Annotated in this window: 57 protein-coding genes and 1 pseudogene (1 of these 58 cut by a window edge); 13 read left to right on the top strand and 45 right to left on the bottom strand. The window is 59.6% G+C overall.

Annotation, left to right across the window (positions count from 1 at the left end; genetic code table 11):
* The 8 genes from tsaD to glmS form a co-directional block, all read right to left on the bottom strand.
* Positions 1-570, bottom strand: partial view of a tRNA (adenosine(37)-N6)-threonylcarbamoyltransferase complex transferase subunit TsaD gene (tsaD, locus tag B2696_RS11380; RefSeq protein WP_286955518.1) — the 5' portion only. Its footprint begins 474 nt before the window's first position; 570 of the gene's 1,044 nt are visible here — the first part of the coding sequence; it begins with the start codon at positions 568-570; the stop codon falls past the left edge of the window.
* Positions 567-1,028 (bottom strand): ribosomal protein S18-alanine N-acetyltransferase, encoded by a 462-nt coding sequence (gene rimI / locus B2696_RS11375; RefSeq protein WP_075729173.1) that lies wholly within the window; start codon positions 1,026-1,028, stop codon positions 567-569. Before rimI ends, tsaD begins: the two co-directional genes overlap by 4 nt.
* Positions 1,025-1,690, bottom strand: coding sequence for a tRNA (adenosine(37)-N6)-threonylcarbamoyltransferase complex dimerization subunit type 1 TsaB (gene tsaB / locus B2696_RS11370; RefSeq protein WP_286955516.1), 666 nt, complete (start codon positions 1,688-1,690; stop codon positions 1,025-1,027). Before tsaB ends, rimI begins: the two co-directional genes overlap by 4 nt.
* Positions 1,691-2,158, bottom strand: a complete 468-nt coding sequence (locus B2696_RS11365; protein ID WP_075729171.1) for a hypothetical protein — start codon at positions 2,156-2,158, stop codon at positions 1,691-1,693.
* A gap of 224 nt (positions 2,159-2,382) precedes the next feature.
* Positions 2,383-3,972, bottom strand: a complete 1,590-nt coding sequence (locus B2696_RS11360; RefSeq protein ID WP_286955511.1) for an aspartate:alanine exchanger family transporter — start codon at positions 3,970-3,972, stop codon at positions 2,383-2,385.
* A gap of 98 nt (positions 3,973-4,070) precedes the next feature.
* The gene (gene tsaE, locus B2696_RS11355) at positions 4,071-4,571 is read right to left on the bottom strand and encodes a tRNA (adenosine(37)-N6)-threonylcarbamoyltransferase complex ATPase subunit type 1 TsaE (RefSeq protein WP_075729169.1); all 501 of its coding nucleotides are present in this window, start codon (positions 4,569-4,571) and stop codon (positions 4,071-4,073) included.
* Positions 4,564-5,658 carry an alanine racemase gene (gene alr, locus B2696_RS11350; RefSeq protein WP_286955509.1) on the bottom strand — a complete coding sequence of 365 codons (1,095 nt, stop codon included), beginning with the start codon at positions 5,656-5,658 and terminating at the stop codon, positions 4,564-4,566. Before alr ends, tsaE begins: the two co-directional genes overlap by 8 nt.
* 131 nt (positions 5,659-5,789) lie before the next feature.
* Positions 5,790-7,661: a glutamine--fructose-6-phosphate transaminase (isomerizing) gene (gene glmS / locus B2696_RS11345; RefSeq protein WP_286955507.1), complete on the bottom strand. Its 1,872-nt coding sequence runs from the start codon at positions 7,659-7,661 to the stop codon at positions 5,790-5,792.
* Positions 7,662-8,028: 367 nt separating this feature from the next.
* On the opposite strand from glmS, the gene B2696_RS11340 reads away from it, so the two are divergent.
* Positions 8,029-9,204 carry an alpha/beta hydrolase gene (locus B2696_RS11340; protein WP_286955505.1) on the top strand — a complete coding sequence of 392 codons (1,176 nt, stop codon included), beginning with the start codon at positions 8,029-8,031 and terminating at the stop codon, positions 9,202-9,204.
* Positions 9,205-9,318: 114 nt separating this feature from the next.
* On the opposite strand, the gene B2696_RS11335 is transcribed toward B2696_RS11340, so the two are convergent.
* Both B2696_RS11335 and B2696_RS11330 read right to left on the bottom strand, forming a co-directional pair.
* A complete protein-coding gene (locus B2696_RS11335; RefSeq protein ID WP_075729165.1) occupies positions 9,319-10,470 on the bottom strand; it encodes a mannitol-1-phosphate 5-dehydrogenase in 1,152 nt (383 codons plus the stop codon).
* Positions 10,470-12,497: a PTS mannitol transporter subunit IICBA gene (locus tag B2696_RS11330; RefSeq protein WP_286955502.1), complete on the bottom strand. Its 2,028-nt coding sequence runs from the start codon at positions 12,495-12,497 to the stop codon at positions 10,470-10,472. Before B2696_RS11330 ends, B2696_RS11335 begins: the two co-directional genes overlap by 1 nt.
* Before the next feature lie 249 nt (positions 12,498-12,746).
* On the opposite strand from B2696_RS11330, the gene B2696_RS11325 reads away from it, so the two are divergent.
* Positions 12,747-13,580: a dienelactone hydrolase family protein gene (locus B2696_RS11325; protein WP_286955501.1), complete on the top strand. Its 834-nt coding sequence runs from the start codon at positions 12,747-12,749 to the stop codon at positions 13,578-13,580.
* Between the two features lie 214 nt (positions 13,581-13,794).
* Here B2696_RS11325 and B2696_RS11320 read toward each other — a convergent pair whose 3' ends face one another.
* The 3 genes from B2696_RS11320 to glmM form a co-directional block, all read right to left on the bottom strand.
* Positions 13,795-15,273 (bottom strand): zinc metalloprotease, encoded by a 1,479-nt coding sequence (locus tag B2696_RS11320; RefSeq protein ID WP_286955500.1) that lies wholly within the window; start codon positions 15,271-15,273, stop codon positions 13,795-13,797.
* A complete protein-coding gene (locus B2696_RS11315; RefSeq protein WP_286955498.1) occupies positions 15,273-15,599 on the bottom strand; it encodes a hypothetical protein in 327 nt (108 codons plus the stop codon). Before B2696_RS11315 ends, B2696_RS11320 begins: the two co-directional genes overlap by 1 nt.
* Before the next feature lie 128 nt (positions 15,600-15,727).
* Complete coding sequence (gene glmM, locus B2696_RS11310; RefSeq protein WP_286955496.1) at positions 15,728-17,071, bottom strand: phosphoglucosamine mutase; 1,344 nt, start codon at positions 17,069-17,071, stop codon at positions 15,728-15,730.
* Positions 17,072-17,159: 88 nt separating this feature from the next.
* Here glmM and B2696_RS11305 point away from each other — a divergent pair, with 88 nt between their 5' ends.
* From B2696_RS11305 to fepB, 4 genes and pseudogenes are all read left to right on the top strand, one after another.
* Entirely contained in the window at positions 17,160-18,206 is a 1,047-nt protein-coding gene (locus B2696_RS11305; protein WP_276623673.1) for a FecCD family ABC transporter permease, read from the top strand.
* Complete coding sequence (locus tag B2696_RS11300) at positions 18,203-19,279, top strand: FecCD family ABC transporter permease (protein ID WP_286955493.1); 1,077 nt, start codon at positions 18,203-18,205, stop codon at positions 19,277-19,279. The genes B2696_RS11305 and B2696_RS11300 overlap by 4 nt, the downstream gene beginning before the upstream one ends.
* A pseudogene (locus B2696_RS11295) lies at positions 19,276-20,039 on the top strand (ABC transporter ATP-binding protein). Before B2696_RS11300 ends, B2696_RS11295 begins: the two are co-directional and overlap by 4 nt.
* A gap of 66 nt (positions 20,040-20,105) precedes the next feature.
* Positions 20,106-21,176 carry a Fe2+-enterobactin ABC transporter substrate-binding protein gene (fepB, locus tag B2696_RS11290; protein WP_286955491.1) on the top strand — a complete coding sequence of 357 codons (1,071 nt, stop codon included), beginning with the start codon at positions 20,106-20,108 and terminating at the stop codon, positions 21,174-21,176.
* A gap of 178 nt (positions 21,177-21,354) precedes the next feature.
* Here the strand turns inward: fepB and rpsI are convergent, their stop codons facing one another.
* From rpsI to eccCa, 6 genes are all read right to left on the bottom strand, one after another.
* Positions 21,355-21,888, bottom strand: a complete 534-nt coding sequence (rpsI, locus tag B2696_RS11285; RefSeq protein WP_075729154.1) for a 30S ribosomal protein S9 — start codon at positions 21,886-21,888, stop codon at positions 21,355-21,357.
* Positions 21,888-22,331, bottom strand: coding sequence for a 50S ribosomal protein L13 (rplM, locus tag B2696_RS11280; RefSeq protein ID WP_075729153.1), 444 nt, complete (start codon positions 22,329-22,331; stop codon positions 21,888-21,890). The genes rpsI and rplM overlap by 1 nt, the downstream gene beginning before the upstream one ends.
* A 260-nt stretch (positions 22,332-22,591) precedes the next feature.
* A complete protein-coding gene (locus B2696_RS11275) occupies positions 22,592-22,879 on the bottom strand; it encodes a WXG100 family type VII secretion target (protein WP_075729152.1) in 288 nt (95 codons plus the stop codon).
* A 130-nt stretch (positions 22,880-23,009) separates the two neighbouring features.
* Entirely contained in the window at positions 23,010-23,327 is a 318-nt protein-coding gene (locus tag B2696_RS11270; RefSeq protein ID WP_075729151.1) for a WXG100 family type VII secretion target, read from the bottom strand.
* Positions 23,328-23,488: 161 nt separating this feature from the next.
* Entirely contained in the window at positions 23,489-24,607 is a 1,119-nt protein-coding gene (locus tag B2696_RS11265) for a type VII secretion-associated protein (RefSeq protein WP_286955487.1), read from the bottom strand.
* A 16-nt stretch (positions 24,608-24,623) separates the two neighbouring features.
* Positions 24,624-28,271 (bottom strand): type VII secretion protein EccCa, encoded by a 3,648-nt coding sequence (gene eccCa, locus B2696_RS11260; RefSeq protein ID WP_286955485.1) that lies wholly within the window; start codon positions 28,269-28,271, stop codon positions 24,624-24,626.
* Between eccCa and eccD the strand changes: the two genes are divergently transcribed.
* Complete coding sequence (gene eccD, locus B2696_RS11255) at positions 28,270-29,886, top strand: type VII secretion integral membrane protein EccD (protein ID WP_349679255.1); 1,617 nt, start codon at positions 28,270-28,272, stop codon at positions 29,884-29,886. The two genes, eccCa and eccD, sit on opposite strands and share 2 nt — an antisense overlap.
* Positions 29,887-30,071: 185 nt before the next feature.
* Positions 30,072-31,097, top strand: a complete 1,026-nt coding sequence (locus B2696_RS11250; RefSeq protein ID WP_286955481.1) for a S8 family serine peptidase — start codon at positions 30,072-30,074, stop codon at positions 31,095-31,097.
* 44 nt (positions 31,098-31,141) lie between these two features.
* On the opposite strand, the gene eccB is transcribed toward B2696_RS11250, so the two are convergent.
* The 18 genes from eccB to rpsH form a co-directional block, all read right to left on the bottom strand.
* Entirely contained in the window at positions 31,142-32,413 is a 1,272-nt protein-coding gene (gene eccB, locus B2696_RS11245) for a type VII secretion protein EccB (RefSeq protein WP_286955479.1), read from the bottom strand.
* 123 nt (positions 32,414-32,536) lie between these two features.
* The gene (truA, locus tag B2696_RS11240) at positions 32,537-33,433 is read right to left on the bottom strand and encodes a tRNA pseudouridine(38-40) synthase TruA (RefSeq protein WP_286955477.1); all 897 of its coding nucleotides are present in this window, start codon (positions 33,431-33,433) and stop codon (positions 32,537-32,539) included.
* Positions 33,434-33,587: 154 nt separating this feature from the next.
* Positions 33,588-34,082 carry a 50S ribosomal protein L17 gene (rplQ, locus tag B2696_RS11235; RefSeq protein WP_286955476.1) on the bottom strand — a complete coding sequence of 165 codons (495 nt, stop codon included), beginning with the start codon at positions 34,080-34,082 and terminating at the stop codon, positions 33,588-33,590.
* A 73-nt stretch (positions 34,083-34,155) separates the two neighbouring features.
* Positions 34,156-35,166, bottom strand: a complete 1,011-nt coding sequence (locus B2696_RS11230) for a DNA-directed RNA polymerase subunit alpha (RefSeq protein WP_075729145.1) — start codon at positions 35,164-35,166, stop codon at positions 34,156-34,158.
* A gap of 130 nt (positions 35,167-35,296) precedes the next feature.
* Positions 35,297-35,902 carry a 30S ribosomal protein S4 gene (rpsD, locus tag B2696_RS11225; RefSeq protein WP_075729144.1) on the bottom strand — a complete coding sequence of 202 codons (606 nt, stop codon included), beginning with the start codon at positions 35,900-35,902 and terminating at the stop codon, positions 35,297-35,299.
* A gap of 21 nt (positions 35,903-35,923) precedes the next feature.
* Positions 35,924-36,328 (bottom strand): 30S ribosomal protein S11, encoded by a 405-nt coding sequence (rpsK, locus tag B2696_RS11220; RefSeq protein ID WP_286955474.1) that lies wholly within the window; start codon positions 36,326-36,328, stop codon positions 35,924-35,926.
* A 3-nt stretch (positions 36,329-36,331) separates the two neighbouring features.
* Positions 36,332-36,700 carry a 30S ribosomal protein S13 gene (gene rpsM / locus B2696_RS11215; RefSeq protein WP_075729142.1) on the bottom strand — a complete coding sequence of 123 codons (369 nt, stop codon included), beginning with the start codon at positions 36,698-36,700 and terminating at the stop codon, positions 36,332-36,334.
* Between the two features lie 183 nt (positions 36,701-36,883).
* Positions 36,884-37,102 (bottom strand): translation initiation factor IF-1, encoded by a 219-nt coding sequence (gene infA / locus B2696_RS11210; protein ID WP_003854422.1) that lies wholly within the window; start codon positions 37,100-37,102, stop codon positions 36,884-36,886.
* Positions 37,103-37,309: 207 nt separating this feature from the next.
* On the bottom strand, positions 37,310-38,137 hold the full coding sequence (locus tag B2696_RS11205; protein WP_286955458.1) for a L,D-transpeptidase: 828 nt from the start codon (positions 38,135-38,137) through the stop codon (positions 37,310-37,312).
* Positions 38,138-38,245: 108 nt separating this feature from the next.
* Complete coding sequence (gene map / locus B2696_RS11200) at positions 38,246-39,037, bottom strand: type I methionyl aminopeptidase (RefSeq protein ID WP_286955457.1); 792 nt, start codon at positions 39,035-39,037, stop codon at positions 38,246-38,248.
* Between the two features lie 2 nt (positions 39,038-39,039).
* A complete protein-coding gene (locus B2696_RS11195; protein WP_286955456.1) occupies positions 39,040-39,585 on the bottom strand; it encodes an adenylate kinase in 546 nt (181 codons plus the stop codon).
* Positions 39,585-40,910, bottom strand: coding sequence for a preprotein translocase subunit SecY (secY, locus tag B2696_RS11190; RefSeq protein ID WP_286955455.1), 1,326 nt, complete (start codon positions 40,908-40,910; stop codon positions 39,585-39,587). The genes B2696_RS11195 and secY overlap by 1 nt, the downstream gene beginning before the upstream one ends.
* Before the next feature lie 279 nt (positions 40,911-41,189).
* Entirely contained in the window at positions 41,190-41,639 is a 450-nt protein-coding gene (rplO, locus tag B2696_RS11185) for a 50S ribosomal protein L15 (RefSeq protein WP_286955454.1), read from the bottom strand.
* Between the two features lie 3 nt (positions 41,640-41,642).
* Positions 41,643-41,828, bottom strand: a complete 186-nt coding sequence (rpmD, locus tag B2696_RS11180) for a 50S ribosomal protein L30 (RefSeq protein WP_035106576.1) — start codon at positions 41,826-41,828, stop codon at positions 41,643-41,645.
* 2 nt (positions 41,829-41,830) lie between these two features.
* Complete coding sequence (rpsE, locus tag B2696_RS11175; protein WP_075729136.1) at positions 41,831-42,454, bottom strand: 30S ribosomal protein S5; 624 nt, start codon at positions 42,452-42,454, stop codon at positions 41,831-41,833.
* A gap of 40 nt (positions 42,455-42,494) precedes the next feature.
* Positions 42,495-42,896, bottom strand: coding sequence for a 50S ribosomal protein L18 (rplR, locus tag B2696_RS11170; protein WP_075729135.1), 402 nt, complete (start codon positions 42,894-42,896; stop codon positions 42,495-42,497).
* A 3-nt stretch (positions 42,897-42,899) separates the two neighbouring features.
* A complete protein-coding gene (gene rplF / locus B2696_RS11165) occupies positions 42,900-43,436 on the bottom strand; it encodes a 50S ribosomal protein L6 (protein WP_075729134.1) in 537 nt (178 codons plus the stop codon).
* A 14-nt stretch (positions 43,437-43,450) separates the two neighbouring features.
* On the bottom strand, positions 43,451-43,834 hold the full coding sequence (gene rpsH / locus B2696_RS11160; RefSeq protein ID WP_075729133.1) for a 30S ribosomal protein S8: 384 nt from the start codon (positions 43,832-43,834) through the stop codon (positions 43,451-43,453).
* A 445-nt stretch (positions 43,835-44,279) separates the two neighbouring features.
* On the opposite strand from rpsH, the gene B2696_RS11155 reads away from it, so the two are divergent.
* Both B2696_RS11155 and B2696_RS11150 read left to right on the top strand, forming a co-directional pair.
* Positions 44,280-45,143 (top strand): formate dehydrogenase accessory sulfurtransferase FdhD, encoded by an 864-nt coding sequence (locus B2696_RS11155; RefSeq protein WP_286955453.1) that lies wholly within the window; start codon positions 44,280-44,282, stop codon positions 45,141-45,143.
* Between the two features lie 57 nt (positions 45,144-45,200).
* A complete protein-coding gene (locus B2696_RS11150; protein ID WP_286955452.1) occupies positions 45,201-46,370 on the top strand; it encodes an Nramp family divalent metal transporter in 1,170 nt (389 codons plus the stop codon).
* Between the two features lie 8 nt (positions 46,371-46,378).
* Here B2696_RS11150 and B2696_RS11145 read toward each other — a convergent pair whose 3' ends face one another.
* The 6 genes from B2696_RS11145 to B2696_RS11120 all read right to left on the bottom strand — a co-directional run bounded on the left by B2696_RS11145 (position 46,379) and on the right by B2696_RS11120 (position 52,318).
* On the bottom strand, positions 46,379-47,164 hold the full coding sequence (locus B2696_RS11145) for a formate/nitrite transporter family protein (RefSeq protein WP_286955450.1): 786 nt from the start codon (positions 47,162-47,164) through the stop codon (positions 46,379-46,381).
* 154 nt (positions 47,165-47,318) lie between these two features.
* On the bottom strand, positions 47,319-47,870 hold the full coding sequence (gene rplE / locus B2696_RS11140; protein ID WP_075729129.1) for a 50S ribosomal protein L5: 552 nt from the start codon (positions 47,868-47,870) through the stop codon (positions 47,319-47,321).
* Between the two features lie 2 nt (positions 47,871-47,872).
* Complete coding sequence (gene rplX, locus B2696_RS11135) at positions 47,873-48,187, bottom strand: 50S ribosomal protein L24 (protein ID WP_075729128.1); 315 nt, start codon at positions 48,185-48,187, stop codon at positions 47,873-47,875.
* A 4-nt stretch (positions 48,188-48,191) separates the two neighbouring features.
* Entirely contained in the window at positions 48,192-48,560 is a 369-nt protein-coding gene (rplN, locus tag B2696_RS11130) for a 50S ribosomal protein L14 (RefSeq protein ID WP_075729127.1), read from the bottom strand.
* 207 nt (positions 48,561-48,767) lie between these two features.
* The gene (locus B2696_RS11125; protein ID WP_286955446.1) at positions 48,768-50,825 is read right to left on the bottom strand and encodes a sucrose-specific PTS transporter subunit IIBC; all 2,058 of its coding nucleotides are present in this window, start codon (positions 50,823-50,825) and stop codon (positions 48,768-48,770) included.
* A gap of 125 nt (positions 50,826-50,950) precedes the next feature.
* Entirely contained in the window at positions 50,951-52,318 is a 1,368-nt protein-coding gene (locus B2696_RS11120) for a glycoside hydrolase family 32 protein (protein ID WP_286955443.1), read from the bottom strand.
* A gap of 21 nt (positions 52,319-52,339) precedes the next feature.
* On the opposite strand from B2696_RS11120, the gene B2696_RS11115 reads away from it, so the two are divergent.
* The 3 genes from B2696_RS11115 (at position 52,340) to dcuC (ending at position 55,364) form a co-directional block, all read left to right on the top strand.
* Entirely contained in the window at positions 52,340-53,227 is an 888-nt protein-coding gene (locus B2696_RS11115; protein WP_286955441.1) for a carbohydrate kinase family protein, read from the top strand.
* Positions 53,224-53,682, top strand: a complete 459-nt coding sequence (locus B2696_RS11110; RefSeq protein ID WP_286955440.1) for a multidrug transporter — start codon at positions 53,224-53,226, stop codon at positions 53,680-53,682. The genes B2696_RS11115 and B2696_RS11110 overlap by 4 nt, the downstream gene beginning before the upstream one ends.
* 188 nt (positions 53,683-53,870) lie before the next feature.
* On the top strand, positions 53,871-55,364 hold the full coding sequence (dcuC, locus tag B2696_RS11105; protein ID WP_286955439.1) for a C4-dicarboxylate transporter DcuC: 1,494 nt from the start codon (positions 53,871-53,873) through the stop codon (positions 55,362-55,364).
* A 5-nt stretch (positions 55,365-55,369) separates the two neighbouring features.
* Here the strand turns inward: dcuC and B2696_RS11100 are convergent, their stop codons facing one another.
* Complete coding sequence (locus tag B2696_RS11100) at positions 55,370-55,897, bottom strand: hypothetical protein (protein ID WP_286955437.1); 528 nt, start codon at positions 55,895-55,897, stop codon at positions 55,370-55,372.
* A 394-nt stretch (positions 55,898-56,291) separates the two neighbouring features.
* Entirely contained in the window at positions 56,292-56,516 is a 225-nt protein-coding gene (locus B2696_RS11095) for a hypothetical protein (RefSeq protein WP_276623689.1), read from the bottom strand.
* Positions 56,517-56,617: the final 101 nt, after the last annotated feature.

Below are 56,617 nucleotides of genomic sequence, written 5' to 3'. Positions count from 1 at the left end.
CCCCGCCAGCTTGTCGATGGCGGGGCCTCCCGGATACCCCAAACCAAGCAAACGCGAGACTTTGTCATAGGCCTCGCCGGCGGCATCATCGAGGGTCGTGCCGATTTCCCGCATGGGCTTGCCCACGGCCTCTACCTCCAGCAGCTGCGTGTGTCCCCCCGAGACGAGAAGCGCCACAGCATGGGGCAGACTCTCACCTTCCAGGTTTGCCACGGCAACGTGCCCGCCCAGGTGATTAACCCCGTAGAAAGGCACCCCCCACGCCGCCGCATAAGCCTTGGCGGCAGACGCGCCCACCAGCAGTGCCCCGGCGAGTCCCGGGCCAACGGTAGCAGCGACGGCATCGGGCTTGTCGATGCCGGCTTCCTCCAAGGCCGCCCGCATCACCTGCGGCATGGCCTCGAGGTGCGCGCGCGAGGCAATCTCCGGCACTACCCCGCCGAAGCGGGCGTGCTGCTCCATCGACGAGGCAACGGCATCCGCCAAGATCTCCATGTGACCGTCTGCGGATAGCTCAATAATGCCTACCCCGGTCTCGTCGCAGGAGGACTCGATTCCTAGGACTTTCATCTCTGACTCTTTCTCATTCGAACCATGGTGTGCGCATCCGCACCGGAAGGCTGATAATAATTTCGGCGGATTCCCTGCTTGATAAAGCCATAACGCTCATAGAGCGCCAGCGCTGCGGTATTGCCCACGCGCACCTCGAGGAATACCGGCGCATCCTGTGAGTCGGCGATGTGAACGATGTTGTCCATCATCATCGCGCCGACGCCGCGGCGTTGCGCCTGCGGGGCCACCCCAATGGTGTGGATCTCGTACTCCGGATCCGTGGCTGGCCCCAACAAGGCGAGTCCGGCGTAGCCGAGGAGAAGCCCTTCTTCCTCCACCCCGAAGTAGAAGTTGAAGGGCTGGGAGATCTCTACCTGGAAAACATACTTAGACCACGGCGTCTCACCGGGAAAGAGCAGCTTCTCCAGCTCCGCGCAGCGCGCGGCATCCGCGGTCACGAGCTCCCGCAGGTTCACTTGGTGACCTCAGAAAGAGCGGAAGAACGCGGTTTCGGTGCCGGCTCCTTAGCATCTGGGCGCCGCAGGTACAGCGGCACGAGCGGAGCGGGTTGCGCTTGTAGATCCGCAACCACCACCAGATTCGCTGGGAGTGGGCCCGCACTGTGCGTGGGCAGAGCCCGTAGGCTCTCCGGCAACTGTGTGGCGAGATTTGCTGGAATGATGACGGCATCTACATCTGTGCCCGCAACGGTGTCCAAGATGGCCGGCTTACACACCTCGGGTCCATCGATGCGCTTTCCTTCCTCGTAGGCGGCCCAGTAGACCTCCTTGCGCCTAGCATCGGTAGCAACCAGAACCTTGCCGGTGGTGGCGTAACCGATGGCGTCGTGGGTGCACACCCCGTGCACCGGAACGCCTAAAGCATCCCCTACTGCCGAGGCGGTGGCCATGCCTACCCGCAGGCCGGTAAAAGGCCCCGGACCGCAGCCGACGACGACGGCGTCGATATCAGCGAAAGCCATTCCCGCAGCTTCAAGCAGCTCCGTGATGGTGGGAATGAGCATTTCATTATGGGCACGGGTATCTTTAAGAATCCGCTCCGCAATCAACCCGGAGGCGGGATCTACCAAGCCGGTGACAAGATCGGTGGTGGCAGTGTCAATGGCAAGGACGTTCATTTAGGCCGCCAAGACCCAGCCACCCTCGCCGGTGCGGGCGAAGGGCAAAAGCTGGAAAGCATCTACAGCGCCCTGGATCTGCTGGGTAGAGCACACATCGATATCCGAGCGCTTGGCATATTCAACAAAGGAGTTTCCAGCGGTATCCACCGCAACGATGTAGTTATCCCCCTCCGGGATCTTGCCATCGACAAAGGTGAAAGGCTCGAGGTCTACCCCGCCTTGTTCCATATCAGCCTCGGAGAATCCAGGACAGACAAAGACAACGCCGCGCCACTGCTCACCGTAGAAATCCGCTGGGGCCACTGCCATCATGGTGAGATCATCCGGGGCGTTTTCCAAGGTGTGAGCCAGCGTGGATTTGGTTGGTGCCGCCTCCCGCATCATCGTGGTAGCGACCAGCACCATCATGACCACGATGAAGGCCGCGATGACGAGCGTGACTATATTGCGCGCAAGCTTAGACATTGAGTTGCTGTGCTCCTTGGAAACGGATTGAAACAGAAAAATACGGGACTTAAAACAGACGCTATGCATAAAGGCGGGGGGTACGCCTTGGTGGTCAAACCCACTTCTTTTCCTGATGCTACCCGCCACCTCGGACAGATGGAAAAACCTCCCTGCAGCACATGCCAGTCGGCATGCACCACAAGGAGGGCTAGATTCTTAAGCTCTCCAAAGGAGATGTGCTTCTACATCAAGAGCACTAGGAGAATCTGCGAGGCGACGATCTTTCCGATAATCGTCGTGGGATAGACAGTGGCCCAACCGCGGTTGGCCAGCTCCGTCCCTGTCTGAGTATTGATGTATGCAAACACCGCCGGGTTGGTGGTCATGCCTGCGGCACAGCCCATGGCCTCGTCCCACTTGAGGCGGAAGAGGAGCATACCGATGATGCCGATGCCCAAGGCCGAAACCAGGGTGATGATGAGGCCCACGCCCATGATTTTCAGGGAGGTCGGATCCGTCAGGGCATTGCGGAAGGCTGCGCCAGCTGAGGTACCAACGCCGGCAAGGAACAAGGTCAGGCCGAGAGTCGACATGGTCTGGCGAGTATGGAAAGGCATCTGCCAGTTCAGCGGGCCGGTTCGGTTGAGGTAGCCCAGAAGCAGGCCGACAACGATGGGCCCGCCGCCGAAGCCAAGCTGCAGCGTGGTGCCGCCGGGAATCGGAATCGGAATAAGGCCAAGCAGCATACCCAACGTCAGGCCGACAGACATCGAGAGCAAGTCGGCATTACCCAGTGCAGACTCGGAGTTGCCGAGGTAGTTCTTTACGTCTTGGAGGCGCTCCGGGGAGCACACCACGCGCACGCGGTCAGAGTAGTTGAGCACGAGATCTGGGTGCGGAACAACATCCGCATCGCCTTGGCGGACGCGGGCAATGATGAATCCGTGATCGAGGGCCTTGATGTCGCGGATACGCTTTCCCGCAATCTGCGGGCTAGAGACTGTAACACGCGTATAGAGCAAGCCTGCGTCCTCAGTGAGCTCGATGTTTTCTTCGGTTCCAAGCACCTTGATAGCCGCATTGACAGCCTCCTCAGTTCCGTTGAGCAGGAATACCTCGCCTTTTTCAAGGCTCATCTCGGGAACAGCTAGGCGGTGATGGTGATCATCGCGGACCAAGCGGGTAGCCACAACCTTCTGCCCGGTTACCCGGTAGATGTGGCCCGCAGTGTCATCGAAGTCTTTAGCTAGGCGCACAGCTTTCCATACCAATGGAGTGGGAATCATTCCCTCGCCGCGCGCATCCTCGACGTGGTTGATGCGGAATGCACTAGCGCCTATTGCCGCGACCGCGATTGCTCCGATAACTGCGCCCGGATAAGCCAGAGAGTAACCAACGACAGGCTCAGAGTTGCCCACCATATCTACCACTGCTGCCATACCTGGCGTGGAGGACAGGGATCCGGCGAACATGCCGACAGCGACGGGGACGTTGAGGTCGAAGAACTTGATAAGCAGATAGCCCACGCCGACGAGGGCGACGAGCATTCCGACCATAAACAACGTCAGCTTCCAACCGCGGTTTTTGAACTCGCGGACGAAGGAGGGACCGAAGCTCAGACCGATCGCATAAACAAAGATTGCGAGGCCGAATTGGTAGACGAAGGGCGGTATCTGGATATCAGGATTTGCCGTAGAAAGACCGAGCGCGACAAACATCGCTGCCGCCGCACCGAGAGAGACTCCGAAAACCTTTATTTTTCCGATAGCCAACCCCACCGCCATTATAAGAAAGAGAGAAAGGAGTGGACTGGATGCCAGGAAACTTAACACTCTTCCAGTTTGGCCGAATAGTTTCCCTACTGCAACCTGCGGTTATTAGATATGGATCACTTATATATAGGGCGAACAAAACGGGCGTACTTGATAGCCTATTCTCCGCCGTTTTCCCAGCTCCACGTGAATACTCGGGCGTCGGCGCCAGAGTCCTGCGCAATGGCCTCGCGGTCAATGTTGATGAAGAGGTAGCTCTCACTGATCTGTTCAACCAGCCCGCCGCCCCACTCCGCTACGACCACTGCATCCTCCAGAGCCGTATCGAGATCTAAAGCATCAAGGTCCCCCAAAGGATCACCCGATCCGGCCCCGAAGTCGTCGACAAGGCGGTAGGCATCAACATGGATTAAGGCCGGGCCGCCTACCTGCGAATGATGCTCGCGGGCAATGACGAAAGTCGGCGAAGTCACCCTGCCTTTTACCTGCATTCCGCGCGCTATCCCCTGGGTGAAGGTGGTCTTACCGGCACCGAGCGGACCGTCCAAGATGACCAAGTCCCCGGCCTCTAGGGATTTTCCTAGCCTCCATCCAAACTCCTGGGTATCTGCGGCGGTAGCCAGCTCGCGTCTCCCGCTGCGGGGAAAATCGCTACGCAAGATCTAGACCTCCTTCGTATGCACGCACCGTGCGTCCCGTCGGAAGGCACAAGACCTCATAGTTGATGGTGTCCGCAGCATCCGCCAGCTCAGTTGCGCTCATGCCGCCTGTGCCGAAAATGATCGCCTCATCACCTTGCGCAACCTCAAAGGGATTATCACCCAGATCGACGACGATCTGGTCCATGCATACCCTGCCTACTTGCGGATAGAGCTTGCCCCCAATGCCGACCTGCAGCTTGCCTTGAAAGGCACGCGGGAGGCCATCTGCATAGCCGCAAGGAACCGTGGCCAAAAAGCCAGACTGCTTGGCCTTCCACGTCAGGCCATAGCAAGTCCCCTGCCCCGCTTCAATGGGCTTGACGTTGACCAGATTCGCCGCCCACGTCATTGCCGGGCGAAGGCCGTGGTCCACGCCTGGGACCGGTTCGAGGCCATAGCAGGCGAGGCCCACGCGCACCTGCTCAAAGTGCGCCGATGGACGCGTCAGAGTGGCCGGCGAATTCGCCAAATGGTTGAGCGGACACTCCAACCCGGCTTCCCTGGCCTGCACGAGGGCCCGCCGGAAGTTAATCTCTTGGACGTCATTGTAAGGGTTATCCGGTTCATCGGCGCAAGCGAAGTGAGACATCAAACCGAGTACTTCGATCTGCGCGGCATCCCGCAGCAGCTCAAAGACTTGGCCCCAGTCTTTCTCGTCCACCCCGGAGCGGTGCATGCCCGTCTCCACCTTGATGTAGACGCGGGCTGGAACTTCGGTACTAATGAGCGCTTTAGCATGCTCGAGGGAGGGCACTCCGATACAAATCCGCGAAGCCAGCGCCTCCGTCAGATCCTCGCGCGCATCCCACAGCCAAGCAGTGATTGGAAGATCGGAGCCATGCTTGCGCAAAGCCACCGCCTCCGCCAACGTAGCAACACCAAAGGCATCGGCTCCCGCCTTTTCCATGACCGGTGCCACCCGCTCCATACCATGACCATAGGCATCCGCCTTGAGGATGCACATCAGCTTGACAGGGCCTAGCTTCTCCTTGAGCACGCGAACATTATGAGCGATGGCATCAAGGTCGATTCTCGTTTGCAGCATGGAAACTATTGTGCCACTCGCGTGGCACCCGCAGTGTCCCTCACGCCGAAAACACCAAAGGCGCCCCTCCCCACCCCGTGCTAGGGATAAGGAGAGGCGCTATTAGCGACGCCGTCTATGGCATCGGTGGATTACTCCACGGTGACGGACTTGGCCAAGTTGCGCGGCTGATCGACGTCGTAGCCCTTGGCCTCAGCAACGTTGCAGGCAAACATCTGCAAAGGCACGGTGGCCAGCAGCGGCTGCATCAGAGTCGGTGCCTGTGGGATGCGGATGACGTGGTTGGCATAAGCCTCCACTGCCTCGTCCCCTTCCTCGGCGATCACGATGGTGATAGCACCACGGGCGCGAATCTCCTGAATATTGGAGACCACCTTGGCGTGTAGGGAATCCCGGCCACGCGGGGAAGGAACGATGACGAATACCGGCTGTCCCTCCTCGATCAGGGCAATGGGGCCATGCTTGAGCTCGCCGGCGGCAAAGCCTTCGGCGTGCAGATAAGCAACCTCTTTGAGCTTGAGCGCGCCCTCAAGTGCGACGGGGAAACCAACGTGACGGCCCAAGAACAGAACAGACTCAGCGTCCTGCATCGAGCGAGCAAGCTCCCCTACCTGGGGTTCCTCGCTGATGACCTTCTGAATCTTATCCGGCATCTGCCGTAGCTCATCGAGGACATTCTCGACTTCATCGGCGAACATATTGCCACGCAGCTGAGCCAGGTACAGGCCCAGCAGATAGGTCGCAGCGATTTGCGCGAGGAAGGCCTTGGTGGAAGCCACGGCGATTTCGGGACCAGCGTGGGTGTAGAGCGCAGCATCGGATTCGCGAGGAATTGAAGAACCCTGCGTATTACAGATGGCGATAACCTTCGCGCCTTGCTGGCGCGCGTGGCGTACCGCCATCAATGTATCCATGGTCTCGCCGGACTGCGAAAGCGCAACGACTAGGGTCTTCTCATTGACAATGGGGTCCCGGTAACGGAACTCGTGAGCCAATTCCACCTCGGTAGGGATTCGGCACCAGTGCTCGATGGCGTAGCGCGCGACGTGGCCGGCATAGGCCGCGGTACCACAGGCAATGACGATGATCTTATCGATGGACTTCAATACAGACTCATCGATGCGCACCTCATCGAGAGTGAGCTTACCCTGCTCGTCAAAGCGACCCATGAGAGTATCGCGCACGGCAGCGGGCTGATCGTGGATCTCCTTTTCCATGAAGGAGCTAAAGCCACCCTTTTCTGCGGCTGCGGCATCCCACAGGATTTCGAAAGGCTTACCCTGCGAGGGGTTGCCCTGGTAGTCGGTGATGTAGACATCATCCGCAGTGATGGTGACGACCTGGTCATTTTCCAGCTCGACGGCGGACTTTGTGTAATCAATGAAGCCGGAGACGTCAGAACCGAGGAAGTTCTCGCCCTCACCCAGGCCGATGACCAGCGGCGAATCGCGACGGGCCGCAACGATGCGATCCGGCTGCTGCGCATGGATGGCCAGGATGGTGAAAGCACCTTCGAGGCGCTGGCAGGTCAGCTGCATCGCCTTGGTCAGGTCTTGGCCCGCCTCATTGTGGAACACATCCCCCAACAGGGTGGCCGCAACCTCGGTATCGGTCTCCGAAATTAAGTTATACCCCTTGGCCTGCAGCTCGCTCTTGAGCTCTGCAAAGTTCTCGATAATGCCGTTGTGGACAACGGCCAGCTTGCCGTCATCGACCACGTGAGGGTGCGCATTAACATCCGTGGGGCCACCGTGGGTTGCCCACCGAGTGTGCCCAATTCCCAGGACAGAATCCGGCAGAGGACGAGCCTCAATCTCCGCATCCAGCGCGGCAACCTTGCCGGCTTTCTTACGCCAGCTGATCTTTCCGTCCGAGTAGACGGCCACGCCGGCTGAGTCGTATCCGCGATATTCCAGACGGCGCAAGCCTTCTAGAACCACGTCGAGGGCATAATATTTACGGTCACATCCGGGGTGACCTACATATCCAACAATTCCGCACATAGGTCTCGATCCTACCTCATTGTTTCGAAGCCCAGTTGTGCCGAGACTCGCCCAGCACGGAGCGATTTGCCCCACGATAAGCAGCGCTTCCGATTGCGCCTTTTGGTAACCAACAAGAAGCGTAAACGGTGAATTATTTCACCAGGAAAATACACATTTAAGCGCCCCCTTCTTCGCTAATTACCCCCGCTGACATGTTACGGAGGCTAGGGAAATTCAAGGAAATTGCTATACTCTGCACAGCAATGGCCTAGTTGTTGTGTAAGCAGCACCGCGACTGCGCTCCCTGTTCCCCGATTCTGAATGCCATGTCCTGCGCGCCCTACGCGTGTGAAGGACCATTCTCTCCCCAGAAAGAGTCAGACCTATGACCCAGCAGCCCCGACACCGTCTCCGAAAGCGCGTTCTCGGCGTTGTAGCCGCACTCGCCTTGGCCACTCCTGGCGTAGCACACGCTCAAGATTCGACTTCTAGTCTGCTCACCGATCCTGAATTGCGTGATCTCATCCAGTTCTCTTCCCAGTCCCCCCTCTCCAGCGGCTACAACCTGCACTTCACGCTGAGCAGCCTCAATGCAATTGGCTCCTCGGACCTTCTTCCCGGGTCGATGTCCGGCATAGATCCCTACTATCCCCGCCCAACTAAGGAGGGCATCGAAAAGCCCGAGGTCATCGATCGCGGCGCACCGGACGGCGCTGGCATCGAGAGGTGGGTTGTTGCCTCTCCCAGCATGAAGCGCGACGTCGTCGTTCAAATCCGCAAGTCCCCTACGGGGCAACCGGCGCCCATGCTCTATCTTCTCGATGGCATCGACGCGCCCGAGCACACAGGAATGATCAACCCAGGTCGAATCCAAGAAACGCTCGCTCACGAAAACGTCACCCTAGTCATGCCCACGGAAGCACGCGCATCTATGTTCTATGACTGGGAGAGCTACGACGAAAACCTTGGGCTCAGCATGTGGGAGACCTTCATGACCAAGGAGCTGGCCCCCCTTCTTGAGGAAGAGATCCCCTTCAACGGCAAGCGCGGCGTCGGCGGAATCTCCATGGGCGCTGGCGGAGCGTTGAACCTCATCAACCGCAATCCCGAAATGTTTGATGCTGCCATCGGAGTTTCTGGCTGCTATTCCAACTCCGATCCCATCGGCGAGCAGACCCAGAATGCCATCGTCCAAAGCCGTGGCGGAAGCGTGAAGAACATGGTCGGTGAAAAGGGCTCGCCCGCTTGGAAGGCGCACGATGTCGCCGCAGATGTCAGCAACTTGACCAACAAGTCCATCTATCTTTCTTCCGCCAACGGAAGTATCAATGCCGAGGACGCGGAATACTACCAATACTGGAACCCGAAGGACATCTTCGTTGGTATCATTCTGGAACAAGGATCCTACTACTGCACCAAGCGCCTTGAGCAGGAGCTCAATGACGCGGGTGCCACCGATACCGAGGTTGTCTACGATGACCACGGCGGACACAACTGGAAGACCTTCCAGCCCCACCTCGCACTCGGCTGGGAACACATCAAGCCGGCGCTAGAGAGCTAGAGCCCAGCCGCTTCCGAAAAAGCAAAAACGAAAAAGGTTAGGGCCGCATTTCCTTCTTAGTAAAGGCAATGCGGCCCTAACCTTTGTTCTCTTCTAGAAAGCTTCTATCTTTTCCTAGGCTTGAGCAAAAGCCTGAGATAGCGCTGGGAAGAGAGGGTGATCGCTGGCAATGCCGGTCAGCTCAGTAGCGAGAGCATCCGTTGCCGAACGGTCGCCCCGAGCTGCGGCGAGCTTCTTTTGGAGCTCTACTGATTCAACATCCTCAGGAACATCAAAGGCCAAGGCTGCAGAGACTGCGCCGACAAGGGCGGTGGCCTCATAACCCTTTTCGGCCAACTCTGCGGCCGGGCCGATGAAGCGCTCGTGGCGCGAGATTTTGCGCAGCGGAGCACGTCCCACGCGCACGGTGGTATCGGGCAGATCGGGGTTCTGGAATCGAGTCAGGATCTTATCCACGTAAGCCTGCTGGACCTTCGGATCGAAGTTGAACTTCTCCACGATGAGCTGCTTGGTCTCCGCAAGGACTGCAGCAACCTTAGCCTGCACGTCACGGTCAGCCAGGGCGTCGGCGATCTTGGTTATTCCGGCCACGTTGCCAAAGTAAGCGGTGGCAGCATGTCCGGTGTTGACGGTAAAGAGTTTGCGCGTGATATAAGGCGCCAGATCCTCAACCCAGGTGATGCCGGGAATCTCCGGCACATTCTCACCAAAAGGCGCAACCTCAACGGCCCACTCGTGATAGGTCTCAACCGTGACATCGAGAGCCTCTGCACCCTCGCGGTGCTCCTGGTTAGGAACAATCCGGTCGACCGCAGTGTTGGCGAAGAACGCGATCTCATCAGCTTGTGGATAAGCCTCGCGGATACCTGCCGCCAAGCCGTCGGTAGCGTTGATGGCGTTCTCACAGGCCATGATGGCTACCTTGCCCTTACCAGCGGCGGCACGGCGCTCAAGGCCTTGGGCGATGGTCGGGGCGATGATCCGCAGCACGTTCGGCCCCACGGCGGTGGTGATGATGTCTGCCTCGCCGATCTCGCGGTAGAGCCCCTCGAGATCGGTGGCCGAGTTGACACCGGAGAACCCTGTTACGGTGACGTCCCGAGCGTCGTGGCCTACTTCGTGCACGGTGTAGGAATCGTATTCGTTGAGGGCGTCAATAAGCGGGGCGGAAACATCCGCAAAGACCAGCTCATATCCAGCCTCGCGCAGGAGAATCCCCACGAAACCGCGTCCAATGTTTCCGGCTCCAAAATGTAGTGCCTTCATTAACTAGTGACCTTTCCGAAGATTTTGAGAATCTCTTCCTTGGTGGTGGCCTTTTCAAGCTGTTCGACGGTCTCTTTCTTGCCGAAGATCTTGGCAATCTTGGACAAGGTCTTCAGGTGGGTACCATCGGCGCCGGCGATGCCGACAATGAACTTGGCGGGCTTCCCACCCCAGTCTACGGGCTCATCTAGACGGATGAACGTGATGGAAGAGCTCTTGATGGTGTCCTTGGCCTCATTGGTGCCGTGCGGAATAGCTAGCCCATTGCCCATGTAGGTAGACACTGACTTCTCACGTTCATGCATGGCAGCAACGTAGGCCGGCTCGACCGCGCCGGCAGCCACAAGCATGGCGCCTGCCTGGTCAATGGCATCATCCCGGTCTTTAGCACTGCCGTCGAGCACAATGTTGTCTGCGGTGAGAATCTTAGATTCCGCATCAGGGGCTTCTTTGACACCGACGCTGGACTGCGCGGGCTGAGCTTCAGCACCAGCGACAGAGTCCACCGAATCGGCAGCATTCGCAGAGTGCTGAGCGTCACTAGCCTCACCCGACTCAGCAGACTCGCCGGTCTGCTGAGAACGGATAAGGTCAACAACTTCGTCATAACGCGGAGATGCCATGAAGTTATCCACCGTAACGTGCACGGCGGAAGGGGTCGGAGCCTCAGCGCGGCTGGCTAAGTCTTGGTGGACAACGACCAAGTCATAGTCATCCTTCAGGTTATTGATGGCGGAGTTGGTCACGGTAACCACGTCACCGAAACCAGCCTCCTTGATCTTATTGCGCAGGACGGAAGCACCCATGGCCGAGGAACCCATGCCAGCATCGCAGGCGAAGACAACCTTATGGATCTCTGGAATATCCCCCGCGTCGCGCTTGGTCAGCGCTCCTGCAACGGAAGACTTCTTGCCCTTCATGGCCTCCATATCAGCGGTGGCCTTGTTGAGGTCATCCGTTCCCTTTGTGAACTTGAGGATCGGGGCAGCGATGGCGAAGGACACAGCGGTTGAAGCGAATACCGCGATGGTAACGCCGAGATAGGAATCAGAGGCAACGGTGCCGTAGATGGCGATGATCGAGCCAGGCGCAGCCGGCGAGCGCAGACCGACGTCCATGACGGTGTTGATAGCAACGCCGGTCATGCCGCCACCAATGGCGGCGAGAAGCAGCTGCGGGCGCATAAGGACATAGGGGAAGTAAATCTCGTGGATACCACCAAAGAAGTGGATGAGCGCCGCGCCCGGAGCCGTAGCCCGTGCGGTGCCGGTTCCAAAGAGCATGAACGCCAGCAAGATACCAAGGCCGGGTCCAGGATTAGCCTCCAGCAGGTAGAGGACTGACTTACCCGTCTGGGCGGCTTGATCCGTGGCCAACGGCGTCAAAACGCCATGGTTGATGGCATTATTAAGGAAGAATACCTTGGCCGGTTCGATGAGGACCGAAGTCAGCCACAGCAGGTTGTGATTAATAAGGAACTCGACCGCACGGCCTGCCCACTCCATGATGAAGTTCATCACCGGGGTCAGCCAGTACATCGAGGCAATAGCTCCCGCGAATCCGAAGATACCGAGGGAGAAGTTGTCCACCAACATCTCGAAACCAGGGCGAATCTTGCCCTGCCACAAAGACTCCAGCTTCTTAAACAGCCAGGCGGAGAGTGGACCACAAATCATGGCGCCCAAGAACATCGGGGATGAGTGGCCATCCTCGCCGATGAACACCGGCGAAGATGTACCCATGATGACGCCCATGGTTACGATGGCGCCGACGACGCCGCCACGAACGCCGTGTACGAGCTTGCCGCCCGTATAAGCAATAAGAATAGGCAGGAGGTAAGTCACCATTGGTGAGACCAAGGTGCCTATCTTCTCATTAGGGAAGAATCCTGCCGGGATAAATAGTGCAGTCAGTATTCCCCACGCGATGAAGGCGCCGATATTCGGCATAATCATCGAGGAAAGGAACGTACCAAATTTCTGGACGGCGACGCGTACGCCGCCTTTCTTTTCTTTAGTTTCAGCCACAGCAAAGTCCTTTACAATCGGGGCTGGAACGGGTTCTAGAACCCGTTCTTGAGTGTTCCTTCTCAAGTCTATTACTTAGTTGAAATTTGGATAGATGCAGACTGCGAAAAGTCTAAAAAGCCTGCTCTCTTTACCTGTCAGGCCTCACACAGGCTTGCCGCTGGCGCTCCACCTAGTCGCTGCCTTTCCAAAGCGCCAGTTTTGACCTTTTGCACAACCCCGCCCGAATCTTGCTCTATTCTGGTAAGCGTGACTGCGAACTTGAAGAAGCACCTATCGATATTGTCCAAAAGAGGACCACACCGCGTTCTCATTGGTGACTTGGACTATGCCGGCCTAGCAGGCAAGGTTTATACGCCTGCCGAAGGTAAGGCTTTGCCCGCAGTGGCCTTCGGACACGATTGGACAAAGAAGATAAAGAGCTATCACGCTACTCTTCGCCACCTTGCTAGCTGGGGCATCGTGGTTGTTGCACCGAACACGGAGACCGGAGTGGTGCCCAACCACCGCAACCTTGCCGCAGACATGGAATCTGCCCTCCAGATCGCCGCCGGAGTGAAGCTAGGAAGTGGCAAGATCACGGTTTCCCCACACAAGTTGGGGATGATCGGACACGGCATGGGCGGCGGCGCTGCGGTGCTTGCCGCCGCGAACAACGACAAGGTCAAAGCCGTGGCTGCCATTTACCCAGCCACCACCTCCCCCTCGTCTACGCAGGCTGCACGCTCCGTCAAGGCACCCGGCCTCGTCATAGGCTCAAAGAGTGACGATATCTTTGGTGCCGGCAATCCCGCCAAGCTGGCCGCAAGTTGGGGCGGACCCGTGGCCTACCGCGAAATCTACAAGGGAAACCAGCAAGGCTTCAGCGAAGATACCCTTTTCAAGCTGACCGTCGGCGCCGGCTTCTTCCAGGCAGGCGCCCGAGATCTAGCACGCGGCCTCCTCACCGGTTTCCTCTTGGATCAGCTGGCGGGCGAATCCAAGTACGACGGCTTCGCTTCGCCATTGGCTGCTGGAAAAGGCTTTTCCAGCTACAGTGGGGACGCGCTTTCCCGCAAGGCCGGACTTCTTCCCTCCCGCTAATCGCGCCGCAGCACCGATTTCACTTGCCCCGGCCTTCCTCTCCGCACTGCGGGACTATGCGGTGCCTGAGCTGGCTTAGGGGCCTGCCGCGCCGCCGCAGAAGCAGACTTTTCTAGCTGCTCCTGCGCCTGTGCCAACGCTTTCTCAAATTCCAAGAGCCGGGCAGAAGTTCTTTCCCTAAACCCCCTGGCAAAGGCTTCGAAGTCTTGGCTCATTACCACTGCCCTGCCTTCCGCGCGCGCCCCGCATCATCGGCGCTCTCAGGAGCTAAGGCCTGCTCAGTGGCAGGCAACCCAGGTGAGGCCACGGCGCCCTCTGATCCTGGCGATGACTCAGGAACCTCAACTGCCGCTGGCATATTCATTAGCTTTTTGGGCGGCGGATCCGGCTCGGGTACTTCCGCTAATTCAGGTGGCGGAGCAATAACGCCCTCGGCTGCTGGCGGCACTGCCTTGGGCTCGGGCTCGGGCTCGGGTTCTGGTTGTGGTTGTGGCTGAGGTTCTGGCTCGGGACAAGGCTCAGGATCGGGCTGGGGCTCAGGATCTGGGCAAGGCTGTGGCTCAGGAACAGGAATCTCCGCCGCGAGGCACTCAGCTGCCGCAGCCACAAGAATGCCCAGTCCTACCAGCGCGATTCCCGCACCCGCGGCGCCCAAGCATCCGCAACAGGACTTTTCTACTTCTACGTGCGTTTGAGAAACAGCGGGCTCGCAGGAACTAGGTACGACCGGCAGGGGCGGGCAAGCCTGGGGCTCACACGGCGGTGTTTCAGCTGGCTGGGCCTCCCACGGTGGTGCCTGCTTATCGATGCCCGGCGCGGGCGGAGCCGGAGGGGAGGCAGGGCTTAGCTGCGCCGCTGCGGGCGTGGTCTGCGGAGGGCACTGTCCCGGATCCGCTGGCGCTGATTGCGGTGCTGGGGCGGAAGACGCGTCAGGTGCCTGCGCGGGCTGGGTAGATGGCGGACAGGTCTCCTGGGAGGGCGGTGCCGGGCATTCAGGCGAACTTGGCTTGGGCTGTGGCGCAGGCTCCGACTCGGCCGCGCAATCCGGCTCAGGCGGGGTCTGTGGCAGGGGCTTTTGGCTCAGGTTCTCGCAGCGAGACTCGAATTCCTCGTAGCAGGCCTCGATGGCTGCGTCCCGGTCACGGCAGGTACTGGCGATAGTCTGGTTGGTTTTCTCAATGAGGTCACCCCCAATCGCTGAGATCATGGGAACAATGATCTTGCCTAGCGGATGCTTAGACAGGACCATGGAGAGCAGGTTGAGCAGCGGAATCGCGGCGGAGAACAGTTCCGTCAGGGCGGAATCGGAGACGTCAACGACATCACCGATAGCCGTTGAACACTCTTGGGCAGACTCCTGCAGCTGGCGCGTATCGCGCGTCTGCTCCTCGTGGTCTTCTTGGACGCCCCGAATGTGCCCTTGGAGTACTCCACCGGCGAAGCTCAGCGCTGTATCTAAAAGGAAGCCCCCCAATCCCCCAAGGCCGCTTCTGCTGCCGCGCCCCTGCTTGCCGACGGCCGCCCCAGTACTAGAGACCAAATCCTGAGGATTGATTCCTTCGGTGGAGGAAATGAGAGAGTGCAGCACGTCCATAGGCATTGATGGCCCAGCGTAGGAGCCGGCGCTGGCGACCTGAAACTGCGATACCGCTCTTGCGTAGTCCCCCACTAGGGAGCTAGTGATAACGCTCATTAGCCTCGCGCACCGCCTTCACGCTCCGAATGAACGCGGTCCAAGCTCATTCCATTCCGGCTGTCGAGGTTTGATAGGGCTCTAAACTGCTGCTCGGCCGCGCCGGCTGTGGCAGCAAGGTTATTCCAGCGCCACGCGCAACTGTGGTGCACGCGCTCGAGTGCCTCTTGGAGGCGGGCGGCGTGGCCAGAAAACCCGCGACCAGCCGAGTCGGCAGGAAAGGCCGGAAAGCTAGCTCGATGTGCGGCGGCTTGCTCTTGGTTGTGCGCGACCAAGCTGCGCAGCTGGCGCTGCGCTTCAACGGGGTCAAAAGAAATATCTGGCACGGCTAGCCTGCTCCCTTTGTGGTTTCCATTCAGGATGATTGTGTTGCTCTCCTGTATTGGACTGCCCGCAAAGGGAATCGGTTCCTTAAGGCCGCGCGAACCTTAATGGATGAGAAGGATGAGGCAGACTAAATTGCGGCGACTACGCCAGCGAGACGTCCGGCCACCTTGCGTGCCTGCTCCTTTTCGGAAGCCTCAACCATCACGCGGAAGAGTTCCTCGGTACCGGAGGGCCGCAAGAGTACGCGGCCGGTGTGTCCTAGCTCCGCCTCGGCTTGGGCAAGGGCCTCTTGGACCTCGGGGGCATCCATGATGATGGACTTGTCGGAGACAGGAACATTGATGAGAACCTGCGGGAGCACCGTCATCACCGAGGCCAACTCGTGCAGGGACTTTCCGGATTTTGCCATGCGCGCCATGATGGATAGCCCGGTGAGGGTGCCGTCACCGGTCGTACAGTCGTCGGGAAGCACGACGTGCCCGGACTGCTCGCCGCCTAAGGAATAGTCACCGCGGTTGAGTTCCTCGAGGACGTAGCGATCCCCCACCGCAGTTTCCCGGACGCTGATGCCGTGCTTTTCCATGGCCAGCTTCAAGCCGAGGTTGGACATGACGGTGGCAACAAGGGTGTTGTAGCGAAGATCGCTATCTTCCTTCATCCCCACCGCCAACAGGGCCATGATCTGGTCACCATCGACCACATTGCCCTCGGCATCGACGGCGAGGCAGCGGTCAGCGTCGCCGTCGTGGGCGAGCGCCAAATCCGCGCCGTACTCGACAACGGCCGCCTGTGCTTTGTCGATGTGTGTGGAGCCGCAGGCCTCGTTGATGTTGAATGCATTGGGCTTGTTGTGGATGGCGATAACCTCGGCGCCAGCGGCGGCATAAGCCTCGGGCGCAACTTTAGATGCCGCACCATTGGCGGTATCCACGACAACCTTGATGCCGCTGATGTCAACGGGAACGACTTCGGTGAGGTGATTGAGGTAGCGGCCGCGCGCATCCGGGGCCTCGGAGATTACTCGGCCCAGCTTGGTTCCCGTTGGACCTTCTTCCTTGAGCTGGGCCATGGCAGCCTCAATCTCATCTTCCACGGAATCGGGCAGCTTCTTGCCGCCAGCGGAGAAGAACTTGATGCCATTATCGGGCATGGGATTATGTGAAGCTGAGATCATCACGCCAAGGTCGGCGCCATAATCATCCGTAAGGAAAGCGATGGCCGGGGTAGGAAGGACCCCTACCCGTACGACATCAACACCGCGGGAGGATAATCCTGCTGCGATGGCGGAGTCGAGCATCTCCCCGGATACGCGGGGGTCTCGGCCAATAATGGCCAGCGGACGCCGATCGTAGGACTCGCGGTGTGCGGTCAAAACCTGGGCCGCCGCCTGCCCGAGCTTGAGAGCCAAGATTGGGGTGAGTTTCTTGTTCGCCAAGCCACGAACGCCATCGGTTCCAAAAAGTCGAGTCATAGATCCAATTATGCACGCGCCACGTGCTTTGTAGTAATACCGCTGCGCCACTTCCCTTTTTAGGCAAACCTGCCCTAACCTGTTACTCATGTCTAAATTTGTCCGGGCCTCACATGGGGTGCGGTGGTGGCTATTTGGGTTCCTCAGCGTAATCGGCTTACTCATACTCGGCCTCTGCGTTGGCTCTCGCGAGATCCCCTTGGGCGAGGTCTTCCCCCGAATTATCCCCGCCCTTTTCTATGCCTTTGGACGCGAACCCAACTCCTTAGAGGGCGTCGATGAGTTCACGGCCATCATTGCCAACCTGCGTATCCCCCGTACTCTCCTAGCCCTGCTGGCCGGCGCCGCCCTCGGCACCGCGGGCGCGCTCATCCAGGGGCATACCCGCAATGCCCTCGCAGATCCGGGCCTGCTCGGAATCAATGCTGGGGCCACCCTCGCCGTGGTCAGCGGCGTCTACTTCGGCTTCTCTGGTGCCACAGATGCCGCAGTTCTTCCAGCGCTCCTGGGAGCCGGCGCCGCAACCCTAGTGGTCTTTGCCCTTTCCTCCAGCGGGGCCACTGCTGCGAGCCCGCTGACCTTGGTGCTAGCTGGCACGGCCGTCACCGCCTTGTTGATGGCCTTTGTCAACGCCTTGGTGATCACCGATTCTGCGGCTCTGGATACCCTGCGTACATGGGCAACGGGTTCGGTGTCTGGCCGCAGCCTAGCGGTTGCCGCCGCAGTTACCCCCTCGTTCATCCTGGGCACAGCCTTGGCGCTGACCCAGGGCCAAGCGCTCAATCTTCTCAGCATGGGTGAATCAAGCGCGCGAGCCCTAGGCCTTAACGTTGTGCTACGGCGTGTGTTCGGCTTTGCAGCCATTGCCCTCCTCGGTGGCGCGGCCGTGTCCGCTGCAGGCCCAGTGGCTTTCATCGGATTGGCGGCACCCCATGCGGCACGTGCGCTGTGGGGACCTGACTATCGGGTCATTCTCCCGGCTTCCCTCCTTATCGGCGCCCTGCTGGCTTTGGGCGCAGACATCTTCGGGCGCGTGGCTGCCCCGGGCGAATTGCCCATGGGAATCGTCTTAGGCCTCGTCGGCGCACCCGTGTTCATTTTCCTTGTCAAACGCGGAAAGGTACTTACCCCGTGAAACACACTGTTGTGAAACTAGGTCCCGTTGCCGCGCCCCTGCGCCCGCGGGTGCTGGGCGTCTGCCTCGCCTTAATCGTCGCAGCGGGCTGCGTATTCACCTTGAGCATTGCGCACGGCGACTATCCGCTCGGCGTTGCCGATGTCTGGCGGATCATTGGCGGTGGTGGCACACCCATTGAAAACCGCATCGTCATCGACGTGCGGCTAGGAAGGGCCGTCGTAGGCTTACTCGTCGGCGCGGCACTTGCTTTCTCCGGAGCATTGACACAATCTATCGCCAGAAACCCCCTGGCCAGCCCGGACATACTCGGCATCACTCAAGGCTCGGCTCTGGCGGCGGTTGCGCTCCTTACGTTCGCAGGCACGAGCGGGACACTCGGCAAGGCAGCCTCCCTCACCCTGGCCACCGTGGGCTTGCCGCTCGCCGCCTTTTGCGGTGGCCTCATCACGGCCACCATCATCTGGCTCATCGCTGGACGCTCCCGCCATTCCCTGCTGCGCTTCGTCCTCATCGGGGTGGCCATGGCGACGCTATGCACTTCCCTTTCAACCTGGATTATGGCCCACGGGAACCTAGATCTTGTGGCCAACGCGCGACTGTGGCTCACCGGCTCGCTCAATGGGCGTGACTTCAGCGAGGCCTGGGCCCCTTTGATCGCCGTGCTCGTAGCGCTCATGCTCGCTTCCTATCTTTCTTTCCAGCTCTCCGCCCTCTCTCTAGGTGATCTCACCGCGACGATGCTGGGGCATAATGTGCGGATTGCGCAGGCCCTCCAGCTCTTAGTCGCCGTGGCGCTAGCTGCGGTGTCCGTCGCTGCGGCTGGGCCGATAGGTTTCGTCGCTTTCGTGTCCCCACAAATTGCCATGCGCTTAGCCGGCAGCTCCACGCCACCGCTGGTCACCTCTGCCCTCACCGGGGCCTTGATCGTCTGCAGCGCGGACCTCCTCGCCCGCGTTGTACTCCCCTGGGAGCTTCCCGTCGGCATAGTTACCACCATCCTTGGCGCCCCTGTACTTATCTATCTCATTGTCTCCCTTAACCGAAGGAACAACGGAAGGAACAACCAATGAACTCTCCCCTAAGCCAACCCCGCATGCGCGCCCAGAACTTGGGCGTGTCTTACCAGGGCCACGAGGTCCTAAAAGGCCTCGACCTCGACATCCCGGCTGGAGCCGTCACAACGTTGATCGGGCCGAATGGCTGCGGAAAGTCCACGTTGCTCCAAGCTTTGGCTACTCTTCTGCCACACTCCGGTAGCGTCGAGCTCGATGGCCAGGACTTCTCCTCCCTCAAACGCACGACTCGCGCCAGGCAGCTAGCGATGCTTCCCCAGCAACCCACTGCGCCGGAGGCAGTCACGGTAGAAGAGCTCGTCTCCCGGGGGCGCCACCCCCACCAATCCTGGATGCGGCGCTGGTCCGCACAGGATGCGGAGCAGGTGGAGCGCGCGCTTGTGCTGTGCGACGTCGCCAAGCTGGCACAACGCCCCCTGGGTTCCCTATCCGGTGGGCAGAAACAGCGCGTCTGGATAGCCATGACGCTTGCCCAAGATACCCCCACCGTATTCCTCGACGNNTCGACGTGCTCCGCTTGGTGGCGCAACTGCGCACAGACCAAGGCAAGACCATCGTCATGGTTCTCCACGACCTTAACCTGGCTATCCGTCATTCTGACTTCCTTGTGGCCATGTCTCCGACGGGGGAAATCTACGCGCAGGGCACGCCCGCCGAGATCATCACCGCCGACCTGTTGCGCGAGATCTTCGACCTCGAAGCTCTCGTGGTCACAGACCCCGTGACTGGGGGACCAATGGTAGTTCCAGCCTTGTAGTAATCATTAGCGTTACCTAAGCTAGGTTATCTACGCCTTACCCACACTATGTTTTAAGGAGTCTTGATGACTATTCCCCTTAAGTTCCGCGCCTTCGCGCTGACTGCTGCGGTAGTGACTGCGGCCTGGAGCGCCACCGCATGCGGCTCGAGTGAGTCCACGAATTCCGCCGGGACTGACTCCACTGCCTCGAGCGAGGCTTCGGATGCACAGGCCACTTCCCAGGAAGGCCAGTGGCCGCGCACCGTCACCACGCTCAATGGTGCGGGTGAGGAAAGCGAGGTGACCTTGGAAAAGGCGCCCACCAACATCGCCTCCACCTCAGTGACCCTAACGGGAAACCTGCTCGCACTTGATGCCCCTGTCACTTCCACTGGAGTTCAGTCCAAGGGCAACGCCATCGCTGATGACAAAGGATTTTTCAAGCAATGGGCCCCGGAAGCCGACGATGCAGGCCTTGAGGTCTCATATGAAGGCCAACCTGACGTCGAGGCCATCCTCGCCCAAAACCCCGATCTAGTGGTCATGTCTTCTTCTGGCCAGGATTCTGCTACCAGCGTCTACGACCAGCTAGCAGACGTGGTTCCCGTGATAGTCGTCGACTACTCCAATAAGCAGTGGAGCGAGGTGCTCGAAGAACTTGGCACCGCAATTGGGCATGAAAAGCAAGCCGATGAAGCCATCGCATCCTACCACGATCGAATTTCTGCGGTCCCCAAGTCCATCACCGCTCCCGCGCAACCGTTGAACATTGTGTCTTTGGGCCAAGATGGAAACACCCTCAACGTCTGGACCAAGGAATCCGCCCAGGGAAGCCTCTTCCACGACTTGGGCTGGGAAATCGCAGTCCCCGATGCACAATACGGCGGCGGAAACCCGCAATTCGATGGACGCTCCGACGTGGTCTCCGTCGCTGCGGAAAACTTCGGCCCCGCGCTAACCGGCAAGACCATCTTCGCGCTCAACGCCGATGGCAAGGACTCGCCCACAGAGTTCCTCAAGACACAAGAACAGCTCAAGGACAACCCCGCCATCAGCACTGACTCGGTCCACGATCTCCAACCTTATGCATTCCGCATTGACTACTACTCCGCCATGAAAGTCCTCGATGACGTGGAAGCCCTGTTCAAGAACTAGCGCCTTCCACCACGACAACGCGTAGTAGAAACTCAGACGGAGTGTTCACGGTAAATAGTGGCCAATTTCTTGAAGTTTTTGGCCACTGCGCGCAGTGAACACAAAACCCCGCCTCTGCGGAACTCTCCGGAAAGGAAAGCTACGCAGAGGCGGGGTTGCGCGTATAAGCGAAGGAAGATTAACGCTTGGAGTACTGCGGGGCACGACGTGCCTTGTGCAGACCAGCCTTCTTACGCTCGACGGCACGGGCGTCACGGGTGAGCAGGCCGGCCTTCTTCAGGGCCGGGCGATCAGCCGGGTTGTAGACGTTAAGTGCACGGGCGATAGCCAGGCGCAGTGCGCCGGCCTGTCCGGTGGGGCCGCCGCCGGTGACGGTGACCTTCATGTCGAACTGGTTCTCGCGCTCAAGCAAGGTCAGCGGCAGCAGGATATCCTGCTGGTGCAGCTTGTTGGGAAAGTAGGTCTCCAGGCTGCGACCGTTAACGGTGATCTCACCGGAGCCAGCAACGAGGCGCACACGCGCGATGGCGCGCTTACGACGACCAACCGTCTGGATGGGGCCCTCGTGGATAGCCGGGGTAACAACCTCTTCGTCCTCGATGACCTCGATGACGGAATCACCAATGGTGTTGGTGAACTCCTCGGCAGCAACAGCTGCGGCGGCGATATCGGCAGCGTCAGCTACGTTGTTATCAATGTTTTGCTCAGCCATTACTGTGCCACCTGCTTCAGCTCGAAGGTTTCCGGCTTCTGACCGGCGTAAGGGTGCTCTTCACCAATGAAGACATGCAGCTTCTTGATGGAGGATGCGGACAGCTTGTTGTGCGGCATCATGCCGGTGACTGCCTCTTCAATAACGCGGGCCGGATTAGCATCCAAAGACTGACCCAGGGTCATGCTCTTCAGGCCGCCCGGGTAACCGGAGTGGCGGTAGCGCATCTCGCGTTCGCGCTTGTTGGAGGAGACGTGAATCTTCTCGGCGTTGATGATGACGATGTGATCGCCGCCGTCAACGTTCGGTGCGTACTGGGGCTTGTGCTTGCCGCGCAGCATGTCTGCCACGGTGGAAGCAAGCTTGCCCAGAACCACGTCAGTTGCGTCGATGACGTACCACTTACGGGTGATGTCACCGCTCTTGGGGTGGAAAGTAGACAAAATGACTCCTTGAAAGTCTGTCTGGGGACTGCCAGCCAACGCTATATGCTCATCCGTCTTACTACAGCGGCCGGTGGAGACCTGCAGCAAGCGCTTCGACCGCATTCAAAAAGAGTGCGGGATCGAGCAAACACATAGAGCACTCACTTTAGTAAAAGATCCAGCAGATCCCAAAACGACAAAGCACCCCGCACCACCGCTGACCGGTGATACGGGGTGCCCGCTTCCCTATTTCTTAGTTGCAGATTCCCCAGTTGTCCTTATCCCCAGCTGGCAGCCGCGCGGCGGTTGACGTCACTCATGGCATCATTTCCTTGGCTGACCGTGCTCGAGATGGTGGCAAGGACGGTATTGAGCTCCGCCGCAGCCTTATCCCACTTGGCCTGCGCCTGTGCGTAGGCAGCCGCAGAGTCACCTTCCCACGTAGACACCATGGGCTGCAGCGAGGACTTGAGATCCCCGAGCAGCCCATTGATGCGCCCCGACGTAGAGTTGATGTCTCCAGCAGCGGAAGAGATTGCTCCGAACTCATACTTGATTGCTGACATTGTGTGCTCCTGTTTTCTTAAGTGCTGATACGGCCCTTATGGCAGTACAGGCGGTGCTGTGATGCTTCGATGCTGTGCGTTTGCGGTGTTCTTTACTGTGAACGTTGTAGGGGTGCCGTGTGCGGCACGACTACAGGGCGAGGCCCTGCCCACCTACTCGGCTGAATGCCTGGGCATTATCTGCCTCGATGGTGTCGAAGTTATGGGCATTGCTCCGGATGTTTTCAGAGATAGCGGTCAAAGCCTCGCGCAGTTGCTGCGCCGAGGTGTTGTAGCGCTGCATCAAACCATCAAAAGAGACCTGCGCTTGGCCCGCCCAGCTCGCACGGACGGAGTCAACGACGCCTTGCAGGCGAGTGAGTTCACCCTGTACCTCATCATTGGTGGAATCGACGCGACCGGCGGTTGCCACCATCACATCGGCTTCGGTTTTAAATAGCTGAGACATAACTTTCTGGACCCTCCCTGGGCTTGTGTTGTAATTCCCCGAAAAAGCCCCGCGGCTTTTTCACTCCTATTGGACTGCGCACCCCCTTCAGCGGTTCCCGTGTCCACGCAAACTGTTTTTCGCCGTTTCTTCTGCAGGTACTGACATTCTTTTATGAGTTGCTACTCCAGTTTGCGAAGGGAATCCGCGGCCATCCGGCACGTCGCCCTTTGCACGACCGTGGGCTCTGCCTTGGTATGGCATCCCACCGAGAGCTGATGACCAAGATCCGTCCACGTGGTCCAAGCAACGTGAGAATCATCGCCGGGAGACTCTTTATAAGACAGCCTGCCGCCATCTTCGTGCGGATCTCCAAGGGTATCCTCGCGCTCGATTTCCGCCCGTAGCTCTTGAAAGAGCACCTCGGGAGGCACCTGAAAGAGCGGATCCGCCGCGAGTAGGACCCGCAGATCTGGATCCTCACCTACCGCAGTGATAAGGCCCTGGTCCACGCTGATATGAAAACCACTTGGCAAAGCAACCGAAAGCCCCTCCGCCTCGATGCGCAAAGACTCAAGGTCTGGCGCGGCAGCTGCCTCCTCCACGATGGGAGCATCGGGCACGAGCGAGGAATCAGAGGGTAAAGCTTCCGCTACTTGGCTTGCTACTGCCGACTCTCCTGCCATCAACGCCCCCTCATCAGGGGCCTTTGCAGCGCCCTCCCCAGAGGATCTGAGCCCCATCACCCACCACGACACCCCGACAACGCCGAGCACTACTGCGGCTATGGCCACGTGGAATATATCGACCTGGCGCAATAGCCGCGTCAGCGCCTCTATGCCCTTAGCGCTAGAACGGCCCGTTCGCTCAATACTCTCAGCTTGCCTCGACTGACCTTCCGCCTCGACCAGCCGGGGATCTTCCTGGGGCTGTAGCTCGGCTGTCGAGTCCTGCTGCGGAAACGCGGATTCGATGCTTACTCGAGCCCCGGCTGCGGCGCACTGTCGGGAAAGGATCTCCACCGCTTCATGAGAAACAGAGGTTCCGGAGGAATCAGCTCCAATAGCAACCGTGGCATCAGGCCATGCGGCCCCACAAGACTTCGCAATCTGCTCCATCGTCTCACTCAACGCCCACCCCTCAACCACCCCGCTGCCCGGCAGATCGTAGCGGTAGACAACTTCTCCGCCTTCAAAGATCGTCGCGGAATCAAGCACCGTCACGCTCAGGTGCTCGGACTTGGGATGCTCGGCTGTGAGAGTTGGCGTAGACGAGGAGTGCTGAGTGGAGTCATCGTTCATGAGGTAGTTCCTTTCATTAGGCTGTTCCTTTCATAAGAGGAGCTGCGACGTGGACAAGCCCGAGAACTTCGCCGCGAACGGACCAGGTCCCGCGTCCGGGGATCTGGGTCGAAGGCTTCATGCCGAAGATGCTGCCCTCGTCGCGGTCTGCGCTAAACAGCAGGACTGCTGGCTGTAAATCACGTACTGCGGTGAGAAAGCCCCCGAAAAGTGCACGTCCGATTCCTCCGGACTTGCGTGCAATCACCAGGTGCAGCCCGACATCGCGCGCGTGCGCTAGTACTTCGATGAGCGGGCTCAGCGTGGCTTCACTGACTAAGTCCAAGTCATCGATCACCACATAGATATCCGGGCCCTCCCACCAACTGCGGTCAATAAGCTGCTGGGGCGTGACATCTGGGCCGGGCAAGCGCGTCTTTAGCGTATGGACTGTCTCCGCTATTGCCTCACGAGCGGACTCCGAGGTCGCAGCGTATGCCGCGACCATCTCTGGGTCGAGATCACCGAGATGTGCGCGCCGCTCGTCAATGACAACAAGGCGAGCCACCGCACGATCAAGGCCGCTTAGTCCCTGCATAATCGTGGCTAGGAAGGTGGATTTGCCGGAGCCACTAGAGCCAACACAGACTAGGTGCGCGCAGGACTGGGGATCCCAGACCATCGCTTCCAGATCGGGCCCGCCTATTCCCCATGCAATGCTGCCCAGCGCGCTCGCGGGTGCCTCACTCAAATGTGTAGGAAGCATCTTTAATGCAGGAACTGCGGGGACATTAGCGTGCAGGTGCGCAACATGCGCAATGTCCTGATTACTGGTTTTTGCTATGAGCATATGCTCACCCGCACTGGTGATGCCACGGCCTGGAATCTTGGGGATTTTCTGCTGAGCTTTGCGGTCAATCAAAGAATCCATGGCTTCAGCAAGTCGCAGTTCCACCCGGTTGGCTATGAGATCTCGAATGGCGGGGCGCATCGCAGTCCAACGTGCGGTGCTGATGACCAGGTGAACCCGTGCGGAGGGACCGTCGGCAGCCATGGAGGTAATCACCTCGCCGAGATCCTCAAAGTCCGCGCCGGCGGTGCCGAAGTGATGCCATCCGTCTATCACCAGGAAAGTTTCCCGTTCCTCAGGGCGCCGAATAAGACCAGAAACCTCGTCTACAATGCGCCGCGTCTTCTCCGCCTCGCCTTTTCCGGCCACCGCCGCGACCTGCGGCAAGCGCGAAAGAGTGGAGAGCCGGTTCGCGCAGTCGATAACGTAGAGGCGAACCTCTTCAGGACTATGCCGCGCACAAAGCGCGGAGACGACGGTATTGAGGAATGTCGACTTGCCCGATTGCGGCCCGCCACACACGGCAAGGTGACCACCTTCGCCGGAAAGATCAATCAGTAGAGGATCTTGGCGCTGATAGTAGGGACGATCAATGATGCCGACCACTGCGTTGAGTGCTGGAACCGATCCGGTTGCAAGCAGCGGAGAAACGGCAGTGGACAATTCAACCACATGCGGCAAGGGCGGTAACCAAATTCGGTGTGCATTCAAGGTCTTAGTGGCTGCTTCACTTCGTGCAGCCGACACGACTGCCGCGAGGACCGTAGTCGAGTGGTCGATCTCAACTCGTGGTGACTCGCCAGCATTCGACTGCGTCCAGGCATGGAAGAACTCCACCCCGAGCCCCTTGGGTTGCGCTAAAGGAGCTTGTGGGAGCGCTCGGCGTGTGACGGGGCCTGAGACATAACAGGCTTGCACCCGCGTCAGTTCTTCCGCGTCAGATTTGAGATACCCAATGCCTGGTTGAGCAGGAAGATGATAGGCATCCGGAACTCCCAGTACTTGCCGGGACTCTGCGGCGGAGAAAGTCCTCAGCCCAATGCGGTAGGAGAGGTGTGACTCCAAGCCGCGTAGCCTTCCTTCTTCCAGCCTCTGGGAGGCGAGAAGGAGATGAATATGCAGCGAACGCCCCAGGCGCCCCACAGCTCCAAAGAGATCGGCGAAGTCTGGGTGCTGGCCCAAAAGCTCGGAGAACTCGTCGATAACAATCACGAGAGCTGGCATAGGCTCAGCTCCCCCTCGCGCGGCGTTGTAGTCGCCGACGTTGGCAAAGTTCCCTGCTGCACGAAGAAACTCCTGCCGCCTATTCATCTCCCCCGAAATGGCGTCTTGCATGCGCTCTACCAGCGTCGCCTCGCTCTCTAGGTTGGTAATAACGGCCGCAGTGTGCGGGAGGACATCGCATCCCAAGAAGGTGGCACCGCCCTTGAAATCGACGAGTACAAAGTTCAGCTCTTCGGGGCTGTGGGAAGCCGCTAGAGCCGCGACAAGACTGCGCAACAGTTCGCTTTTTCCACTGCCCGTCGCGCCGACGCACAGCCCATGGGGACCCATCCCACCCTGCGCTGATTCTTTAAGATCGAGGTAGACCGGCTGCCCAACGTCATCGAGGCCGATTGGCACCCGGAGACGAGATTGCCCTTGCACGCCCCTCCACATGTCTCCTCGATGGATGTCCTCACTAGCCTCATAGCCAAGTAGCCCCAGCAAGTCATTTCCGTGGCGTCCGCGCTCACGGGTCGCCGAAAGGGGCCGCCGGAACCGCGCCATTGCCCGTGCCACCAGCAGAGCCAGGCCCATCGAGGCCTCCTCCGCGCAGCCGAGATCTTCGACTCCTGCCGCAGTGGATACAGATAGGGACTCATCGGCAATGAGGCAGATCCCCTCGTCTTCGGCGCGGAAAGAGAACTCAGAGGCGACTGGCGGATCCACTCCGATGATGGTTGTTAGATCAGGATCATCGAGGATTCCTGAGCTGTGCGCACTGGCAGCGTCCTCAACTAGGATGAGCCGAAAGCGTGCTCTACCCGGCTCACGTGTGTGCGGTAGCCACTTGAGCCATTCCCATCCCGGCCCGATGGCCTCTATCCCGAGGGTTTCTGGGCCGTGAAAGGTAACCAGCTGCAAAACCATGGCGCGGGCTAAGTCGCGCGAGCGGGCGCCGGTGAGCGAAATGAAACGGAACGCTCTCAGCTGAAGCACCACAGGTACCTGCGTAACCGTGCTCACGGCACGCACCGTCTGCCTGACGCTGACTGCGCATACTGGGTCGAGGTCTTCTGCCGCGCCCGAATCCGGGATCTTTATCGGGGTGACCAAAGCGGTCTCACCACTGCCGACGCGTACCTCGAGAGAGTCCGCGTCATCAGGGGCACGTTCCCACATGCGGCGGGTGCCAATGAGAGCCGGCAGCGTACTAGTAGCAGGGTGCCGGTGTTCCTCGTGCGCACGCTGTGCTGCGGCATTGTCCAGGGCTTTCTCCCGCAGTGCTTTCAAGTGGCGAAGATAAGTCCGGCGCGTTTCATTCGGGTCCTCGCCACTGCTTTGAGGATTAAACATCATAAACATGCTGGCAAGCATCATCACTGGAAACATCAAGGCCATAGGGCTAATCTGTCTGTCTTCACCAGAGCTAAGCACTAGTAATGCAACCATGCCGACCATTGCCACGACCATGATAAGTGGCATCAACAAGCGTATAAGCGCCACCGGCTGTGGGCGTTGAGCCTCCGGAACTGGCTCAGCCTCCACCGGGCTACTCGGTAGAGGCGGCGCGGGGTCCCTCGTTGTGCGCGATAGAGGATCAACCACGTGTGGATCTTCGAGCTCAAGCATGAGCAACTCCTTGCTTCCCCCGAGCCCACCTAGCGGTTTCAAACCCCCGATTCGAACTCGCTGCGCGGAAAGTGCTTGGCCCCCTGCCAAAGACATCAAAACCCAGCGCTGCGGTGGACACGTCGCCACAAGTAAGCCACAATGTGGGTCATTGGGCAAGGGGAAAACAGCTCAAGAACACAATCGGGGGATAGTTTTCATGGATACATCGATCGCGGAAAAAGTGCGCCTAACTGTGCGTTTTTCCCACAAGGATTTCGAGAAAGAGGCTGATGTTTCTCTCCCTCGATCGTCGAGTCTGGGGGAGGTTTTGGGGGAACTTCTGGCCTTGGTAGCAGCACCGTCACACTTAAGGTCGTGGCAGGCCACCAGTGCGGGAGGTAGGAACATCGACATGACTGCGCCCATTGGGGCCGTCGAACTGCCGGATGGGGCAATCGTGGTTTTAGGACCCGCATGTGCCACTCCCCCTCCAGTTATCAGGGACGCCGCGGAAGCCTTAGAGGCCCGCGCGGGTGCCGAAAACTCCGGTGCCTTCGCTGCCCTGTGGATTCTAGGGGGCTTGCTCGCAACTGCTGGTCTAGCTGCGGCCTTCCACCCTGTGATTGCCGCAGCAGGAGTCGGCGCAGCGAGTTTTCTGCTGGCGCTGTGGACCAGAATGAATCTGCTGGCCTATGTCAGTATCGGGATGCTCGCATTATCGGGCGGGCTCTTCGCCGGCGGAGGTGGCTCTGTAGCGCCCTTGGATTTGGCGCTGACACTCCTATCCGCCGTGCTGGCTGCCGGGTGTGCTCTGGGACTGTGCCGCCTCGCGGGGCTAGGGACTGTTTATGCTACCTCCCTGTTAAGTACATGGTGCGGGCTGTACGTTGTAGCGGCCGCAGGTCTGTTTCTTCCCGGGCCCTCAAGCGCCTTTGCGGGTGCTCCCGTAATCGCAGCGTGTGCACTGGGTATTTGCTTCATGTTGGTATTCCTCGTCGTAACTCCTAGCCTCACTGCACGCTTGGCTGGCTTGCAGCCACCTCGCATTCCTACGGCAGGCCAGGACCTCGCTGTCTCCGATGCCATCGACCTCCATGTGGAAGAAAAGGCGCGGCGTGCTCAGGAAATCTACTCGGGAATACTCACGGGACTGACCTGTGGAATTGTTCCTGCGCTGCTACTTCTGGCCGTGACGGGAGCCGGTGAACCGGGAACTGCTGCAGGTGCCCTGCTGGGCAGTGATAGTCTCGGCGCGGGATTCGCGCAAGCTCTGTGCATCACGGTGGCGGTGTCCGTGACTTTGCATGCCTCCCGTCAAGGACACCCGCGCGCTATTTGGCCGCAGATGATCATCGCGGCTACCGCAGCAATGAGTTCCTGCCTGTGCGCTGCGGCGGCGTGGTTTAGACTCGATTTTCCTACCCCGGACGCAGGACTATGGGTGATGAGCGCCGTCGCGGTTGTGACGATAACCGTCATGGTTACTGCCGCCGTCTTTGCTTCCCGCTTCGCAGCTCTAGAGCCAACGGCCGTCGTGTGGTTAGAACGGGCGGAGTCTTTAGCCATCGCGGCCAGTCTTCCCTTAGCTTTACATCTGGCGGGAGTCTTCTCCCTGATTCGGGGTCTGGGCTGATGCGGATGAACCGCCGCTGTAGTGCGACCTTGTGCGCAATTGCTACAAGCGCGATGAGCGTATCTGTATTCTCTCCGAGCGCATTCTCCCTCGAGCCAAGCTCGCCCTGCGCCACGGGAGTCCCTTCCGCCGCCGGCCCGCGGCTCACACAGGAGCAAAGCCATTACCGAGCTAGGCTGCATTCTTTGGCTACCGGAGCCGGCATCAAGGTCGCGGTTATTGACACCGGTGTCAGCCCCCACGAGCAATTGGCAACCGTACATCCCGGAGCAGACTTTATAGCCCCTGAAGAGCCCGAACCGTGGCTTGACTGCGATATGCACGGCACCGTCGTTTCCGGAATCATTGCGGGCCACGACATCGGCATCGCACCCCATGCGGAGCTCTATTCAATAAGGCAGACCAGTACTCACTATCGCCACTTCGCGCCGGCGCCTCCAGCAGAAGGCGGTGATTCCGCAGGAGGTGCGCTTGCTGCAATGTCTGGAAACCTAGACACACTTGCAGCCGCGATCATGGATGCGGTTGCGGCGCAGGCGCGAGTCATCAACATCTCTGTGGTGTCTTGTCTTCCTGCGGATCACGCGGAGAGACTCGACACCACCGACTTGGACTCCGCGCTCCTCGCAGCCGAGGAAGCAGGTGCCGTCGTAGTCGCCGCTTCCGGAAATGCCTCCTCCGGAGGCTGCGCGCATGGTGATACTGTCTACCCGGCGCACGGAAATACCGTGCTTGCGGTCGGAGCCACGCAGGATGCGCATACGCTCGCCGAGTACTCGATCCGCTCCGGCGAAGTGGCACTGAGCGCGGATGGGCATCCACCGCTCGTGCTCAATCCCGCCGGAGGCTGGGCCACCGCAAAAAGGGATAATGGCCAGGACATGGAGTTCCACGGAACCTCCTTCGCCGCCCCAGTAGTCGCGGCAACAGTAGCTTTGCTAGCTCAGCGCTACCCGGAGGAATCCCCGGCGCAACTGCGTGCGCGCATCTATCAGGCTGCGAGGCCATCCCATGGTTTCATCGATCCCCTCGCGGCCCTGACCCAAGTACCTGCGGAGTACACGGTGCCGGCTCGGGAGAAAGTGCTCACACACGCCGCAGCCACGCCAACGCCGGTTCCGGCACGCATGGGCCTTATGGTTCTGACCGCGCTAGGACTTCTGACAATGAGCTTGGCGTGGCTGGGGTGGCGCCGCGCGGCACGTTCCTGACGCGCCACGACCGCCCCTATACGCCAAGCCCTATGTTTAAAGACCTAGTAAGACACTCGCAGGGCCGTCTCACGGCTAAGCTGCGATCCGGCAGGTAGAAGCCGCAGAATCTCCCAAGGAACCTGTGCGGCTACCTGCGTTCCCAACATCGCCAGGGTCTCGGGAGACTCGACCTCATGGCGCAGTCCTGTCGGCGCCACGACGTGGTACCCGTGGCCGCTGTCTACGCCGATTCCGCCCGCGCTGAGCCCACCAAATCTATCAGCGATTCCTTCACCTGAGAGCTCGATGGTGCCCTCCCTGGGGAGCAGGAGCGCCGCTCCCGCGCCGGGGGAGGCACATAGCCAGCCCTGTTCGCCCGTGACCATTTCCAGCGGTGATTCTGGAAGATTGAAGGCCAGCTCGGTGTCGTGCTGCTTGGCGACGTCGCTTTCAGCAACGTCGCGCCGCCGTGCACCCGTCCCCAACAGCATTTCAGCTTGAGCTTCCGTTAGTCTGCTTACGCCTTCCTCGTTGCTCATCCACAACCCGGCACCGGTATCCCAGATCTCGGGCGGGTGGGCCGGAAAACTCCACGGTTCTAACTCGGCAAAGGCATTGAGCAGCTCCGGTGGAAGGTGCCACACAAAAGTGCTCTCCGCGATGCCTAATGCACGGCGCAGAACTCGGCCTTGGACACTGGACTGCTCAGGAATGGCTACTCTGCCTTGAGCACTGAGCAGCCATTGCTTTCCCTCGAACTCCGCCAGCGCCCCCTGAGTAAGTGACAACGACTCGGGCCCAGCATCCGCCACAACGATGACTTCTCCCTCACGCACGGGCGTGGAATCAATGGTGGTCAGCGAAGGCGTTGCTTCCTCGCCGGCTCCTGCGAAACACGCCGCCCAATCCCGCTGCTTGTGCGGGGAGTAAGCAGCGAGGAAACCGGGCGCGTCTTCGATTCCAACCGGAGACCCCAGGCGCGCCTGAGTGAGGTACTCCTCCCCTATACTGCGCGCGGAGACTGGCTCTCCGCTGATGATGCGCGCCGAGGACAGATTAGCCACAGGGTGATAGGTTTCTCCCACGAGGACGAAGAGCTGCCCGCGCTTTGACTCGACCACGGGGGCATCCCCTGGGCGGGGATTAGGCTGCAGCCACGCCAAAAGCCCCGATCCTAAGGCGAGCAGTGCCACAACTACTAACGCGCAGACGAGCGCGCGTTGTCGAGACGCAAGCGGATCGTGGAGCATGCGGATATCGCCTAAAACGAGCCCGTGCTCGATGCGGCGCAGAAGGAACCGGTGACCCGATACTTGTGCCTTTGTAGTTGGCAATGGACGCGCCACGTTTTACCCCCATGTACTGCGGCTATTGCGGCCTCTTCGCACCCCTTGCGAAGAAGACCAAGTGAGCCACAGGTTAGCGCAGCTTGAATGGCGGCGCCACTCGAGAAGTGACTAACCCAGCTCGGAGGCGCTGCGCCGGCCGCGGGTCAACTCCGAACGGGCCACAAGCTCATCTTCCCCTGCCGGATAATCCACGCCTACTAGGCTCAGCCCATTGGCGGGGGCGACGGGGACTTGGGAGCTGCGCTCGCTCTTGGACAACAAGGCCGCCGCAAAATCGACGTCTCGCGCCCCCTGCCCCACCCGTAGACAGCAACCTACCAACGAGCGCACCATCGACCAGCAGAAGGCATCGGCTACGACGCTGGCCTCAAAAAGCTGCGGCTCATCAGGTGTAGAGACATCGCGCCAGTCGAAGGACTCCAGGGTGCGAATAGTCGTTGCGTGCGGCTTGGCCTTACAAAAGGCTGCGAAGTCATGGAAACCGACGAGGACATCCGCAGCCTCCTGCACGAGGCGGAGATCAATCGGCTTTGTCCACACCGCTGTATCGCGGGCGCGAGTGCACAGTGCTCCCCTGGGGTGGGTGGTCACGCGGTAGATATAACGACGTCGCAAAGCAGAGAAACGCGCATCGAAGCCGGCGGGTGCAAACTGAGCGCGATGGACGCGCACGTCGGGCGGCAAGAGCTTGGCCAGGCGCGGGACCAAGGTGGAGGGATCCCCGGCGATGGAGCGCTGTTCGAGCGCGCTGAGCGGAACATCGAAGTGCGCAACTTGTCCGCGCGCGTGCACGCCGGCATCGGTGCGTCCTGCAACCACTAACTCGATGGGCTCGCGCAAAACTAGGTGCAAGATCTCCTCAAGTGTTTGCTGAACCGAACGAATGCCGCCCTTTTGCCGCGCCCAACCGTGAAAATCCGTTCCATCGTAGGCGAGGTCAAGGCGCAAGCGGCACAGAGCCGATCCGGCGGCTGCGCTGGGGACAGTAGAGGGGGCTTCGTTCATGGCATGTCGATGCTACCCCAAAGCCGCTGAGGTATAGAAAAACCCTAGACCGCACTCCCCTCTACCTGCCCTCCCGATTCCCTTGCGGGAACGAGAAGACTGATAAGGAAGTGCGGCCTAGGGCGTGATTCAGATTGAGAATCCGCAGGGAAAACTACTTCTCCTCGGCTGGGGTCTCGGCGACCTCTGCCTCGGTGGACTCTGCTGCGGTGTCCTCTGCAGCCTCTTCCTCAGCCTCAGCGGCCTTGGAAGCGGCGGCGCGGGTGGCGCGGTCAGCCTCTGCAGTCACAGTCTCGTCGAGGACGAGGGAAACCTGGGACATGGGGGCGTTGTCGCCGGTGCGGTTGTCGAGCTTGACGATGCGGGTGTAGCCGCCCTCGCGGTTCTCGAACTTAGGGCCGAGCTCGTCGAACAGGTGCGCAACAACATCCTTGTGCGGGATGAGCTTGAGCACCTGGCGGCGGTCACTGATGGTGCCGGACTTGGCCTTGGTGATGATTTTCTCGGCGTAAGGACGAAGCAACTTCGCCTTTGCGTCGGTGGTCTTGATTGCCTTGTACTCGAAAAGGCTGGCAGCCAGGTTGCTCAACAGATGAGCCTGCTGAGCTGCGGAGCCTCCGAGACGGGCACCCTTCTTAGGGGTTGGCATGATGTACTCCTCGTGTGCGGTAAAAATTGAGCGCGCGGCGGGCTTTAAGCCCGTCGCAGTTCAGGATGATTCTTTACTCGGAATCCTCCGCAGCTGGATCCTTGAAGTCTCCAGTTTCTGCGTCGTAGCCTTCGAGCTGAGTTGGGTCGAAGTCCTCAGGGGTGTCCTTGAGGGCCAGGCCCAGGTTAGCCAGCTTGATCTTTACCTCATTGATCGACTTCTGACCGAAGTTGCGGATGTCCAACAAGTCCGACTCGGTGCACTCTGCGAGCTCACCGACGGTGTGGATCTCCTGACGCTTCAGGCAGTTATAAGAGCGAACGGAGAAGTTCAGATCCTCAATGGGCATGCTGTAGGCCGCGATGTACTCCGTCTCCTGCGGGGACGGACCAATCTCGATACCTTCAGCAGCCGTGTTCAACTCGCGTGCCAAGCCGAAGAGCTCCACCAAGGTGCCGCCGGCTGAAGCCAGGGCGTCACGTGCGGAAATAGAGTTCTTGGTCTCAACATCAATGATCAGCTTGTCAAAGTCGGTGCGCTGCTCAACACGAGTAGCTTCGACCTTGTAAGAGACCTTGAGAACCGGCGAGTAAATCTGGTCGATCGGAATACGTCCGATGTCACCAGAAGTAGACGCGGCGGGAACGTAGCCACGGCCACGCTCGACGACGAGTTCTACGTCAAGCTTGGCGGTGTCATTGAGGGAAGCGATGTGCAGATCCGGGTTGTGGATCTCCACGCCAGCCGGAGGCTGGATGTCGCCCGCAGTGACCTCGCCAGGCCCTTCCTTGCTCAGGTACATGACCACCGGCTCATCCGAGTCGGAGGACAGAACCAAACCCTTGATGTTCAAGATGATCTCAGTGACGTCTTCCTTGACGCCGCTGATGGTGGTGAACTCATGGAGAACGCCATCAATCTTGATCGAAGTAACCGCAGCACCCGGGATGGATGACAGCAGGGTACGGCGAAGAGAGTTGCCGAGGGTGTAGCCGAATCCCGGCTCGAGGGGTTCGATGACGAACTTCGAGCGGGAGGAATCGATGAACTCCTCGGTGAGCTGGGGACGCTGGGAAATGAGCATTAATAATCTCCTTGTCGACGACCGCTATTTGACGTCGGTAGAGGGTGAAAGATGAAGCCTGTAATGAAGACTGTGAAGAAGCCGACGGTGCGATGAACGCGGCCAGAGTGCCGCGCACAACACCGAATGCTTACTTCGAGTAAAGCTCGACGATGAGCTGCTCCTGCAGCGGAACATCGATCTGAGCGCGCTCGGGCAGCTGGTGCACGAGGATGCGCAGGGTGTCAGGAACGACCTGAAGCCAAGCGGGAACGTTGGCGTCAACCAGACGATCCTGAGCGTCTTCGAACCATTCCATCTTCTTGGAGCGGTCACGGACATCGATGATGTCGTACTGGGTGACCTGGAAGGAAGGAACGTTGATGTTCTTGCCGTTCACGGTGAAGTGACCGTGGCTGACCAGCTGACGCGCCTGACGGCGGGTGTTGGCCAGACCAGCGCGGTAAACCACGTTGTCCAGACGGGACTCCAGCAAAACAACCAGGTTGTCACCGGTCTTGCCCGGGCGGCGGTTAGCCTCGGCGTAGTAGCGGCGGAACTGACGCTCCAGCACACCGTAGGTGTACTTAGCCTTCTGCTTTTCCTGCAGCTGCAGCAAGTACTCAGATTCCTTGATGCGGTTGCGGCCAGCCTGCCCCGGTGGGTACGGGCGGCGCTCGAATGCCATGTCGCCGCCGACTAGATCGACGCGAAGACGGCGGGATACGCGGGTAGCGGGGCCAGTATAACGAGCCATTTTCTTACCTCTTCCTTTCCCTTAAACCTTGCGGCGCTTGGTCGGACGGCAGCCGTTGTGCGGCTGGGGGGTGGCATCCGTGATCGAGGAAACCTCGAGGCCTGCAGCCTGCAGGGAACGGATGGCGGTCTCGCGGCCGGAGCCCGGACCCTTGACGAATACGTCAACCTTCTTCATGCCGTGATCCATTGCCTTACGAGCGGCGCTCTCAGCAGCCATCTGTGCGGCGAAAGGAGTGGACTTACGGGAACCCTTGAAACCGACGTGGCCGGAGGATGCCCAAGAAATAACAGCACCGGAAGGATCCGTGATGGAAACGATGGTGTTGTTGAAGGTGGACTTGATGTATGCGTGGCCTGCGGCCACATTCTTCTTGACGGCGCGGCGCCCAGTGCGACGCGCGCCGGAACGAGTCTTTGGAGGCATTAACTACTTCTTCTTTCCTGCGATCGTCTTCTTCGGACCCTTACGCGTACGAGCGTTGGTCTTGGTGCGCTGACCGTGAACGGGCAGGCCACGACGGTGGCGGATGCCCTGGTAGCAGCCAATTTCAATCTTGCGACGGATATCAGCCTGTACCTGGCGGCGGAGGTCACCCTCGACCTTCCAGGTGGACTCAATAACGTCACGCAGCGCCGATACCTGATCATCATCAAGGTTGTCGGTGCGCAGGTCAGGAGAAATGCCAGTCTTTTCCAGCAATTCCTTGGCACGGGTGGGCCCGATGCCGTAGATGTAGGTGAGAGCAACTTCCATGCGCTTGTTGCGTGGGAGGTCTACACCAGCTAGACGTGCCATATGGCGTGTCCTTTCGGTTTTTTACGGTGGTTTTCTCCCCATCCGTCCCACCCCATGCAGCACTTCGTTTCCGGTCCGTGCCGGATCAGTGGGCCACTTTTAATAGGAGTAGGCTCAGGCCACCGTGGCCTGAGGTAAAAAAGACGCAGAATCTCGCGCCCTAGGTAAGGAGGCTTACAGTGTTTACTTGTAGCGGTAGACGATGCGTCCGCGGGTTAGGTCATAAGGCGACAGCTCCACAACGACGCGATCCTCTGGGAGGATGCGGATGTAGTGCTGACGCATCTTGCCCGAGATATGGGCCAAGACTTTGTGGCCGTTATCGAGCTCGACACGGAACATTGCGTTTGGCAAGGGTTCAACGATGCGACCCTCGACCTCAATTGCGCCTTCCTTAGCCATAACCTCTACTTTTCTAGGCGACGAACAAGTGGGTTGCCGCCTGCATTTGGATATCTACTGCGAGGTGTCAGCGAACTCATATTAGAGACACGCCTACACCAGCGTCTTAGCTTACGCGTTGCTGCAGGGTTTTCCAAACGCGATAAAACAAATGCCCACTTCGCAGTCAACGACGACCGAGAAGTGGGCAACAAACAAGCGGAGCGACTAGTAGATAACTACCTTTGATCCGACTGGAACATCATTCCAGAAACGAACCGCATCATTGTGCGGCAGGTGGATGCAGCCATTGGACTCATAGGCGGGCGAGCCCTCGTGGAAGGCGTGTCCGCTGTTGGTGAAGTACATCGAGTAAGGCATCGGGGCGTTGTTGAACTCGCGGGAAATCTCATCCTTGACCTTGCGGTTGATGTAGAAGGTTCCACGCGGGGTCTCCTCACCGGCCATGCCGGAGGAAATAGCGGAAGCAACGTAAGTCACCTCACCATTGGGGCCCTGCAACCAGGAACGCTTGCCATCGAGGTCAACACAGACCTTTGCGTCGAGCGGGCAGCTCCCGCGATCAAACTGGTTGGCAGCACGCTCTGCCTCCGCACGCTCGGAGGCAGCGCCGGCCTCAGCCTCCTGGCGAGCAATCTCCTCCGCGTGGGCGCGATCCGCAGCCTCACGCGCGGCACGAGCTTCAGCGTTCTTCTGCTCAATGAGGCCCGGGAACACGGCATCCACAGCGGCGTCTACCGCGGGACGGATAGCCGCAGCAGCCTGGGGATTGATGGTTTCCAGTTGTTGCAGGATCTGATTGCGGGTATTCCATGCCCCTTCGCGGGTCTGCCCCACGAAGTTATCAAGCTGCTGACGGGCCTCAGCAGAGAGCTGATCAGCCTGGGATTGCACCTCTTCGATGCTGGGCAGTTGCTGGGCGCTGGCTGCGGGAGCTCCCAACAAAGCCGTGAGCGCAAGTGCGCCGGCGGTGACGGGAGCTACGAAAACGCGGCGCAGAAATGGCGTAGCTTTGCGGCGGGGAGATTGTGACATGCCAGGAAGTATAGCCCCCAGCAGCCCCAGGTACTACTCGCCGCGGCGATGTGCTACCCCCCTGATGCGGGGAGAAACCCGCACGACCACTGCCAAATAAGAGCAGATCTAGCGGCGCGTGAGAATCCGCGGACCATGCGCGGTGGCAGCAACCGTGTGCTCCCAGTGCGAGGCTAAGGAACCGTCAAGCGTGACTACCGTCCAGTCATCCTCGAGAACGGCGTTGTCCTCGGTACCCAAAGTGAGCATTGGTTCGATGGCTAAGACGGAACCTTCTTGGATAAGCGGGCCACGTCCAGCCTTGCCTTCATTGGACAAGTAAGGCTCCTCGTGCATCTCGTGCCCGATGCCGTGCCCGCCATATCCATCGACGATATATAGATTCACGCCGAACTTCTCCTCAGCGCGGTAGGTGGCCTGCTCCAGAGCGGCAGAAACATCCGTCAAGCGGTTGTCAGGAATCATGGCCTTCATGCCTTCGTGGAGGACCCACTCGGTTGCATCATTAAGGGCGTTTGCTTCTGGGGTGAGCTCACCTACGCCAAAGGACCAGGCGCTGTCCCCCACCCAGCCGTCTAGCGTGGCGCCGCAGTCGATAGAGACGAGATCGCCGTCGCAGAGAACAACGTCCACCGTAGGAATCCCGTGCACGATAACCTCGTTGACCGAGGCGCAGATTGAGGCCGGGAAGCCCTCATAGCCCTTGAAGGTGGGATAGGCACCGGCTTGACGGATGGTGTCTTCAGCTACCTGGTCTAGCTCCAAGGTGGTGACGCCTGGTGCTGCAGCCGCGCGGACTGCTTTCAGCGCCGCGCCAACGATCTCTCCCGCCGCCTGCATGGCGTCGAGCTCCCCTGGGGTGCGCGCGATGATCTTCTTGGTGCGACGATGAAAAGCCATAACTACTTTCCGATAGCCTGCAGGGTGCGGGCGTTGATGTCTTGCACGGTGCCCTCAGCCTTGACGGAGATGATCTTGTCGCCGTAGTGCTGGATGAGCGGGAAGGTCTCGTCACGGTAGACACCGAGACGGGTGCGAATGGTTTCTTCATTGTCGTCCGCGCGACCGCGGGCGAGCATGCGCTCGACGACGACGTCTTCTGAGACCTCAAAATTAATGACACCGTCAAGCTTCAAGCCCTTGTCTGCCAAGAGCTTTTCCAGGATGTCTGCCTGCTCTACCGTGCGGGGGAAGCCGTCCAACAGGAAGCCCTGCTGCGCGTCCGCTTGGGAAAGACGGTCCTCGACCATGCGGGCCGTGACGTCGGTGGGGACGAGCTTTCCAGCATCGATGTAAGACTTAGCCTCAACGCCTAGCGGAGTTCCCTCACCAATGTTGGCGCGGAAGAGATCACCGGTGGAGATGTGCGGCACGCCCAGCTTTTCGCTGAGGATAGCAGCCTGAGTGCCTTTTCCGGCGCCGGGAGGGCCGAGGAGTACGTAACGCATTACTTGAGAAGTCCTTCGTAGTTAGATTGCAAAAGCTGGGATTCTATCTGCTTGACCGTTGTCAAGGCGACGGAAACCATAATGAGGATAGCCGTACCACCGAAAGCGGACGCACCGCCCGCGGAACCATTTCCCACGCCCAGATCCAAGAGGATATTCGGCAGGATTGCGATGATGGCGAGGTAAAGGGATCCAACGAAGAGCAAACGGTTCATAACGAACCCGAGGTACTCCGCGGTGGGCCGACCCGGACGGATACCCGGGATAAATCCACCATACTTCTTCATATTGTCGGCCTGCTCGGCGGGGTCATACTGCACGGAGACGTAGAAGTAGGAGAAGAAGATGGTGAGCACAAAGTAGACCACGATGTACTGCCACGAGGAGGGCGACTGCAGGTGCGCAATGATATTGCGTTGCCACCAGTTATCCGGGGTGGCTGCAGAACCGGAGGTAACGATCTGCGTGATGAGGACCGGCATGTAGACCAAGGAAGATGCGAAGATAACGGGAATAACGCCGGCCTGGTTGACCTTCAAAGGTAGGTAGGTGGAAGAACCACCGTACTGACGGCGACCCACCATGCGCTTGGCGTACTGCACCGGAATGCGGCGCTGGCCCTGCTCGATGAAAGTGATGCCAATGACCAAGACGATGAGGCCCACGATAATCATCGCAAGAACCAAGCCGCCGTTGTTCTTGAGGATTGATACGCCATCGGTAGGAAGACGCGTTGCGATACCGGCGAAGATGAGCAGGGACATACCGTTACCGATGCCCTTTTCAGTGATGAGCTCACCCATCCACATAACCAAGATGGCGCCGGCGGTCATGGTGATGACCAGGCTGATAAGCGTAAAGAAGTTACGGTCCTCAGCCAAGACGGCCACGCCTTGACCCAGCAGCTGCTCGCGGTCAGCCAGGGCAACGATGCCCGAGGACTGCAGGATGGCCAGAGCCAGAGTGAGATAACGCGTGTACTGCGTCATCTTGGCTTGACCGGACTGCCCCTCTTTCTTCAGCTGCTCGAAGTGCGGGATGACTACCGTCAGCAGCTGCACGATGATCGAGGCCGTAATGTACGGCATGATGCCGATGGCGAAGATAGACAGCTGCAGCAACGCTCCGCCGGAGAAGAGGTTGATGACGGAGTAAAGGTTGCCAGACTCCTCAGTCAGCGTGCGCAGACGTCCCGCGATAGAGGCGTAATCGACACCTGGGGACGGGATCTGCGCGCCGATGCGATAGGCGATAATCATCACGATGGTGAAGATGATCTTCTTACGCAGATCGGCGTCCTTAAAAGCCTGCAAAATGGCGGACACTACAAAATCCTCCTGGCCTTTCGCGCGGCCAGCTCCCCCGGCTTTTCCGGGTACCACTCAAGCACGCGAAGGTGGAACTCATCTGCCCAGTGAGAAGCCGCGACGCCGACGTTTAGGCGACGCTTAGAATTCTCTCAGGGACGGTTGAACACTTATGACCCTATTACCCTACCAGTCTTGGCAACTGTGTCCACAAAGCACAGGGTGTTTAGCATAACAAAAGTGCCCGCACTCGCCTATAAAGGTGAGTGCGGGCACTTAAAGCAGTGCTAGAGAGAACTACTTGGTTGCGGTGATGGAACCACCGGCAGCCTCGATCTTCTCAACAGCGGACTTGGAGAACTTGTCAGCGGTGACATTCAGCTTGACGCTGATGTCGCCGTTGCCCAAGACCTTGACCGGCTGGTTCTTGCGAACCAAACCGGCGGCGACGAGATCGGCCACCGTGACGTCTCCGCCAGCGGTGAACTTCTCAGCCAAGTCGGCCACGTTGACTACCTGGTACTCAACATGGTTGGGGTTCTTGAAGCCCTTGAGCTTGGGCAGACGCATGTGGATCGGCATCTGGCCACCCTCGAAAGCGGCCGAGACCGTCTTGCGAGCTCCGGTGCCCTTGGTACCGCGGCCAGCGGTCTTACCCTTGGATGCCTCACCGCGGCCAACGCGGGTCTTCGGCGTGTTTGCACCTGCGGTTGGGCGCAGGTCGTGCAGCTTGATGATATCAGCCATGGTTTACTCCCCTGCCACTTCTTCGACTGTGACCAGGTGACGCACCTTCTGAACCATTCCGCGCACGATCGGGGTGTCCTGCTTGATAACAGACTGTCCGATACGCTTGAGGCCGAGGGCCTCGATGTTGGCGCGGTGATTCGGCTTGGTGCCCACAAGGCCCTTAACCTGAGTAATCTTCAGAGCCATTGTTATGCCTCCTGACCTGCGCGCTTGCGCAGCATACGGGCCGGGGTAACCTCTTCGACGGTCTTGCCACGACGAGCGGCAACCTCTTCGGGGCGAACCAGCTGCTTGAGGCCGTCCACGGTAGCGCGGACGACGTTGAGAGCGTTGTCGGAGCCGAGGGACTTCGACAGGATGTCCTGCACGCCTGCGCACTCAAGCACGGGGCGGGCAGCGCCACCGGCGATAACACCAGTACCAGGAGCGGCCGGCTTCATCATGACGATGCCAGCTGCGTCGCGACCCTCTACGGGGTGGGTAATGGTGCCAGCAATCATCGGCACGCGGAAGAAGTTCTTGCGAGCCTCTTCTGCGCCCTTCTGGATTGCGGCCGGGACCTCTTTGGCCTTGCCGTAGCCGACGCCGACCATTCCCTGACCGTCACCGACGACCACGAGGGCGGTGAAGGACATGTTGCGTCCACCCTTGACGGTCTTGGAGACGCGGTTGATGGTGACTACGCGCTCGATGTACTTATCGCGCTCGTTGTCCTGGTTGCGGCGATCGTTACGACGATCGTTGCGACGGTTGTTTCCGCCGCTCTTGTTATCGGCGGAGCGTCCGCCGTCACGCTGTTCACGGTCCGACATTAGGCGTTCCTTCCGTTGATGTTTCCGTTTGCGATGATCATTAGAACTTCAGACCACCTTCGCGTGCGGCCTCTGCCAGTGCGGCAACACGGCCGTGGTACTTGTAGCCTGCGCGGTCGAAGACGACCTTCTCGATGCCAGCTGCCTTGGCGCGCTCTGCGATGAGAGCACCTACCTTGGCGGCCTTGGCCTTCTTGTCGCCCTCGATGGCGCGCACGTCAGCTTCCATGGACGAAGCGGAGACCAGGGTGTGGCCTGCCAAGTCGTCGATGACCTGTACGTGGACGTGGCGCGAGGTACGGTGCATGACCAGACGCGGTGCCTCTGGGGTGCCGCGCAGCGTCTTGCGGATGCGGAAGTGACGGCGGGCGCGTGCTTCGCGACGACGGGACGAGATGTCCTTGCCGATTGGGGTGCGCTTAGTGTTTTCAGTGTTAGCCATTGCTTACTTACCCGTCTTTCCGACCTTGCGACGGATCTGCTCGCCATCGTAACGAATGCCCTTGCCCTTGTAAGGATCATCCTTACGCAGACGACGGATGTTAGCGGCGATCTGTCCGACTTGCTGCTTGTTGATACCAGAAACGGAGAGCTTGGTTGCTCCGTCGACAGCGAAGGTGATTCCTTCCGGAGCCTCAATGAGGACCGGGTGGGAGTAACCCAGAGCGAACTCGAGGTTCTTGCCCTTGAGCTGAACGCGGTAACCAACACCGAAGATTTCCATCTTGATGGTGTAGCCCTCAGAGACGCCAACAACAGCATTGTTGATCAGCGAGCGAGAAAGACCGTGCAGAGCGCGGTTCTTGCGGTTCTCGTCGGGGCGGGCGACCTTGATTTCGCCGTCCTCGACTGCTGCGGTGATCGGCTCAGGAAGCACGACGGTTTGAGTTCCCTTGGAACCCTTGACCTCGACCTCGGAGCCATTGATCTTGATTTCGACGCCGGATGGTACGGCGATTGGTGCTAGACCGATACGTGACATGTGTCAATCCTCCCTTACCAGACGTAGGCGAGAACTTCTCCGCCTACGCCCTTCTCCTGAGCCTGACGGTCGGTCAGCAGTCCCTGGGACGTGGAAATGATAGCCACGCCCAGGCCGCCGAGGACCTTGGGCAGTTCGGTCGACTTGGTGTACACACGCAGGCCCGGCTTCGAAACGCGGCGAAGACCCGACAACGAACGCTCACGGTTGTTGTACTTGAGCTCGAGAACCAGGTTGTGGCCCTCGACAGAGTAGTTCGCAATGTAGCCTTCCTGCTTCAGGATCTCGGCGATGTTCACCTTGATCTTGGAGGTCGGCATCGACACGGTGTCGTGGTGCGCATGGTTTGCGTTGCGCACGCGCGACAACATGTCGGCGATAGGATCAGTCATGGTCATGGTTAGGTGACCGTATACCTTTCTTGCTGCGGTTCCCACACAACGCGACGCCATGAGCGCGCGCTCTCACCTAAGCGTTTTCCGTGTGATTTCGGGCTACTCACGCTCCCCGCGGTCAATACCACGAGGCGCTCGCCACCCTTTGATACAGACAACGGTCCGCTACATGCGGCGAGGGGCCTACAACAAAGTTGATGATGTAAATTCTTGAGTCAGAGCAAGGCTTTAAGCAGCCAGGGGCCCTAATTCAAGCGCCCCTCAGCCTGCAGCCAAGTCCGACCAGCCACTTTACTATCAAAGCCCCTGCTTAATCAAATCCCTGGGCTCGCGCATTGCTCAAGCGGGTCACTACGGTAGCCTGCATGAATGTGAGTTTCCTTCGCACTGCCCCAGACACAATCATCTGCAGCCAATGCGGCACGCTTCCCGTAGGGCGCGTGTTCTGATGAGCCGCTTGAGTTCTTCCTTTGCCGTGACCACAGTTCACCTCGCCGATGACCGCATCACCCAGGTCGATACCCGGGCCGGAATAGTTCCGGGCGAGGAAACCCTCGAGGTCCGCCTTGACGGCGCAGTCCTCGCCACAGTGGCGCGCACCCCCGGGCATGATATCGAGCTTGCCCACGGCTTGCTTTTCTCCCGCGGGCTCATCCGCCGCGCGGGCGACGTCGACACCGCCCGCTATTGCGCGGGAGCCGACGCCACCGGCACCAATGCCTACAATCGCCTTGATCTATCGCTCACCCGCCGCCCCCAGCTCGCATTCGCCCCGACAACCGCCGCTGCCAACCCTGAACCTGGCTCGGGCCGGGGTTCGGACTGCGCGGCTTCGCCAAGCGCGGCTGCACCCATAGCGCAGCTGCAGGCGGAAGTAGAACTGCACCAGACCAATACTAAGCGGGCTTACTCGGTAGATTCCCTTCTTATCGGCGCCACGATTGTGGGCCTGCACAAGGGCCGCAGGCTCTTCCACAAGACCGGCGGCACCCACGCTGCCGCTGCCTGCGACGAAGAAGGTAACCCCGTAGTGTTGCGCGAGGACATCACCGCCGGCAATTGCGTACCCCAGGTGGTGGGCGCACTCCTACTTGACGCGAAGCTCCCGGCCTCGAAGCTGGTCCTCGCCCTCAGCTACACCCCTGACTTCGCCACCATCCGCCTAGCCGCCTTAGCCGGCTTTAGCGCGGTCATCTCCGCCGAGGTGCCCTCCTCCCCGGCCGTCGACGCCGCCCGCGCGGCAGGCATCGTCCTCGTGGGCCGCGCTAGCGAGCAAGGCTTCAGCCTCTATGCGGGGGAATTGCGCCCATAGATATGGCCGTAACTATCATTTCTATCGTTAAAACAACATAGAAAGGCACCTTAAGTAATGCGGTGGATGATGCTCGGCCCGGCCTTCGTGGCCTCTATTGCCTACGTGGATCCGGGCAATGTGGCGGCGAATATCTCGGCCGGCGCGCAATTTGGTTACACGCTGGTGTGGGTATTGGTGGCCGCCAACATCATGTCGATGTTTATCCAATATCAATCGGCAAAGCTGGGAATTGTCACGGGAAAGTCTCTTCCTGAGTTGCTTGGTCAGCGTCTGCGTACCCCAACGAGGCTCTCCTTTTGGGTGCAGGCGGAAGTCGTGGCGGCCGCGACAGACCTCGCGGAGGTCATCGGCGGCGCCATTGCACTCAACCTGCTTTTCGATGTCCCCCTCCTCCTAGGCGCCCTCATCACCGGGGCGATCTCCATGGGGCTCCTAGCCTTCCAGCGAGGACGCAGGGCTTTCGAGCGCGTCATCGTCGGCCTGCTCATCATGATCTGCGCTGGTTTTCTCGCCGGACTCTTCGTCGATCCGCCTTCCGCCGGCCAAACCATCCAGGGCTTAGTCCCGCGGCTTGAAAACCGCGAGGCCGTCATCCTGACCGCCTCCATGCTGGGCGCAACTGTTATGCCCCATGCTATCTACCTTCATTCCTCGCTGGTGAAGGACACCGGGGAGGGAAACGTCAAGGACCTGCTCAAACAAACCCGCAGCAGCATCATCGTCGCCCTAACTGCGGCCGGGGTGGTCAATATCGGCCTCCTGCTTGTTGCCGCCTCCAGCCTCGCGGGCGTGCCGGGAACGGACACCATCTCCGGGGCTCACGCGGCAATCCTGGAGAACCTCGGCACCACCGTCGCGGGGCTTTTCGCCCTGGGCCTTTTCGCCAGCGGCTTAGCCTCGACCTCCGTGGGCACCTACGCCGGCTCTGAGATCATGGCTGGCCTCTTGCACACGCGCATCCCGCTTCTCGCGCGCCGCGCCATCACGCTGGTTCCCGCAATCGGCATCATCGCGACGGGAGTCGAGCCCTCGACCGCTCTTGTGCTCAGCCAGGCCATCTTGTCCCTCGGCATTCCTTTCGCGCTCATCCCCCTGATGCGCTACGTCAGCTCCCCGGCCATCATGGGAGAATTCGCCGCCGGCTGGGGATCGCGCGCCATCGCCGTGGTCTTGTCCACGGCCATCGTCGCGCTCAACATCGCCCTGGTTATCGCGCTGTTTTAGTCCTGCAATCAGTCCCGGTATTCGCCGGGGCCCTGGTTGAGCCAGGCATAGACCCCGCCCATCAGCACTCCCCCACCAATCAGGTTTCCTAGCCACACCATAACCCAGTTTTCGGCCACGGCGCCCAACGTCATGGCTGCCGGGAGCGGGTCACTCGCAAATAGCACCAACAGCATCAGGCAGAAATTCGCTACCACGTGCTCGAGGCTCAGCCCCACGAATATTGCGATGATGGGAACGATGACGAGGAACTTGGACCCCAGGTCCTTGGCAAATAGAGCTCCAACAATGGCCATGTTCACCACGAAGTTTGCCAGGAGGGCCTCTATAAGAAGCCCGCCCGCGCTCTTGTTTAGCTTGCCTTCCACAATGGTGGCAAGCAGGTGGCTGGGGTCCATGTGCCCCATCTTGGCCGAGTATCCCAGCGCCAACGCCACGAGGGCCGCCCCCACAAGGTTAAACACCGTGGATACCGCCAGCAGCCACAGGCCTTTGCCCCAGCCCACGCGCCTTTGCACCACGCCGTAGACCATGTACATCATGTTGCTGGTGGCCAGCTCTGCGCCAAGGATGACAATGGCAAAGAGTCCGATACCGAAGAGCAGCGCAAACACGGGCGCGCCTAGGCCGGGCACGTGCTTGCCGACGGCGTTTCCAACCACGCCGGCAAATGCCGTTCCCAGCGTGAGATATGCGCCGGCAAGAATGGCGCGAACCGCGAAACGCGATGGTGATGTTTCCAGCAGCTGGGTCTTCTTCTTAACCGCAGCAGCAATCGAATCGTTGAGAGCCATTCGCGTCCTTCTTCTCGAGCACTAACCTTCATCAACGCTACCTGTTAGGCCCAATCCTCACTGCCAAAGACAGCAAAAAGTCCCAGCCTCTTTCTCCCCCAGCCACATGGCTAAGGGGAGAGAGAAACTGGAACTTCTTGTACTAGTTCCGCTTTTACTTGAACGGGAAGCCAAGCTCCTTGAGGAGGCGGCGGCCTTCATCGTCATTGGTAGCGGTGGTAACGACGGTGATGTCCATACCACGGGGGCGGTCAATCTGGTCGATGTCGATCTCGTAGAACATGGACTGCTCGGAGAGGCCGAAGGTGTAGTTACCATTGCCGTCGAACTGCTGATCCGAAAGACCACGGAAGTCACGGATACGCGGCAGGGCGATGGTCAGCAGGCGGTCGAGGAACTCCCACATGCGGTCGCCGCGCAGGGTAACGCGTGCACCGATGGGCATGCCCTCGCGCAGCTTGAAGTTAGCGATCGACTTGCGTGCGCGACGCAGCTGAGGCTTCTGACCGGTAATCGCGGTCAGATCCGCCAGAGCGCCGTTGATGAGCTTCGAGTCGCGAGCAGCCTCGCCGACACCCATGTTGACAACAACCTTGGTGACGGAAGGGATCTGCATGACGTTGTCGTAGTTGAACTCGTCATTGAGGGTCTTCTTGATTTCCTCGCGGTAGCGAGTCTTAAGACGCGGGGTGTAGTTCTCGCTCATGATTAGATGTCCTTCCCGTTGCTACGCGCGACACGGACTTTCTTGCCGTTGTCGTCAAAGCGGTAGCCCACGCGGGTCGGGTTACCCTCGGAATCAACAATCGCAACGTTAGAAACGTGGATTGGAGCTTCCTGGGTGACGATTCCACCGGACTCGGCGCCACGCTCGGTAGCGGAGTTTGCAACGTGCTTCTTGACGCGGTTTACGCCCTCAACGAGGACCTTATCGCGCTTTGGATATGCTTCGATGACCTTGCCCTTCGCGCCCTTATCGGGGCCCGAAATGACAATCACCATATCTCCCTTATGAATCTTCATAAGATTAGATCACCTCCGGTGCGAGAGAAACGATCTTCATGAACTTCTTGTCACGAAGCTCGCGAGCGACTGGTCCGAAGATACGGGTACCACGAGGCTCGTTGTCGCCCTTGAGAAGAACAGCAGCGTTCTCATCGAAGCGAATGTAGGAACCGTCCGGACGACGGGATTCCTTCTTGGCGCGGACGATGACAGCCTTGACGACGTCACCCTCCTTCACGTTGCCGCCGGGGACGGCATCCTTGACAGTGGCGACGATGACGTCACCAATGCCAGCGAAACGTCGGATCGAGCCGCCGAGGACACGGATGCACAGGATTTCCCGTGCACCAGAGTTGTCGGCGACGCGCAGACGCGATTCTTGCTGAATCACTGTGGGTCTCCTGACCTGGATTATGTGCGTAAGATTTCCGGCCTTGACGCACCTGGTCTTATTGCTTTAAGTGGCACTAGCACTACAACGTCCCCGAAACGAGGCCGAGGGTGGGTCGAAGCTGTGGTTCGGAAACGCACCGCATACAGCGACCGGCTAAATGCAACCCTGCCATTCAACCACAGCGTGGACCTGCTCTCCAAATTCCTAAACGGGGTCCTTTTCCTTTTCTATATCCTTATCTACTTCCGTCCCCGAGTCCTTTCCAGGCTTCTCCTCCTCAACGCGCGGATCAACGCACATGAGCTCCTGGGAGAAGTCGATCTCCTCCCCTGCTTTGAAGTCATGTCCAGGCAAAACCCTTCCGGTCTTCTTGGAGTTGGAGATGACCACCGGCGTGGTTACGGAGTAGCCGGCTTTCTTGATGCCATCGATGTCGAACTCGGCTAGCACCTGGCCACGGCAGATGATGTCATTCTTGCTGATCGCCGAGGTGAAGTACTGCCCCTTCAGGTTGACCGTGTCGAAACCAATGTGCATGAGCACGTCAACGGGATTGCCGTGCGCATCCTCACCGCGGATGGCGTAGGCATGCTTGGAGGGGAAGGTCACCGTCACCTTGCCGTCGATAGGTGCCACGAGCTTGCCCACGGTGGGCTCAACGGCCACACCGTCACCCAGCTTCCCGGCCGCGAACATGGGGTCTGAGACCTCGGAGAGCGGAATGGCCTTGCCTTCCAGCGGCGAGGAGATGACAAAGGCATCGGGCGCAGGCTCTATGAACTCACCAGATCCTGCGGCTCCAGCCTGAGCGGAGTCCGCGGGGGCGGCCCCCACCTCATCTGGATCAATGGAACCGTTCTTGGAAATCATGTACCGGCCATAGAAGTAGGCGCCCGTGAAGGAGATGGCCAGCGAGACGATGGCGCAGATGAAGAAGTTAGGAATATCGGTCGGGCGCATGGAGACGAAGCCAATGAACCCGGCCGCGCCGAGAGCAGTGGCCTTAACGTCGAGGATTGCCACCAGCATGGAGGCCACAGCGGAGGCACCCATGCCGATGAAGAAGGGCCAGCGCAGACGCAGGTTGACACCGAAGATAGCCGGCTCGGTAATGCCGAAAAGGGCGGAGACGCCCGAGGCACCAGAAAGACCCTTGAGCTTCTCGCTCTTAGCCAGGAAGTAGACGGCCAGAGCGACGCCGCCCTGGGCAATATTTGCCATCGAGGCCGTGGCAAAGATGAAGGAACCACCATGTTCCCACAGCATGAACTCGATGGGTGGGAAGGATTGGTGCAGGCCGGTGATAACAATCGGCGAGTACACCAAGCCGAAGAGGAAACCGCCAACGGGACCCGCAAACTCATACAGGTTGGCCAGGCCCAGACCCAGCCATTCGCCGGCCGTGCGCAGCACGGGGCCAATGGCCACGAAGGTAATGAAGCCGGTGATGAGCAGCGTCAGCAGCGGGGTGAGCATGAAGTCCACGGTGCCCTTGAAGTGCCTGTGGAAGAACTTCTCAATCGTGGCCAGAATCCACGAGATGACCAGGGTGGGCAGGATGGATCCCTGATAGCCGGCCTGCGCCACGTCCAACCCGAAGATATTCCAGTAGGTCATGTCGCCGGCCTCGATGGTTTGAGCCACGTCATAGCCATTAACCAAGCTAGGCATAACCATCGCCATTGCCACGCCGGCGCCTAAGAACTCATTGCCGCCAAAGCGCTTCGTAGCGGTAAAGCCCACCAACACGGGCAGGAAGGCAAAGGGCGCAGAAGCCAAGAGGTTAATGAGCCCGGCTACATCCTCCAAGGCAGGAACGCGCTCGATGATTGACTGGGCGCCAAAGAGCCCTTGTGCGGTCAAGACGTTGTTGAGCGCCATCAACAGACCGCCACCAACCAGGATCGGGATCAGCGGGACGAAGATGTCAGCCAAGACCTTGATGGCGCGGGAGAACCAGTTTCCGGAATTGGCGGCGATGTCCTTGAGCTTGTCCGTCGATACCGCGATGTCCTTCGAGGTCATCTTGTTGATCTCCTCGAAGACGTGGTTCACGTCTCCGGGGCCGACGATGACCTGAAACATGCCGCCGGCCTCAAAGATGCCTTTGAGATCCGGATCGGCTTCGAGGGCCTTGGTATCGACCTTTTTTGAATCCTTGAGCACCAAACGCAGGCGGGTAGCGCAATGCGCCAAGCCCACGATATTATCCTCACCGCCCAACGCCTTAAGCGTGCGGACGGCGACTTCCCTATGGTCCATTATGTCTTCTCCCTGCCTAAACGATAAGAGCTTCGTAGGAAAACAAACTACATACGCTCTATTAGACACGAGACATATATGGCTTGGCTAGTTCTGGGCCATTTCTTGTTCTAAGTGTGACCTAATTAGCGCCGCTCCCATCCCCTCCACCGGCACCCGTCCTCGCCGTAGACGGCCACGGCGGCGCTGATGTCACCTCCCGCCGCGAAGATCTCCGCCACGCTGCCGTCTGCGATAAGGCGCAGCTGGGGATCCGCACACGCGATGCAGCGTGTGTCTTGACCACGGGTGATGCACACTACTCCCCCGCCCGACTCGACGAGAAGGACGTCGTTCCCAGCGTCGTCGACAAGCGCGAAGGCACCAGCAGCCTCGGACTCCGCCACCACCGTGGAACCGAAGCCCTCTCGGGCTCCCGTGTTAATCTCCGGCACCTCCTCCCACCAGGGCAACTGACGCAGCCGGCCTCCCTCCAGCCAAACCCGGCGCGGCAAGCTCAAACAATGCACCCAGCCTTGCTCGAGGGTCGGTGCCTCATCCTGCGCGGGCAGGCCGACCCAAGCCAAAAGCAGGGCCTCGCCATTGCCCACCTCCACCGCCTGCGGCGCATAGAACTCGTGCCCATAGTCGAGCTCGCTAAAGCCGCGCTCGACATGGAACACCGTGCCCTCGAGGTGGCCGACGATGTAGCCACACTGATCAGAGGAAGCATAGTGGGTCTGCCCGTCGATGTCGCGGCGCTCCAATCCCTGTGGGCAGAAGATGAGGACGTCCTTGTCCTTACCCGTCGCCTTATCCTTTAAGGTCAGGAGGTTAGGACACTCCCACATGTAGCCGCCGGGAAGCAGATCCGGGCTAAGTCCGGGGCGCGCGGCGGATAGATCGAAGCGCATTTCCCCTTCCAGATCCCAGCGCTCAAGATCCGGGGAGTGATAGAGCACAACAGTGCCAGCCTCCTGCTGTGTCTGCGCGCCCAGCACCATGCGCCATCCGCCCTCTATACGGCTCAGGTGCGGGTCCCTAAAGTGCCCGGTGTAGTCCTCAGGCGCATCTGGGATCAAAGGATTGCCCGGATCCCGCTGGTAGAAGCCGCCCTCCGGGCCTGCGGGATCCAGTGCACGGACCCGATTCTGGGAGGGGATGCGCCGGCCTTCCTGTTTAAGGTTTCCCGTATAGAAGAGCCAAACCTCCCCTTCTGCCAACGCTGCTCCCCCTGAATAGCAGCCGTCTTTGTCATAGGGCAGGTCCGGGTAGAGCGCATCCGGGTGGTGCGTCCACGGACGCGCACTACTCAAACTGGTGGTGGCATGACCCCAGCCGGTGCGCTTGGGCGCATGCGGGAACCCCGGGTCGTGTTGGTAGTAGGTGTGCAGCGTATCGCCTTCGAGGAAGATCCCGTTGGGATCATTGAGCCGGCCCTGCGGCGGGGAGAGGTGAAAGTTTGGCCGATAGTTTAAGTGTTGGTTTGCTTGTTGCGTCGATTCTTTGGACATAGTCCCGATACTATGGAATTTATGACGATTCATGTGTGCGGCGAAGGTTTAGTCGATCTCGTGCCGGTCGCCCCAGGTAGCCTCAATGACCTCACCCCCGCGCTCGGCGGTGGCCCTTTCAACGTGGCCATTGCGGCCGCACGCCTCGGCGCGGATGTCGCCTTTCAATCGCGGCTTTCCACCGACGGCTTCGGACGCGAACTCGTCGCCGCCCTGGAAAGGGAAGGCATCGACACCACCTGGGTACAGCGCGGTGACGAGCCCACCACCCTCGCGGTAACCACCATCAACCCCGACGGTTCTGCCTCCTATACCTTCTACACGGAAGGCACCGCCGACCGCCTGGTGGCACCACGCCTGGCCCCTGCCGACATCGCCTGCTTCGGCACCGTATCCCTGGCCCTTGAGCCCGGGGCTTCGCGCTACGCCAACCTTCTCGGAGAGTTCGCCCACCAGGGCACCCTCGTAGCCCTTGATCCCAATATTCGCCCCTTCTATGCCACCGAAACCCATCGCGCCTTCCTGCAGGAGCTGCTTCCCTACGTCACCTTGCTCAAGCTCTCCGTCGACGAGGTGGAGTTCCTCGGCCCAGCGGCCTTGAAGAAGGTACCGGTCATGGTTATCACCGATGGCAGCGCCGGCCTACGCGTGGTCGCTGGGACGACAGACTTCCAACTGCCCGCCTACCCCGTGGAAATGGCCGATACCATCGGGGCCGGCGATGCCGTCCTCGGTGCCTTGCTCACCACCATCGACGAACGCGGTCTCGACCGCGATGCCCTGGAGCGCCTGAGCCAATATGACTGGCAGAAGATTCTGGAATTCGCCGCCAAAGCTGCCGCGATTACCGTCTCGCGCACTGGCGCGCAGCCTCCTACACGTGCCGAAGTGGAGGCCTTCCAAGCATGAGGTACCCCGTCCGCACGCTCGTAGTCCACGTAATCCTGTTCTTTTTCGTATTCGTCTCTTTCATCCTGCCCGTGGTCCTGGGCGGAAGCGCGCTCGTTCCCGTGCGCCTTTCTGGCACCATTGGTATCGCATTAAGCCTGGCAGTGCTCGTTGATTGCGCCCGCCATTTCTTTGCCCCGGCCCAGGCCCGCAGCCGCGGACTGAGGATTCTCTCCGGACTGGGGGCTCTCGCCCAGATCATCGGCTGGGCAGTGTGGATCTACATCTACAGCAATATCACCAGCGTGGGCGCCACCCCTTTCCGCATCGGCACCTTCGCCCTCTCCGTGGGAGCAGTAGTCAGCCTCTTCGTCATCGCCATCGCCGCCCTCGATCTGCGCAGCCCCACAGCTCCAGAGCCCTCTCCCCGCCCTCGGCGGCGGCCGCGGCGCGACCCCCGGCAGCAGCCCCGTTAGCAGCCCCCATTGGAAGCAGAGATTAATCACACCATTTTTATATGCTGTGGGCGCGCGGCCTGCCCCGCGCCGGTGTTATCCTGAAGCTAAGAGCTTATAACCTCTTTCTTATTGGCCCAGCGTTGCGGCCCCTTTTGTACTCATAGATCTCGGTCGCGCGCCGCTTTCTAGCGAAGGATCCTCTCGCGATGCTGTATCTCGTGATAGCTATCGCTGCCATAGTCGCAGTTGCCTGGCTCATCTATAAAAAGGTCCACGCTGCCGCCGCCATTTTCTCCGTCGGCGTCATCCTCCTCATGCTCGCCGCCCTGACCGGACGCGCCGACATGCGCACCACTGACATTGAGGCCACTGGCAATTCCTTCTACGACCAGCTCCTCGTCATAGAGGCCCTATTCCAGTCGCGCTTCAGCGGCATCGGCATGGCCATCATGGTGCTTTTTGGCTTCGTGTCCTATATGCGTCACATCGGCGCCGATGCCAAGGCGGTGGTCATTCTCTCCTCACCACTCAAGCGATTTAATGGTAGCTATTGGCTCGTGCCGGGGGGCTTCCTCATAGGTTCATTGCTCTCCTTGGTCATCCCCTCCGCCTCGGCGCTTTCCCTCCTCCTTGTCGCCACGCTTCTCCCCGCTCTCATCGCCGCCGGCTTGAGCCCCCTTACGGTGGCAGCCATCGTGGTGACATCTTCCACCATCATTCCCACACCATTGGAGGCGGGCCTCATCCAGGGCGCCGAGCTCAGCGGCCTATCCGTGACGAACTACGTCTATGGTTCCGTGGCCAAGGCCACTATCCCGGCGCTCCTCGTCACCGCCGCCGCCCACATGTGGTGGCAACGCCGCTGCGACACGTCCGACCAACGCAAGCAATCCCCGGTGAGCGCCGGCGTCAACGCTTCCGCTGATTCAGAGCCCCTAGATAGTCCTGTGCTCACTGAATCTCACCCAATCGTGGACGCTGCTCCTGCCCCGCATCACGAAAGCGAATCTGAGGCTGTTGCCCGCCGCGCGGTGGAACGGGCTGAAGGTCTTCCCGCTTACTACGCGCTCCTGCCTCTGCTCCCCTTGCTGCTCATTGTGGTCTCCGCAGTGCTCAACCGTGCTGGCATTATCTCTTTCGAAGCCGACATTCTTCCGGTGACTGTTGTTTCTCTGTTTATCGCGCTTCTCATCGAGATAATCCGCCACCGCAGTATAAGTGAGTCCATTTCCTCGCTATCCTGCTTCTTCAAAGGCTTGGGCGAAGGGGCTGCGGGCGTGGTCTCGCTTCTAATCGCCGCCGCCATTCTCGTCGAGGGAGTAACACAGATGGGTGTCATCGACATGCTTATCGACGCCACCGAAGGCTCTTCCGGAGCCGCCGTCTTCATCGTCTTAATCTTCGTCCTCGCCACGGCAGTGATGGCGGCCCTCACGGGCTCGGGCACCGCCCCCTACTTCGCCTTCTCCGAGGTAGTCCCCAGCCTGGCCGCGGAGACTTCCATCCACGGGCCACAAATGCTGACCGCTATATGGGGAACATCCAACCTGATGCGCCAAGTCTCCCCTGTCAACGCCGCCGTCCTCATCGTCGCCGGCGCTATCAAGGTCAACCCTCTGCAACTAGTCAAGCGCACCAGCGTGCCCATGGTCGCCGCGACCATAGCAAATACGCTCTTTGCCTTCCTGTTTATCAGCTAGAAAATCTAAGACGCTGCAATCTGATAGTCGCCGCCAATGCGCACCGTTCCCATTGGCAGGCTGGCGTCGGACTGCCACCATAACCACTTGTTCGAAACAGTCACCGTCGCGGTCTTTCCCTCCAAGGCTGCCAGTTCGGAGACCCTGTTCTGGTTACTCGTGGAAGATGCCAAAGAAGCGCCATAGGTCTGTTTGGTGTGAACGCCACTTCCAGGTGATTGAGCGGCTACATCTTGACGAGGCGTAAACTCCAGAATCCAGAATTCAGTGTTGAGCTGAGATTCAAGACCATTTGCCGGTAAGCCGTCCAGAACTTCCGTGCCAGATTTCTTGCGCACTATGCCGGTCATGCGAGTCGTGGCTCCATCAACTACGACACTAGAACCGCCAGTGCCACAGGTATTTCCGGAAGGAGTATTGGCTGCCGCCTGAGGCTGCGAGTCCAAGGTTGGGCGCGGGCCGCCGCCGGAGCGGTCAGTGCTATCGTGCCAATTGAGCTCGGTGGTGCCGGGAAACTCGCCAATGCCATCCATCGAAAATGACTGGTCCGCAACGGAAACTAAATGGTCCCCTTTCAGAGTGAAGGTCTCAAGCCGTTTGTCTGGCTGGATAGAATGCTATACGGCCTGAAACAGCCCATCCCCTGAAGGGTTGCCAAGGGATTCTCAGCCGAGTTCCTCCAGCGCCAGCCGCGCCTTCCAGGAGAACATCCTTGGATGTCACTACCCTCGCAGGGTCATCAGAGGCGGTCGTCGCAACGATGACGGGAGAAAACTCTCGGTAGGACTTCTTGAGTAGCAATTCTGGACGGTCATCGCCTGTAGCTTCAACGATGGTGTACTCATACTTATCCAGCGAGTAACTACTGGGAGGAGTCTCGTAGTTAAAGGTGTATGAATCTGGGTTGTCCAGCACCGCAGCGTAGGCCTAGCGTACCTGACCTAGTGTATCCGCTTGCTGCTCTTGCTCCGCCCCAGAGCCCGCGGCGGCGTCTTCATCACCCTGATCCGCGGCTGTGGTGGTCTCGCCAGGAGTAAGGATGGAGGATTCGTGTTCCTTATCCCTGGAGCAAGCACTGAGGAACAAGGTCGAAGCTAGGACGAGAGAAAGAACTTGGACGCAGCGCGATTCAGGGGGTAAACGCAGAGACATTGGGAAGGCCTTTGTAGAGAGGGTGCTGTTGCAAAGTTGGGGGGAGAGCAGCGAAGACTCAGTTTCTCATTCCCTGATGGCGAGAGTGTCTAATGGTTTGT

The organism is Corynebacterium sp. UBA4397, assembly GCF_002390965.1.
Taxonomy (GTDB): domain Bacteria; phylum Actinomycetota; class Actinomycetes; order Mycobacteriales; family Mycobacteriaceae; genus Corynebacterium; species Corynebacterium flavescens.
Note: the sequence above shows the minus strand (reverse complement) of the source record. Positions and strands in the feature narration are given on the sequence as shown.

Coding starts and splice junctions, on each gene's coding strand:
- B2696_RS11275 (WP_075729152.1), bottom strand. CDS start 22,879: ATGTCAGCAATCAAGTATGAGTTCGGAGCAATCTCTTCCGCTGCTGGA.
- rplF (WP_075729134.1), bottom strand. CDS start 43,436: ATGTCACGTATCGGTCTAGCACCAATCGCCGTACCATCCGGCGTCGAA.
- B2696_RS11320 (WP_286955500.1), bottom strand. CDS start 15,273: ATGAGCGTTATCACTAGCTCCCTAGTGGGGGACTACGCAAGAGCGGTA.
- B2696_RS11100 (WP_286955437.1), bottom strand. CDS start 55,897: ATGGATGGCATTGGCGAGTTTCCCGGCACCACCGAGCTCAATTGGCAC.
- rpsE (WP_075729136.1), bottom strand. CDS start 42,454: ATGTCGGACCGTGAACAGCGTGACGGCGGACGCTCCGCCGATAACAAG.
- B2696_RS11365 (WP_075729171.1), bottom strand. CDS start 2,158: ATGTCTAAGCTTGCGCGCAATATAGTCACGCTCGTCATCGCGGCCTTC.
- infA (WP_003854422.1), bottom strand. CDS start 37,102: ATGGCTAAGGAAGGCGCAATTGAGGTCGAGGGTCGCATCGTTGAACCC.
- B2696_RS11125 (WP_286955446.1), bottom strand. CDS start 50,825: ATGGACCATAGGGAAGTCGCCGTCCGCACGCTTAAGGCGTTGGGCGGT.
- B2696_RS11095 (WP_276623689.1), bottom strand. CDS start 56,516: ATGTCTCTGCGTTTACCCCCTGAATCGCGCTGCGTCCAAGTTCTTTCT.
- map (WP_286955457.1), bottom strand. CDS start 39,037: ATGGCTTTTCATCGTCGCACCAAGAAGATCATCGCGCGCACCCCAGGG.
- rplE (WP_075729129.1), bottom strand. CDS start 47,870: ATGAGCGAGAACTACACCCCGCGTCTTAAGACTCGCTACCGCGAGGAA.
- B2696_RS11230 (WP_075729145.1), bottom strand. CDS start 35,166: ATGCTCATTTCCCAGCGTCCCCAGCTCACCGAGGAGTTCATCGATTCC.
- fepB (WP_286955491.1), top strand. CDS start 20,106: ATGACTATTCCCCTTAAGTTCCGCGCCTTCGCGCTGACTGCTGCGGTA.
- B2696_RS11145 (WP_286955450.1), bottom strand. CDS start 47,164: ATGGCTCTCAACGATTCGATTGCTGCTGCGGTTAAGAAGAAGACCCAG.
- rpsI (WP_075729154.1), bottom strand. CDS start 21,888: ATGGCTGAGCAAAACATTGATAACAACGTAGCTGACGCTGCCGATATC.
- rplX (WP_075729128.1), bottom strand. CDS start 48,187: ATGAAGATTCATAAGGGAGATATGGTGATTGTCATTTCGGGCCCCGAT.
- B2696_RS11150 (WP_286955452.1), top strand. CDS start 45,201: ATGCGGTGGATGATGCTCGGCCCGGCCTTCGTGGCCTCTATTGCCTAC.
- alr (WP_286955509.1), bottom strand. CDS start 5,658: ATGCTGCAAACGAGAATCGACCTTGATGCCATCGCTCATAATGTTCGC.
- glmM (WP_286955496.1), bottom strand. CDS start 17,071: ATGACTCGACTTTTTGGAACCGATGGCGTTCGTGGCTTGGCGAACAAG.
- B2696_RS11120 (WP_286955443.1), bottom strand. CDS start 52,318: ATGTCCAAAGAATCGACGCAACAAGCAAACCAACACTTAAACTATCGG.
- rplQ (WP_286955476.1), bottom strand. CDS start 34,082: ATGCCAACCCCTAAGAAGGGTGCCCGTCTCGGAGGCTCCGCAGCTCAG.
- eccCa (WP_286955485.1), bottom strand. CDS start 28,271: ATGCTTGAGCTCGAAGATCCACACGTGGTTGATCCTCTATCGCGCACA.
- truA (WP_286955477.1), bottom strand. CDS start 33,433: ATGAACGAAGCCCCCTCTACTGTCCCCAGCGCAGCCGCCGGATCGGCT.
- rpsD (WP_075729144.1), bottom strand. CDS start 35,902: ATGGCTCGTTATACTGGCCCCGCTACCCGCGTATCCCGCCGTCTTCGC.
- B2696_RS11205 (WP_286955458.1), bottom strand. CDS start 38,137: ATGTCACAATCTCCCCGCCGCAAAGCTACGCCATTTCTGCGCCGCGTT.
- B2696_RS11305 (WP_276623673.1), top strand. CDS start 17,160: ATGTCTAAATTTGTCCGGGCCTCACATGGGGTGCGGTGGTGGCTATTT.
- tsaB (WP_286955516.1), bottom strand. CDS start 1,690: ATGAACGTCCTTGCCATTGACACTGCCACCACCGATCTTGTCACCGGC.
- rplR (WP_075729135.1), bottom strand. CDS start 42,896: ATGGCTAACACTGAAAACACTAAGCGCACCCCAATCGGCAAGGACATC.
- B2696_RS11110 (WP_286955440.1), top strand. CDS start 53,224: ATGAGGTACCCCGTCCGCACGCTCGTAGTCCACGTAATCCTGTTCTTT.
- rpsH (WP_075729133.1), bottom strand. CDS start 43,834: ATGACCATGACTGATCCTATCGCCGACATGTTGTCGCGCGTGCGCAAC.
- B2696_RS11155 (WP_286955453.1), top strand. CDS start 44,280: ATGAGCCGCTTGAGTTCTTCCTTTGCCGTGACCACAGTTCACCTCGCC.
- rpmD (WP_035106576.1), bottom strand. CDS start 41,828: ATGGCTCTGAAGATTACTCAGGTTAAGGGCCTTGTGGGCACCAAGCCG.
- glmS (WP_286955507.1), bottom strand. CDS start 7,661: ATGTGCGGAATTGTTGGATATGTAGGTCACCCCGGATGTGACCGTAAA.
- rpsM (WP_075729142.1), bottom strand. CDS start 36,700: ATGGCACGTCTAGCTGGTGTAGACCTCCCACGCAACAAGCGCATGGAA.
- B2696_RS11195 (WP_286955456.1), bottom strand. CDS start 39,585: ATGCGTTACGTACTCCTCGGCCCTCCCGGCGCCGGAAAAGGCACTCAG.
- rpsK (WP_286955474.1), bottom strand. CDS start 36,328: ATGCCTCCAAAGACTCGTTCCGGCGCGCGTCGCACTGGGCGCCGCGCC.
- B2696_RS11340 (WP_286955505.1), top strand. CDS start 8,029: ATGACCCAGCAGCCCCGACACCGTCTCCGAAAGCGCGTTCTCGGCGTT.
- B2696_RS11335 (WP_075729165.1), bottom strand. CDS start 10,470: ATGAAGGCACTACATTTTGGAGCCGGAAACATTGGACGCGGTTTCGTG.
- dcuC (WP_286955439.1), top strand. CDS start 53,871: ATGCTGTATCTCGTGATAGCTATCGCTGCCATAGTCGCAGTTGCCTGG.
- rplO (WP_286955454.1), bottom strand. CDS start 41,639: ATGGCTGATATCATCAAGCTGCACGACCTGCGCCCAACCGCAGGTGCA.
- B2696_RS11115 (WP_286955441.1), top strand. CDS start 52,340: ATGACGATTCATGTGTGCGGCGAAGGTTTAGTCGATCTCGTGCCGGTC.
- B2696_RS11265 (WP_286955487.1), bottom strand. CDS start 24,607: ATGAACGATGACTCCACTCAGCACTCCTCGTCTACGCCAACTCTCACA.
- B2696_RS11270 (WP_075729151.1), bottom strand. CDS start 23,327: ATGTCTCAGCTATTTAAAACCGAAGCCGATGTGATGGTGGCAACCGCC.
- eccD (WP_349679255.1), top strand. CDS start 28,270: ATGAGCAACTCCTTGCTTCCCCCGAGCCCACCTAGCGGTTTCAAACCC.